Genomic DNA, 56,929 nt, shown 5'->3' on the forward strand with positions numbered 1-56,929 from the left:
GCAAAAGGCAATTTGTCGGCGTGGCGGCGGGGTGCGTGGAAAAGGAGTTTGTCAGGTGTTTCGATATAGGTTTTTACCGGGCGGCGCGTAGACTGCAGCGCAATGACCGAGATATTCCTGACCCCGACGCAACTCCGCGTGGCCGTGGTGATCGAGCGCCAGCATCAGCCCAGCCGCTGGGAGGACTGGCGGTTCACGCTCGCCGATGTGGCGCTGGACGATGGCCGCTTTGGGGACGCGCCGCGGGTGCTGCGTGATGACGGGCAGACGGCGCAGTTCCTGTTTCCGGGCCTGCCGGTCGAGCTGCGCCGGGACGAGGGCGAGGGCTACTACCTGAACCTGACCTCGGGTGCGCCGGTCTGGTTCGTGATGTGGCGCATCGGCGAGGACGATCCGTCGCGCGCCTGGCCCGAGCGCGTCACCTTGTCGTACAACGAGGCCGGCCGGCTGCTCGACGCGCAGGAGCGGGTGGACAACCGGCCGCTGCCCGCCGAGGTGTGTGCGTGGCTGCAGGGCTACACCGACGACCACTACCGGCCCGAGCCGAAGAAGCGCCGCCGGCCGGTGTCCTTCGTCGCGCCGGAGCAGCGGGACTGAGCATGGCGAGCGAACGTGAACCCGAAGGCGGTTTCCTGTCGCGCTGGTCGCGGCGCAAGGAGCAGGTGCGCCAGGGCGTTCCTGTGGCCGAGGCGCAGCCAGTCCCGGTGGTCCCGTCCGTTCCGCTGGTGCAGCCGGTGGTGTCCGCCGCGCCGCCGGAGCCTGTTCCACCTGCGCCCACACTCGCCGATGCCGCGCAGCTCACCCCTGCGTCCGATTTCACCCGCTTCGTCGCCCGTGGAGTGGATCCGTCGGTGAAGAACGCGGCGCTGAAGACACTGTTCACCGACCCGCATTTCAACGTGATGGACGGACTCGACACCTACATCGAGGACTACGGCCTACCCGACCCGCTGCCGCTGGCCATGCTGCGCCAGATGACCGGGGCGCGGATGCTGGGCCTGTTCACCGACGAACCCGAAGAACCCGAAGAGAAATCCGAAGAGAAACCTGTCGATGAAAACACTGCTGTGCGACTGCAACCGGACGATCCCGCTGGACACGAAGACCATCGCCCGGACCCTGGCGCAGACGCCGGGGGCGAGCGCGGACGGGCTGGAGACGACGCACACCCTGCTGTGCCGGCGTGAGGCCGGGGCGTTCCAGCGCGCCGCCAAGGCCACCGGGCCGGGCGAGGCGCTGCTGGTGGCGTGTACGCAGGAGAGCCGGCTCTTCCTCGACCTGAACGCCGAGACGGCGGGCGCGCCGAGCCTCGACGAGCGCCCGATCCACTTCGTCAACCTGCGCGAAACGGGTGGCTGGTCCCGCGACGCCAAGGCCGCCACCCCCAAGCTCGCCGCACTGATCGCCGCCGCGCAACTGCCCGACGTGCAGCCCGTGACGACGGTGCCGTACCGCTCGGCCGGGCGCTGCCTCGTGATCGGCGGCGCAGACGCGGTGCAGCAGGCGGCGGCGATGCTGCGCGACAAGCTGGCGGTGCATCTGCTGGTGGACGAGGCGGCTGGCCGAGACGGGGCCTTGGCGCAGCAGCGTGACTTGCCGGTGTTCGCCGGGCGGGTGACGCGGCTGCGCGGCTGGCTCGGGGCGTTCGAGGTGCAGTGGTTGTCGTCCAATCCGATCGACCTTGACCTTTGCACGCGCTGCAACGCCTGCCTCGACGCCTGCCCGGAAGGGGCGATCGACTTCCGCTACCAGATCGACCTGAGCCGCTGCAAGAGTCACCGCGACTGCGTGCAGGTCTGCGACGCGGCCGGCGCGATCGATTTCAACCGGGCGCCGCAGGTCACCGAGGAGCGTTTCGACCTGGTCCTCGACCTGCGCGAGACGCCCGCGTTCTCGCAGCACCAGCCGCCGCAGGGCTATTTCCACGTGCCTCATGTGCCGCAAGGTGTGCGCAACGCTGCCGAACCGAAGCGCCTGTTCGACGCCGTGCTGCAACTGCGCGAGCTGGTCGGCGAATTCGACAAGCCGAAGTTCTTCCAGTACCAGCACCGCCTGTGCGCCCACAGCCGCAACGAGCAGATCGGCTGCACGGCCTGCATCGACGTGTGCTCGACCAGCGCCATCTCCAGCGACGCCTCCCGCAAGGGCAAGGCCAAGACCGAGCAGGCGGGCGGCATCGTCGTCGAGCCGCACCTGTGCGTGGGCTGCGGCGCCTGCACGACGGTGTGCCCGAGCGGGGCGCTGAGCTTCGCGTACCCGGGGCCGGTCGATCAGGGGCGGCGGCTGCAGCGGCTGGTTTCGACCTACGCCCGCGCCGGTGGCCGGGATGCGGCACTGCTGCTGCACAGCGAGCAGGCGGGCGCCCGGCTGCTCGACGACCTTGGCCGTGCGGCGCGGGTGGATCGGGCGGTCCACGGGGTGCCAGCCCGCGTGCTGCCGGTGGCGGTGTGGCACACGGCGAGCGTCGGGCTGGACCTGTGGCTGTCGGCGATCGCGCAGGGGGCGAGCCAGGTCTGGGTGCTGCTGACCGCCGAGGAAGCACCCGAGTACCGCGCCGCGCTGGCCGGGCAGATGGCGGTGGCGCAGGCGCTGCTGACCGGGCTGGGCTACGCGGGCACGCATTTCAAGCTGATCGAGGCCCGTGATGTCCGTGACCTGACCGCGCTCGACGCCGCCCTGCGCAGCGCCCCGGCCCAGGTCATCGCCCAGCCCACGCCCATCGTCGCCCAGGCCGACAAGCGCGCCACGCTCGATCTGATGATCGACCACCTGAGCGCCCACGCCCCCGTGCCGGCCGACGTGGTGGCGCTGCCGAAGCCGGGGGCGCCGTTCGGGGCCGTGCTGGTGGACACCGCGAAATGCACGCTCTGCCTGAGTTGCGTCGGCGCCTGTCCCGAGAACGCGCTGTCCGACAACCCCGAGCGCCCGCAGTTGAAGCTCACCGAGAAGAACTGCGTGCAGTGCGGGCTGTGCGAGACGACGTGCCCGGAAGGCGCGATCACGCTGGTGCCGCGCCTGCTGCTGGCGGACGAGGGCCGGGCGCGTCGGCAGCCGCGGGTGCTGCACGAGGTCGAGCCGTTCCGCTGCATCCGCTGCAGCAAGCCGTTCGGCACGCTCAAGGTCATCGAGAACATGATGGCCAAGCTCTCCGCGCACCCGGCCTTCCAGGGCGCGGCGGCCGATCGGCTGAAGATGTGCGGCGACTGCCGGGTGATCGACCTGCACAGCAACCCGAACGAAGTCCGCATCACCGATGTGCCGCGTGGCACGCCCCGGTATTGAACCGCGCCTGAACCAAGCCCTGACCCCATGAACGACCACGATCCCCGTGCCCTGAGCTTCGCCAGCGCCGACCACAGCGAGGAACTCGCCCGCGCCGAGCTGTACGGCCTGCTCGCCCGGCTCTGGATGGCGCCGCCGGACGCCGCGCTGCTCGCGCAATTTCGCGTCGCCGTCACCGAGGCGCCGGAGGCGGGCAGTCTGCTGGAGGCGCCGTGGCAGGCGCTGGTGGCCGCGCTGCGCAGCACCACCCCGGACGCGGCGGCCGACGAGTACGACGCGCTGTTCGGCGGTGTCGGCAAGCCGGAGGTGTTCCTCTACGGTTCGTTCTACCTGGCCGGCTTCCTCAACGAGAAGCCGCTGGCCGCGCTGCGCACCGACCTGGCCGCCCTCGGCCTGACCCGCGATGCCACGCGGGGCGAGACCGAGGACCACATCGCCTACGGCTGCGAGGTGATGCGCTACCTGATCGCGGGCGACGACATCGCCGTGTGCAACCTGGAGCAGCAGCGGCGCTTCTTCCGTGGCCACCTGCAGACCTGGGTGATCCCCCTGTGTGACGCCGTCGAGGCCCATCCGCGGGCGCAGGTCTGGCGCCCCGTCGCGCAGCTCACGCGGGTGTTCATGGACATCGAGACGCAGGGTTTCGACCTGCTGGAGGTCTGAACATGGAGGCGAACACGGCAATCGACCCGCAGGAGATCACCGGGCTGGTCCTGGCTGGCGGACGCGGCAGCCGCATGGGCGGCGTGGACAAGGGCTTGCAGAATTTCCAGGGGATGCCGCTGGCGCTGCACGCCGTGCTGCGCCTCGGGCCGCAGGTCGGCACGCTGATGGTCAACGCGAACCGGAATCTGGCGGCCTACGAGTCGATGGGCGTGCCGGTGTGGCCGGACGCGACGACCGATTTCCCCGGCCCTCTCGCCGGATTCCTGGCGGGTCTGGAGCGGTGCGAGACCGCTTACCTTGTCACCGTGCCCTGTGACTCGCCGCAGTTTCCGGTCGATCTGGTGGTGCGGCTCGCCGCGGCGCTGGTGGCCGAGGACGCCGATCTGGCGCTGGCCGTCACCCGCGAGGCCGATGGAACGCTGCAGCCGCACCCCGTGTTCTGCCTGATGAAGGCCGGACTGATGGAGAGCCTTGTCGTGTTCATGGCCGGGGGTCAGCGCCGCATCGACCGCTGGACCGGCCAGCACCGCTGCGCGCAGGTCCTGTTCGACCGGGACGGTGACGCGGCCGCTTTTTTCAATGCGAACACCCTGGATGAGCTGCGCGGGTTGGCCGGCTGAACGGTCGAAGCCACTGCCACGGCACAATCCGCGCATCTGACAGGGGGTGAGCGATGACGGGTTGGATTCAACGAATCGCGCCAGCGGCGCGTCTCATGGGGGCCGCCGTGCTGCTGGCGGGCGCCGTGACGGCGGCGCAGGCGCAGTCCGTGCTGCGGGTGGCGATGGCACCGGACGCCTCGCCGGCCGACCAGGCCGCGCGTTTCGAGCCGCTGGGCCAGTTCCTGGAAAAGCGCTTCAAGATGCGCGTCAAGTGGGTGCCGGTGGCGAGCGAGGCGTTTGCCGTGCGCGCGCTGCTCAACCGCGAAGCCGATCTGGTCTGGCTGAACGGGCTGTCGTATGTGCAGGCCAATCTGCGTTCAGGCAACAAGGTGGCCTTGCTGGTGCAGCGCGAAGAAGACCAGAAGGCGCGTTCTGTCTTCATCACCACGGCCAGCACCGGCATCAAGAAGCTGCAGGATCTCAAGGGCCGCACCCTCAGCCTCGGCCCGCCCGCCAGTACCTCGGACAGCCTGATGCCGCGCAGCGCGCTGGTGGCCGCCAAGCTGCGCCCGGAGACCGATCTGAAGCCGCTCCCGCCGGCCGCCAACGCCCAGGCGATCGTGGCCGCCGTGGCGTCTGGCAAGGCGGACGCCGGGGCGCTGAGCCAGGCGGCGTGGGAGAAGCTGGTCGCCGACAAGCAGGTGGATTCGGCCGCCGTGAAGGTCTTCTTCACCACGCCGGTCTACACCGACCACACCTGGGCCGCGCTGGCCGACATGGACGAGAACACCCGCAAGACGATCGCGGGTGGTTTTCTGGTGCTGGAGGCCGTGGGTGGGGGGCGCGACATCCTGAAACAGCAGGGCGCGCACCGGTTCGTGGAAGCCAAACCGGCGGCGTACGACACCGTGCGCGCGGCGGCCGCCGAGGCTGGCCTCAACCAGTGAGGGAGATGGGGTCGTGCAGGGCCACCAGAGAACCCGATGGATCTCCGGCGACACCGGACAGCCCGTTGCCTTCGCAGACCACGGCCGGATTGATCTCGAAGAAGCGTGCGGTCCGGGCATCCGGTTCCGGCACGAAATACAGGACGGACTGGCGCGCTTCGTTGTCTGGCAGGGCGCGGGCGCCCCAGTCCGCCTTGTGGCAGAACACGCCGTCGTTGAGGAAGGGCGCGCTCTTCATGGTGTCGAGTGAGCGGTAGCCGCTGTGGATGGCGTGGCGGAGCTGGAAGTAGTAGAGCGCGGTCTGCGCGCCGCCCTTGATGTGGGTGTCGTCGCCGTCCAGCACGCCCGAGCGGCGGAACAGGATCGAGTCGCCCTGGACCAGCGACAGCGCCCCGGCGACAGGCACGCCCTCCCGGAGCACGAACAGCACGAACCCCTTGTGGAAGAACTCCCGCATCGAGGCGTGCGAGTCCATCTCGGACAAGTCGCCATAGCGCCTCCGGATGTGCGGTACGTGCATGCGGTGGTAGAAGAAATCGAAGTCTTCGTCCGCATGCGAGATGCGGTAGGTCAGCCCGTAACGCGCACCGAAATTGTTGGTCATCTGGCGCCGCTTCTTGGAAAACCGCGCCCGTACTTCCTCCCATGTCCCCGAGGTGTCGATGACCTGGCGCACTTCCTCGTGGCCTCGGTACGCGCACAGCGGACTGAACATCGCGTCGTACACCTTCGGCACCACCGCGATGCAGAGATCGAAATTGCCGTGGCGCGAACGGACCATCGACGTCAGCGAGGGGATGCCGATGCGTCGGCGCTGGAGGATCTTCGGCGGTTCCTCGTACATCCGAGCCATCAGGGCCGAGTTGAACAGGCAGTTGTGGACGAACAGGGTCCGGAACGGTTGGTCGGTGCCCTTCAGGTGGCCCTCGACCAGCACCGTGTTGGTGACGAGCTTGGAGGTCAGCGGATAGATCGCCTGCTTGACCGATCGAAGCACAGCGCGGGTTTCATTGACGAGCATGGCGGGTCTCCTCTCTCTTGTTGTGGGGTGGGTCAGGTGACGGCATGCAGCCAGCGTTTGGCGCCGTCCTTGACCTGGCGCGGGATCAGGCGGTAGATCGGTGTGCTGCCGAGTGCCCGCAAGACACGGCGCTTCAGGCTGGTGGTTTCCGGCGGATTGATGGGAACGGCCAGCACCTCCAGCCAGAGCTGTTCGATCAAGCCGCGGAAGAACGGGTATGCCGGCCCCTGCCGTTCCCCTTCGTCGACCGCCAGCATCGTCTGCAGCAGGGTGCGGCAGTTCAGCGGGGCGAAGGACTCCTGGGCGATGTCGTACTCGGCGCGGATCTGCGCTTGCCAGCGCCCGGCCATCTGCTCCCAGCAAAAGAGATCCAGCAGCGGGATGGCGCTGTTCGTCGGCACGCCGGCACGCCACTCGGCCAGCGCCTCCAGCACCAGCGGGTGCGGCTCCAGCTGGCAGACCTGGGCCAGTTGCTGCGGGGTGACGGCGTGGTCTGGCACACCCGGCAGGCGGTAGTGGCATTTCACGATCTCCGCCACGTCGCCGGTGAGGCAGAGGCGGTCCTGCGGGTACTGGGCATGCATCGCCTGTGCATCGGCGCAGTAGGCGGCGCTGCCCGAGGGCGTGCTCTGCCGGAACAGGGCCTTGAACTCGGGGTCGATCTTGTCCGGGTAGCGGATCAGGTGGTGCTGGAGGCCGAGCTGTTTCAACAGGCGGGCCGGCACGGCGACATCGCGCGAGGCTAGCGAGAGGTGTGGATAGGTCAGCGTGAAGCAGTAGAGCTGCTCGCGCACAGGTTGGCTGAGGGCCAGCATGAGCCGGCTGTCCCAGCCCGCCGTCATCGATACGGCCAGCGGTGCGCGGTGGCGTGCCGCATCGAAGAGTCCGCGCAAGGTGGCGAGGCTGCGTGCTGTCGCTTGCGCGACCGGCAGTGGCGACAGTGGTGGCAGCGGATCGGCATCCGGCCAGTGGCGCGTGGCGCGGCCGGTTTGCAGATCAAGCGTGTGGTTGGGCAGCAGGGCGCGCGCCTCACGGTAAAGCGTGCGGTCGCCGGGCAGCCAATAGACCTCGAAATCGCTCTCGCCGCGGGATCGGAGGTAGTCGAGCGCGGCTGGGTCAGGCTGCAGGGCCAGCACATGGGCGAGCAGGCCGGCGTGCGAGGCGCAGACGGTGCCGTGGTCGGCGGTCTGCGTGTAGGCGACTTGCCGCAGACCCGTGGCGTCGTGGCAGACCAGCGTGTGTACGCCGTCCTGCAGCACCATGGCCCAGCGGCCACCGAGCGGGCTGGTCGCTGCCACGAGGGCATCGAGCGTGTCATGCGCTGCCAGCAGGTCGCGCAGGATGTCCCTGTCACTGGCCTGCGGCCGGTCGGGATCGAGGAGAAACCCGATCACGGTGCAGGCGCGCTCCCCATCGCGTACCTGGGTCACCGGCAGATCCGGGTGGGCCACGATGCAGCGGTCGGCGCCCAGGCGCTGCTGCGACCAGCCCGGGGGACTGAACTGTCCGCGGCGCCCGAGGAAGAACTGCCGCCGAAAGCGCAGCAGGTCACGTCCTGCATCTCCCTGCGGCGAGTCACCTGCGTCGATCGTGTCGAGGAAGTTCACGTGGTGCTCCTTGGCGCACGTCGACCCAGGGTGACGGTCTTGTAGTCGATCCAGTGGTGGTCACAGCGCACGAGCAGCGCGACCTGTTGTCCGATGAACCGGTGTACGGCGTGTTCGCGGGCCAGTGCGTCGCGCTCGGCGCGGAAGGCTGCTGCGGGCAGGCCATGGGCGAGCGTGACGTGGAAGCGGAAGGCGTCGCCTTCGAGCGGGCGGGGTGTGACGCCGAAGCGGGCGGTCAAGTCAGCCACAAGTGCACGGCGCAACCGGTCCAGTGCCGCTTCAGGGACGATATCCCAGAAGGTGATGCCTTCGTCGAAGTGGCCGAAATCCTTCAGCGTGACGGGCAGGGGCTCGAAACGTGCGGCCAGTTCGTCCAGATAGTCCGCCACCGCCTGCGGGTCGCGGCACTTGAAGCCGAGCTTCAGCGTGATGTGCGGTGTCGCCGCCAGACCCGGATTGACACCATGGCGCCGCAGCACGGCGAGCTGGCGCTGTCGGGCCAGGTGGTGCGCGGTTTCATCCAGCAGCAGGACGACCGCGACCTCCAGCGTGCGGTAATTGTGCTGGCGGCCGATGCCCAGCAGCGTGCGCGTCGCGTGAACTCCTCTGTAGATCAGACGGCTGGCCAACATGGTGTCGCTGTGGTTGTCATTTTTATTATTTTTCTTGATTTAAGTGCATTTGACTGAAAAACATAGCTTTTGTGACACAAGTTTGACGGTCAAAGCCTTTGACTTATTTAGGGATTTCATCCGTATGAATTGAAGGTGAACGGACGTGTCCAGCACCCGCTGCGACACCACGGCAGGGTGGTGTAGTACTAGCACGGCACAATTCGCCCTTTCGTGATGCGTTGCAAAGGGTTGAAGATGACGATGAACTGCTCTCGGGCTGTGTGGTGGACGTGCCGTGCCGGTCTGGTGGCGGCCCTGGCGGGTGCTGCGCTGGCAGCCCAGGCCCAGGCCGTGCTCCGCGTGACCGCGATTCCCGACGAATCCCCGACCGAGCTGGCGCGCAAGTTCGAGCCGCTGGGCAAGTACCTCGAAGCGAAGCTCGGCATGAAGGTCGAGTGGACGCCGGTGACCGACTACGCCGCGGCGGTCGAGACGCTGGTGAACAAGAAGGTGGACCTGGCCTGGTTCGGCGGCTTCACCTTCGTGCAGGCGAACGTGCGCTCGGGTGGTCAGGTCATCCCGCTGGTGCAGCGCGCCGAGGACGAGAAGTTCCGCTCGGTCTTCATCACCGACGCAGCCTCGGGCATCACGAAGCTGGAAGACCTCAAGGGGAAGACGCTGAGCTTCGGTTCGGCCTCCAGCACCTCGGGTCACCTGATGCCGCGCAGTTACCTGCTGGCCGCGAAGATCAATCCCGACGTCGATCTCAAGCGCGTGAGCTTCTCCGGCGCGCACGACGCGACCATCGCCGCCGTCGCCAGCGGCAAGGTCGATGCCGGCGCGCTGAACATCTCCGTCTGGGAGAAGTTCGTCGCCGAGAAGAAGGTCGATCCGGCCGCGGTCAAGGTGTTCTACACGACCCCCGGCTACTACGATTACAACTGGAGCGTGCACGCCGACATGCCCGCCGCGCTGCGCGAGAAGATCGCCGCGGCCTTCCTGGCGCTGGAGTCGGCCCCGGGCGGCAAGGAGATCCTGGCGCTGCAGCGCGCCAGCCGCTTCATCCCGACCAAGGCCGAACACTACAACGGCATCAAGGGCGCTGCCGAGCAGGCCGGGCTGCTGAAGTGAGTCTGCTGGCGCCGGCGGTGGTCGAACTGGGCGGATTGCAGGTGGCACCGGCGCCGGGCGCTGCGCCGGTGCTGCGCGGCGTCCACCTGCGGTTGCAGGCGGGCGAGCAGGTCGCGGTGATCGGCGCGTCCGGTGCCGGCAAGACGACGTTGCTGCTGGCGCTGGCCGGGATGCTCCGTCCGCTGGCCGGGCGGCTTGCGCTGTTCGGCCAGGATCCGTGGACCCTGGGCACGGCGGCGCGGCAGGCGCTGCGGACGCGGGCGCTGCTCGCGCCGCAGGTGCCGCCACTGCCGCCCCGCCAGCGGGTGGTGACGGCGGTGCTGGCGGCGCGGTTGCCGCAGATGTCGCTGTGGACCAGCCTGCACACGCTCTGGAGCCCGCGCGCCGCCGATGCCGAGCGCGTGCAGCAGGCGCTGTTGGCGCTGGACCTGCCGGACAAGCTCTGGCTGCGCGTGGACCGCCTCTCGGGTGGCGAGCGGCAACGGGTCGGGCTGGCGCGGCTGCTGGTGGCGGACGCGGACCTGTGGCTGGTCGACGAGCCGCTGTCGGCGCTCGATCCGGCGCGGGCCGAGCTGGTGATGCGCAGGCTGACCGAAGCGGCCCGGGCCGAGGGCCGCACGCTGGTGTGTTCGCTGCACCAGGTCGAGGTGGCGCGGCGCTGCTTTGCGCGCACGGTGGCGCTGCGCGAGGGGCAGGTGGTCTACGACGGGCCGTCGTCGGGGCTGGACGATGCGCGGCTGCAGGCGCTGTATGGCGGCGCGGTGTTCGCGCCGGCTGCCGAGGTGCGCGCCGATTTGCCGTCGGTTGCCGCGGCGCTGCCGCAGGCGATGTGCCGATGAACATGACGGCCACGGTGACAGCGCGCGATCCGGCGCTGCAGCGGCGCTGGCTGGGGCTGCTGGTGGCGGCGGCGGTGCTGTGGCCGGTGCTGGTGCTGGCCGAGTTCCAGCCGTGGACGCTGTTCGACGCCCGAAGTCTGCGCGTGACCGGGCGCTTTCTCGCGCAGTTCGTGCCGCCGCGCCATGACGCGGAGTTCCTCGCGCTGCTGGCCCGCGAGACCTGGCGCACCGTGGCGATCGCGACGGCGGGCATGGCGCTGGCGGGTCTGATCGCGCTGCCGCTGGCGCTGGCGATGACGCAGCGGCTGTCGGTCAGCGCGGTCGGCGGGCGCATGGGCCGCGGGCAGGCGCTGGTGCGGCAAGGGTTGCGGGCGTTCACCGTGGTGCTGCGCTCGGTGCCGGAGCTGGTCTGGGCGCTGGTGTTCGTGCGGGTCGTGGGACTCGGGCCGACCGCAGGCGTGCTCGCCATCGCCATTGCCTATGGCGGCATGCTGGCCAAGGTCTGGGCCGAGATTCTGGAGAGCGCCGATGCCGCCCCTGCGCAGGCACTGCTGGGCCACGGCGCCGGGCGCTTGCAGACGCTGCTGTTCGCCGCCCTGCCGCAGTCGTCCCATGAACTGGCGAGCTACACCGTCTACCGCTGGGAATGTGCGATCCGCTCGTCGGTGGTCCTCGGTTTCGTGGGGGCCGGCGGCTTGGGGCAGCAACTCGACAACGCCGCCAAGATGTTCGCGGGTGGCGAGGTGAGCGCGATCCTGCTGGTCTTCATGGCGCTGGTCGCGCTGTCGGACCGGGTGAGTGCCTGGATCCGCAGGGGGCTGGCATGAACCGGGGGCTGTTCGTGCTCGCCCTGGCGCTGCTCGGGCTGGTTGTGGCGAGTTTCGCCAGTCTGGACCTGCACTGGTCGGAGTTTCTCGGACCGCAGGCACTCGGGCGCATGGGCACCTTCGCGGCGAGCTTCTTTCCCCCGGAGACCGCGACGCCGTTCCTGCTGAAGACGGCACGGGCCGCGCTGGAGACGCTCGCCATGTCGTTGCTCGGCACTGCGCTGGCGGCGCTGGCCGGGCTGGTGCTGGCGCTGCCGGCGAGCGTGCAGGGCGGCGCCGTGGCTTCGGTGGTGCATGGCGCGGCGCGGCTGGTGCTCAACGCGCTGCGCTCGGTGCCGGAGCTGGTGTGGGCGTCGCTGCTGCTGATCTCGGCCGGGCTGGGGCCGCTGCCGGGCACGCTGGCCCTGGCGCTGCACACGACCGGCGTGCTCGGGCGCTTGCTGGCCGAGACGCTGGAAAACGCGCCGCCAGCGCCAGCGCAGATGCTGCGCGCCCGCGGGGTTGGCACGGTGCAGGTGTTGCTCTATGCGACGCTGCCGCAGGTGGCGCCGCAGTGGGTGGCCTACAGCCTCTACCGCTGGGAAAACAACATCCGGGCGGCGGCCGTGCTCGGCGTGGTCGGGGCGGGCGGGCTGGGCCAGATGTTGAGCTACCACCTCAGCCTGTTCCAGATGCGCGAGGCCTGCACGGTGCTGCTGGCGATGATCGGGCTGGTGGCGCTGGTCGATGCGTTGTCGGCGTGGGTCAGACGGAACCACTTCGCGTGAATCTCCTCCGATACCCACAGGCACCGGCGAAAGATGCCCATAAAATCACGCCCCACCCCGCGTACCCCCGAGATTGACAACGACATGAGCATCAAGAGCGACAAGTGGATCCGCCGCATGGCCGAGCAGCACGGGATGATCGAGCCGTTCGAGCCCGCTCAGGTGCGTTATTCCCCTGAAGGCCAGAAGATCGTCAGCTACGGCACGTCGAGCTACGGCTACGACATCCGCTGTTCGAACGAATTCAAGATCTTCACCAACGTCCACTCCACGGTGGTCGATCCCAAGAATTTCGACGAACGCAGCTTCGTGGATTTCAAGGGTGATTTCTGCATCATCCCTCCCAACAGTTTTGCGCTGGCGCGCACGGTCGAGTATTTCCGCATCCCGCGCAGCGTGCTGACGGTGTGCCTGGGCAAGAGCACCTATGCGCGCTGCGGGATCATCGTCAACGTGACGCCGTTCGAGCCGGAATGGGAAGGCTACGTGACGCTGGAGTTCTCCAACACCACACCGCTGCCGGCCAAGATCTACGCGGGCGAGGGCTGCGCGCAGGTGGTGTTCTTCGAGAGCGACGAGGTCTGCGAGACCAGCTACCGCGACCGCGGCGGCAAGTACCAGGGCCAGACGGGGGTGACCCTGCCCAGGACCTGAGCGCGACGGGCCCTGTCCCAACATGCGACATCTCGTCCGACCGGCGGCCATGGTGGCCAATTTCTTCGATTCCCTTCCGCAGGGCCAGGTTGCCACGGTGATGGCGCTGCACCAGGCTGTGCTGGAGGGCGCGCCGGGCGTCGATCAGGCCGTGCGCTGGGGTAATCTGATGTTCCTGGTCCGTGGCAACCACATGACCACGCTGGTGCCGCACAAGGGCCAGGCGCACCTGCAATTCTTCCAGGGGTTCCTGCTGGCCGAGCGTTTTCCGCAACTGGAGGGCGTCGGCAAGGGCATGCGCATCCTCAAGTTCCGCTACAGCCAGCCGGTCGACACCGACCTCGTGATGCGGATCGCCGCGGCGGCGATGGAACTGCGGCTCAGTGTCTGAACAGCGCTGAGCTGCGCTTGTCGAGGCGGCCGTAGACGAGGGCGTCCTCGCGGGGCAGCAGCACGTCCATCGCGCCGTCCAGCGCGACAGTCGCCCGCAGGAGGGATTCGCGCTGCATGGCGACCTGTCCGCTGGCTTTCACGAGCCGCGCTCGCAGCGCTGCAGGCACCTGCCCGGCCCGGGAGGCGCGCGTGAAGCCGTCGATGGCGCGGGTGAGCGCTTCGCGCAGGTCACCGGCATGGCGCTCGATGCGGTCGCTGTCATGCAGGCGCAGCGAGTCGCCCAGGGCGTTCAGGTCCAGCTCGACGGCCGCGAGCAGATGCTCCAGATCGGTGGCGTCGGGGCAGTGCAGTGGGGCGGACTGCAGATTCAAGGCGATCATGGGCAGGCGTGTCATGGCGTTGGGTCAGGGAGGCACGCTGCCCGGTCAGACCGGACAGGTGCTTCAGGCGTTCTTGCCGAGGTGTCCCAGCAGATCCTGTGCGTTGGCAAGCAACTTGTCGGCGATCGCGTCGGCACTGACCTTGTAGGTCCCATCGGAGATGGCTTGCCGGATGCGATCGACCTTGTCGGCGTCGAAGTCATCTGGGGCCCGCTCCAGCAGGGCGGAGGCGGTTTCCGACACCTCCACCTTGGTGCTGGCGGTGTCTTCGACGACTGAAACCTCGGGGTTCTCAGGCGGCGTTTCGGCCGCACGGGTCGGGTGGTTGCCGGTGCTGACGGGGGCCGTCGCCGGGGTCGGGGCGGTAATGCCGATCTTCATCACGTACTCCTTCGGGCCGAATCAGGCTCGGTTGACGGGTGTCGTGGAGGAGACTCCTCCGCGCAACCTCTTCGTTGTGCCTGATATCGGTGGACGCGCCGGCCACTTTAGCGGGACCGTGGACACCTTCGGCAAATCCTCCCCTGTGCGGATGGTTTTCGAGCAGATTTGTGCAGATTGCCATCGAATTAGCAGGTTTCAGGAGCGCTATTTCGGATTTGGGCGAACGGTCGGCATCGCGCCGGACCTTGCGACTCATGAACGCACCTCGACCCGGTTTTCCGCGATCGGCAAGCCCGTCAGGACCTGTCCGGAGCTGACCCGCACACGCACCGGCTGGCCGTCCATGCCGGAGTTCAGCGCCTGCCCGTCGGTCGAGGCCTCGAAGCCCTCGCCTTTGTAGACCAATGTCACCTTGTCTCCCGCGGCAAACCACTGGCGCACACGCAGGTTGTCGGCCCGCATGGCCACGCCTGCACCCACGGCATTCACCAGGCGCCGGCCCAGCAGCCGGGCCGTTTCGGTGAACACCGGCGCGCTGCTGCCGGCCACATCGACTTCGGCGACCTGAAGGTCGGCGGCCGACAGCTCGGACCCTGCAGCGAGCGTGGCGGTGCTGACGACCGCCTTGCGCCACACCTTGACGGTGACCGGCAGGTAGACATTCCACGCCACCGGGCCGCTGACACAGCGCAGGCCGACCCGGGTGCGGCCCCAGGGCAGGGTGCCAGGGGGCAGATAGGGGTCGATCTGCTGGCACGGCGCCAGGCGCAGCCGCGGATCGAGCTGCCCGGGGATCACCTCGACGCGGGCATCGCCCGTGTCGGCCATGGCGGTGCGCGTCACCTCGATGACACGGCGCGACAGCGCGGCCGGCAGGGCGTCGGCGGCTTGGGGTTCGGCCCATGCCGTGGTCGTCAGCAGCGCCAGTCCGACGGTCACGGCCAGAGCGACCACGAGGCGCGGCGGTCGTCGGTGGCGGTCGGATTCCGGCGGCTGTGGCGCCTGCATTGGGCAGGGGACGGACGATTGGCGGAGCAGAGGCAAGCTGATCATGGCGCCGACTGTAGGAGCCGGCCCACGCCGATCAGGCTGCAAGATGGGCCGGGCAGGCGCCCCTATTCGTGGGAGTGAGGGGGGGGCCGCGCATCAAGAATCGGATCCGAGCCCCCGGTGCGGGCCTGTATCGACACCGGGCCCCCGTGGTCGAACCTGCTGCCGCTGCTGCCGACACTGCCATGCTGAACCGCCTATCCGCTTCACTCGAATTCCAGACCCAGGCGCTGGCACTGCGCTCCGAGCGCCAGCGCCTGATCGCCAGCAACATCGCCAACGCCGACACACCGGGCTACCAGGCCCGCGAGATCGACTTCGCCAAGACGCTGCAGCAGATGACGGGCTCGACCGGGGCGATCGGCGCGCCGGCCATGCTCAAGGGTACCGACGGCCGGCACCTCGCCACGGGCGGCGCCTCGGCCGCCATGCGCGACAGCCAGCTGCTCTACGCCGCGCCGAGCCAGACCAACCTGGACGCCAACACCGTGGACATGGACCGCGAGCGCGCCAGCTTCGCCGACAACGCGGTCAAGTACCAGGCCACGCTGCAATTCATCAACGGTGGCCTGCGCAACATGCTCGAAGCCATCAAGGGGCAATGATGTCGATGTTCAATATCTTTCACATCGCCGGCAGCGCGGTCAGCGCCCAGAGCCAGCGACTCAACACAGTGGCCACCAACCTCGCCAACGCCGACACGGCGGCTGGCCCGGATGGCAAGAGCTTCAAGGCCCGCCAGGTCGTGTTCCAGACCCTGCCGATGGGCGACAACGGCTCGGCCGGCGTCAAGGTGTCGCAGGTCCGCGAAGACACCTCGGAGGGGCGGCGTGTCCACGACCCCGGCAATCCGAATGCCGATGGCAATGGCTACGTCACCTACAGCAACGTCAACGCGATCGAGGAGATGGTCAACATGATCTCGGCCTCGCGTTCCTACCAGAACAACATCGAAGTGATGAACACCGCCAAGACCCTGCTGCTGAAGACGCTGCAGATGGGTCAGGGCTGATCACCGCAAGGACTTTCCGCACCATGGCCACCGCAACCACCACCACTTCCAAGGCCGCCGACGCCTCGTCGGTCTACAACCAGCTCAAGACGGGCACCAGCACCACCGCCTCGAAGATGCAGGAGGCATCGGACCAGTTCCTGAAGCTGCTGGTCACGCAGATGCAGAGCCAGGATCCGCTCAACCCGATGGACAACGCCCAGGTCACCAGCCAGATGGCGCAGATCAACACGGTGTCGGGCCTGGGGACGGTCAACGAGAGCATCAAGTCGATGTCCGCGCAACTGCTGCAGATGCAGACGATGCAGGGCGCGTCGCTGGTCGGCAACTCGGTCGTGGTGCCGGGCAATGCGATCGATGTCAGCAGCGGCAGCGGGGTCGGGCATTTCGAGCTGGGTAGTGCAGCCGACGCGGTCAAGGTCGAGGTGCTGTCGAGCGCCGGCAAGGTGGTCGACACGCTCGACATGGGCGCCGAGACCAGTGGCCGCCACACCTTCAACTGGAAGCCAGCCGAGGGCCTGACCGATGCCAGCGGTTTCCGCTTCCGCGTGACCGCCACCTCGGGCACCGCCAATGTCACGACCACGACCCTGATGCGCGACCAGGTCAGCGCCGTCAGCTCGACCGCCACCGGCGGCCTCAGCCTGCAGCTCAAGAGCGGTGGCACCGTCGCCTACAGCGACGTGCGCGCCTTCGGCGGCTGATCCCTGCGTTCCCCACTTCCGTTCCAGGAGTCATCACATGAATTTCCAGCAAGGTCTGTCCGGTCTGAATGCCACCAGCAAGAGCCTGGAGGTGATCGGCAACAACATCGCCAACGCCAACACCTATGGCTCGAAGTCGGCCCGCGCCGAGTTCGCCGACATGTACGCCAACTCCATCGGCACGACGAACAATGTCGGTATCGGTGTGCGGGTGGCCGCCGTGGCCCAGCAGTTCACCCAAGGCAGCCTGCTGGCGACCAACAACGCCATGGACGTGGCCATCAACGGCGAAGGCTTCTTCCAGCTCAAGGCCAGCTCGGGCGATCTGCTCTATTCGCGCAATGGTCAGTTCAAGGTGGACAGCGCCGGTTTCATCGTCAATGGCCAGAACCAGCGCCTGCAGGGTTATTCCGCCGACCAGCAGGGCACGATCCAGACCGGTGTGCGCACCGACCTGCAATTCCCGCCTGCAGGTCTGCCGCCACATGCCACCGACGGTGTCAGCATCGAACTCAATTTCGACTCGCGCAGCGACGCCACGATGCCGACGCCGCCGATTGGCCAGACCTACAGCATCGACCTCAACGATGCGACCACCTACAACAATGCCACTTCGGTCCGCACCTATGACGCCAAGGGCCAGCCGGTGGACGTGGCCTTCTATTTCCAGAAATCGGCCAAAGACACCTGGAACGTCTACGCCGCGGTGGGCAGCACGGAGCTGAAGGACGCCAGTGGTGTTGGCAAGCCGATCATCGAAGGCCTGAAGTTCGATTCCACCGGACTCAACCCCCAGGTACCCGACGCGACGTCTGCCACTGGCTACAAGCCGCTGCAAGCGTTCGAGCTTCCGGAAATTCCGGGGGGGTCGGTCAATGCCGCCATCGCGGGCGTCAAGTTCAACATGGACAAGGTGACCCAGTACGGCGCCACGTTCTCCGTCACCGACGTGACGCAGACCGGCAACGCCCCGGGGCAGCTCACCAGCCTGACCATCGAGGACAACGGCTTCATCAATGCCCGCTATACCAACGGACTGAGCCGCAAGGCCGGCCAGCTGGAACTGGCCAACTTCCGCAATCCGCAGGGCCTGCGTTCGGTCGGCGGCAATGCCTGGATCAACTCGCCACAGGCGGGCGAGGCGGTCTCGGGCGTGCCCGGTTCGGGCACGCTGGGCGTGCTGCAGTCGGGCGCACTGGAGGAGTCCAACGTGGACATGACCGGCGAGCTGGTCAGCATGATCACGGCGCAACGCCTCTACCAGGCCAACGCGCAGACCATCAAGACCCAGGACTCGATCATGCAGACTTTGGTCAGCCTGCGCTGAACCCGGGCTAGAACGACATGGACCGCCGCATCTACCTCTCGATGTCGGGCGCCAAGGCGACGATGCAGCGCCAGGACGTCCTGGCCCACAACCTCGCCAACGTGTCCACCAATGGCTTCCGCGAGGAGCTGCAGTCGTTCCGCGCGGTGCCCGTTCGGGGCGACGGTGCCTCGACGCGCGCTTACGCCCTGGAAACCACCACCGGCTACAACCCGGAGCCGGGCAACGTCGTCGCGACTGGCCGCAGCCTCGACGTTGCCGTCAAGGGCAACGCCTGGTTGGCTGTGCAGGGCCTGAACGGCACGGAGGCCTACACCCGCGCCGGTTCGCTCGAAGTCAACGCCGAGGGCACGCTGGTCACCCGCAGCGGTCTGACCGTGCTGGGCGGTGGCGGCCCGATCAGCGTGCCGCCGAACGCCGAGGTGAGCATTGCCGGTGACGGAACGGTCAGTGCCCGCGTACCAGGCGGTGTGCCGGCGCCGGTCGGCAAGCTCAAGCTGGTCACCTCCGCGGCACCGCTCCAGCGCAGCGAGGACGGCCTGTTCCGCGCCCCTGCGGGCGAGCTGGACGCCGATCCGGCGGCACAGGTGCAGGACAGCGCGCTGGAAAGCTCCAACGTCTCCGCCGTCAGCACGATGGTTGCCATGATCGCCGCGGCCCGGCAGTTCGAGGCCCAGATGAAGTCGATGCAGACCGCCGAAAAAGACGAACAGCAGGCCCAGCAGCTGCTGTCCATGAACTGACGTCCCCGACGTATCCGAACAAGGAACCCCCACCATGATGCGCTCCCTGTGGACCTCGAAAACCGGGATGGAAGCCCAGCAGACCCAGCTGGACGTCATCTCGCACAACCTCGCCAACGTCGCCACCAACGGCTACAAGAAGTCGCACGCGGTGTTCGAGGATCTGATGTACCAGAACCTGCGCCAGACCGGCGCGGCCAGCAGCGAGCAGACCCAGTTGCCCACCGGGCTGCAGGTCGGCCTCGGCGTGCGCACGGTCGCGACCTCGCGCCAGTTCAGCCAGGGCGGGCTGCAGCAGACGACCAACTCGCTGGACATCGCGATCAAGGGCAACGGCTTCTTCCAGGTCCAGATGCCCGACGGCACGACCGGCTACACCCGCGATGGATCCTTCCAGCTGAACGCCACCGGCCAGCTCGTCACCAACAACGGCCAGCTCGTGCAGCCTGGCGTGACGATTCCGCCCAACGCGCAGTCGATCACCATCGCGCAGGATGGCAAGGTTTCGGTGGCCATGCCCGGCCAGGCCGCGCCGCAGGCGGTGGGTCAGCTCACGCTGGCGTCCTTCGTCAACCCGGCCGGCCTGGAGCCACGCGGCCAGAATCTGTTCACCGAGTCGGCCGCATCCGGCACGCCCTCCGCCGCTGCGCCTGGCTCGGACGGCATGGGTGCTCTCTCGCAAGGCTTCATCGAAACCTCCAATGTCAACGTGGTGGAGGAACTGGTGGCGATGATCCAGACCCAGCGGGCCTACGAGATCAACTCCAAGGCCATCACCACGTCGGACCAGATGCTGTCGCGTCTGACGCAGCTGTGACCAGGCGCGCTGGCCTGGTGGTGCTGGCGCTGGCGGGCGCCTTGTCGGGCTGCCAGCTCATGCCCACGGTGGCCAAGGTCGATCTGGCGCCGACGGAGCCGGTGCATCCGTACCCGACCGTGCGGCCGGTGGTCAACAACGGCGCGATCTTCCAGCACGCCCAGTACCGCCCGCTGTTCGAGGACCACCGCGCGCGCCTGGTTGGCGACACGCTGCTGGTGCAGATCGTCGAGCGGGTCAGCGCCAGCGCGCGCTCGACCAGCAATGTCGAGAAGAAGGGCTCGCTGTCGGGGGCAATCAGCGCCGCACCTCTGCTGCCAGCGTCGGTGCTGGGCAAGCTCGGCGTGGGTGGCGAGAGCGCCAACACCTTCAGCGGCAAGGGCGGCACCGAGAACTCCAACAACTTCAGCGGCACCATCACCGCGGTCGTGGTCGAGGTCCTGCCCAACGGCCACATGGTCGTCTCGGGCGAGAAGCAGATCGGCGTCAACGACAACGTCGACGTGCTGCGCTTTTCGGGCCAGATCGACCCGCGCTCCATCCAGCCGGGCAACACCGTGGCCTCGGCCCAGATCGCCAATGTCCGCGTCGAACAGAAAAGCCGAGGCGGCCAGGCCGATGCCCAGCAGATCGGCTGGCTGTCGCGGTATTTCCTCAACCTGATGCCGATCTGAGCGATGGCCATGCACCTTCTGAACTCCCGATCGACCCGCTGGCTGTGGATCCGCCTCGGCTGCTTCGCGGCGCTGCTCGGGGCCATGGCACCGTTGCAGGCCGCGGTGCGCATCAAGGAGGTCGCCAGCGTCCAGGGTGTGCGCCCCAACCAGCTGGTCGGCTATGGGCTGGTCGTTGGTCTGGATGGCACCGGTGACCAGACCACCCAGACCCCGTTCACGACGCAGAGCCTGAACGCGATGCTGCAGCAGCTCGGCGTCACCATCCCTCAGGGCACCGGGATGCAGCTCAAGAACGTCGCCTCCGTGCTGGTGACGGCCACGCTGCCCGCTTTCGCGCAGCCGGGCCAGCCGCTCGACATCACCGTGTCCTCGCTCGGCAATGCCAAGAGCCTGCGCGGCGGCACGCTGATCGGCACGCCCTTGCGCGGCGCCGACAACCAGATCTACGCGCTGGCCCAGGGCAACCTGATCGTGGCGGGTGCCGGGGCGTCTTCGGGCGGCTCCAAGGTGCAGGTCAACCACCTGCTCGCCGGGCGGATCCCGGGGGGCGCCACGGTCGAGCGGGCGGTCAGCAACCCGCTGGCCCAGGGCGAATTCCTGCAGCTCGACCTCAACAGCAGCGACTTCAACACCGCCCGCGAGGTGGCCAAGGTCATCAACGCCCGCTTCGGTGCCGGCACGGCCTCCGCGATGGACGGGCGCGTGATCCGCGTCAAGATGCCACCGACACCGGACCAGCGCGTGAGCTTCATGGCCGACATCGAGAACCTCTCGCTGGAGCAGGCAGCGCCCGCGGCCAGGATCGTCGTCAATGCCCGCACCGGCTCGGTGGTGATGAACCAGGCCGTCACGCTGGGCGCCTGTGCCGTGGCGCACGGCAACCTGTCGGTGTCCATCAGCACGACGCCCGTGGTCAGCCAGCCGGGCCCGCTGTCGGGCGGTCAGACCACCGTGACGGAGCGCACGGACATCAAGATGCAGCAGGACGGCGGCGCGCTGGTGCAGCTGCCCGCCGGCACGAAGCTGACCGACGTGGTCAAGGCGCTCAACTCGCTGGGCGCCTCGCCCGCGGATCTGCTGGCCATCCTGCAGGCCATCAAGGCGGCGGGTGCCCTGAGTGCCGAAATCGAAGTGATCTGAAGGAATCCGACATGCAACGCCCGTCTTCCACCCAGCAACTCGCCGCGGGCGGCGCCTCGCTCGACGCCTTGCGTGGTGCGGCGGCACGCAATCCCGCCGACACCATCAAGGAAGTCTCGCGCCAGTTCGAGGCCCTGTTCATGCAGGAGCTGATGAAGAGCATGCGTGCCACGACGATGGACAGCGGCATGCTCTCCAACTCGGCCACGGCGATGGGCGGCGACATGCTCGACCAGCAGTACGCGATGCAACTGTCGGGCCAGCCCGGCGGTCTGGCCGCAGCCATCGCCCGGCAGCTGGAGCGGCAGATGGGCGTGGCCTCGACCGCCGAAGCGGCGCCGGGTCAGCCGCGGTTTCTGCCCCTGCCCGGCATCCGCGGCAGCCTGGGCACGGCCACCGGGAACGCCGTGTCGGCCCTGTCTGGCGCGACCGAGTCCGAAGCGGCCAGCACCGCGACGTCCTACGGCAGCAATGCGCAGCAGTTCGTCGCCACCCAGGCGCAGGCAGCAGCCAAGGTGTCCGCCGAAAGCGGCATCCCGGCCGATTTCATGCTCGCCCAGGCGGCGCACGAAACGGGCTGGGGGCGGCGCGAGATCCGCGGCCGCGACGGCAGCAACTCGCACAACCTGTTCGGCATCAAGGCGGGTGCCGGCTGGAACGGCCCGACCGTCACCACCACCACCACCGAGGTGATCGACGGCGAGCCGCGCAAGGTGCAGGCGCAGTTCCGCGCCTATGGCTCCTACGAGGAGAGTTTCCGTGACTACGCGCGCCTCATCGGCAGCAGTCCGCGCTATGCCTCCGCCCGCCGTGCGACCGACGATCCGAGCGCCTTTGCCCGCGAACTGCAGCGCGCCGGCTACGCGACCGACCCCGACTACGCCGCCAAGCTCACCCGCGTGATCCAGACCACGCAAAGGCTGCAGCGCAGCCTTGGGCGCGCTGGCCAATTTGCCGATATACAAGCCTAACCAACCAAAAACACCAAGCCGACCACCATGAGCACCAACTCCTTGATGAACCTGGGTGTGCAGGCCATGTTCGCCGCCCAGACCCAGCTGAGCACGACCGGCCACAACATTGTCAACGCCGCCGTCGATGGCTATTCGCGCCAGTCGGTCAAGCTGACCACGGTGCCTGGGCGCAGCTCGGGGGTGGGCTACATTGGCGGCGGGGTGGCGGTGACCACGGTCGAGCGGGCGGTGAACCGTTTCCTCACCACGCAGAACAACCAGAGCCAGTCGCAGGCCACGGCCGACAGCACCCGCCTGGGCATGCTGACCCAGCTCGAAGGCGGCTATGAACTGGGCGAGCTGGGGCTGGGCCAGGCCGCGTCCAAGCTGTTCGCAGCCTTTGGCGACATGGCGGCTGCGCCGAAGGACGAAGCTGTGCGCGAGGTCGTGCTCTCGGCGGTCGAGACGACCGCATCGCGCTTTCGAAGCACCGGTGAGCACCTCGCCACCCTGCAGACCTCCACGTCGCAGCAGCTCAGCGACGAGGTGACGGTGGTCAACGGACTGACCGGCCAGATCGCGGCGCTCAACCGCCAGCTCACCGGCACCGGCGGCGCCAAGAACCAGCCCAACGACCTGCTCGACCAGCGCGACGAACTGATCGCGCAACTCAGCCAGCACATCGAGGTGAGCCGGGTCGACAACCGCGGCCAGGACGGCAAGCCCGACGGCTCGGTGAGCCTGTTCGTCGGCGGCGGCCAGTCGCTGGTGTTGGGCTCGGACAGCTATGAACTCAAGACGGTGCCGGACGCGAACGTGCCGGAACAGATCCGCATCGCCATCGACCTGAACGGGCATGACCGCGAGATCCCCGGGCACACCTTCAGCGGCGGCTCGATTGCCGGACTGCTCAGGTTCCAGGACGAAGACCTGGGGCACGCCCGTGCCGGTCTGGGCCTGCTGGCCACGGCGCTGGCCGATGCCGTGAACACCCAGCATGCCAATGGCACCGACCTCGACGGCGCGGTCGGCCAGCCACTGATGCAGGTCGGCGATCCGGTGGTGGTGGCCTCGGCGCTCAATGCCCGCGATGGCAGTGGCGAGTTCGTGGCCAAGGTCAGCATCAGTCGGGTGGCCGGGCAGGGGGCGCAGCTCAAGGCCAGCGACTACACGCTGCAGCTCGACCCGTCGGACAGCACCCGCTACCAGGTGACGCGGCAGTCGGACGGCACGGTCTTTGGCGGACTGGCCAATGGTGCACAGGTCGATGGCTTCACCTTCGACGTGGGCACCACGGCGCTGGCGTCGCAGGACAAGTTCCTGCTGCAGCCGGTGAGCGGGGCTGCGGATTCGGCGGCCGTGGCCATCACCGATCCGCGCAAGCTGGCCGCGGCCAGCGCCACGGCGGCCGGCTCGGGCAACGCCAATGCGCTGCTGATGCAGAACGTCGCCAAGGCGGCCACAGTGGAGGGCAATACCTTCAACAACGCACACGCGCGGGTGATCTCGGAGCTGGGGGTGCGCGTGCAGCGAGCGACCTCGAATTCCGAGTCCTCGGGCAATGTGGCGGCGATGAACAAGGAACAGCTGGGCGCGGAGACCGGTGTGAACCTGGAGGAAGAGGCGGCCCGGTTGCTGCAGTACCAGCAGAGTTACCAGGCCGCGGCCAAGGTGCTGGTGACCGCACAGAAGCTGTTTGACACGATGCTGTCGGTCATGAACTGAACCCTTATTGACTTGAACCGGAGATCGACATGACCCGTGTAGCGTCCGCCCTGAGCCAGCAGACCGGCCTGAATTCCCTGATGCGCCGCCAGCAGGATCTCGTCAGATCCCAGGAACGCATGGTCAGCGGCAAGCGCATCGAACGCGCCAGCGATGACCCGGCCGGTGCCGCCCGTGCCGAGCGTGCGCTGGCCGACCAGACCCGCAGCGAGGGCCTGCTGCGCACGGTGGGTGCCAGCCGCAACGCGATGTCGGTGGTCGAGTCGTCCATCGGCGACGCGGTGGACTTGGTTCAGACCGCCCGTGAAGCCGTCGTTGAAGCAGGCAACGGGGCATTCAACACCGCCGACCGCGCCTTGCTGGCCGATCGCCTGAAACAGATCAAGGGCCAGCTGCTGTCCATGGCCAACACCGACGACGGTGCAGGCCACTTCGTGTTCGGTGGACAGGGCAGCGACCGCCTCCCGTTCGTCGACTCGGGGGTCGGTGTCGAGTTTCAGGGTACCTCTGGCAAGGTCGACGGCTCCTTGTCCGAGGATCTGCCGCTCGCGGTCGATGGCGACGCGCTCTGGCTGAAGGCCCGCACGGGCAACGGCGTGTTCGAGACCGACCGCCAGGTGGCACCGACCAGCACGGCGTGGATCAGCGCCGGCCAGGTCAGCGATCCGTCCGCCCTGACGCTGACCGAAGGCCAGCGCTACGAGGTGAGCTTCACCACTGCCACGCGCTACAGCGTCAGCCTCGTGGCGAGCGACGGCAGCAGCACGCCGTTTCCCGATGCGGCCAACAGCAGCCACGATTTTGTGTCCGGTACACCGATCACCGGTCTGCCCGGCATGAGCGTGGGCATCTCCGGGACTGCTGTGGCCGGCGACACGTTCACGATCGAACCGTCCAGCCCCAACCTGAGTGTCTTTGATGCGCTCGACCGGGTGATCGACGTGCTTGGCTCCTCGGCGACTGTCGCACCGAATGCCGGGGACCGCGCCCAGGTCATCAACCATGGCCTGCGTGACCTCGACCAGGTGCTGGGCAATCTGCAGGTGGTGCGTTCGCGCTCGGGCGAGACGCTGAACCGGCTCGACGGCCTCGATGCGCGCACGCAGGACCGGGTGCTGAGCGACAAGGCCACCCGTTCGGAGGCCGAAGATCTCGACATGACCCAGGGCATCTCGGATTTCTCCACCAAGCAGTCCGCCTACCAGGCTGCGCTCCAGTCGTACTCGATGGTGCGCAAGCTCTCCCTGTTCGACTACATCAGCAACTGACGCGGCGCGTGTCCCCCACCATGCAGTCCCCGGACGCACCCATCCTCGGTCAGGTTGCCCTCAGCTACTGCCCGATCATCGACAGCCAGCGCAATGTGATGGCCACCCGGCTGTCGGTGTTTCCGCTTGGGCATGCCCGCTGGCTGCCAGTCGGGGAGCTGCTCACCGCCGTCAGCCAGGTCTGGCCAGCCGACGGGCCGCGGGTTGTGCTCTCGGTGCGCCTGGAGCGTCTGCTGGCGGATCTGCTGATGGTGCAGCCCTCGTCGAACGTGATGATCGAGGTGCCGAAGTTCATGGCCTGCGACCCGGTACACCGGGACGCGATCCTGCAGCTTGCCGACAACGGCAACACGCTGCTGTTGTCGGGGCGACCGGACCAGCCGCTGCCGCGCGAGCTGCTGGGTGCCTTCAAGTACGCCATCATCGATCTGGCCGACGAGCGCCGGCTGGATGACGGACCGGTGCCGGAGGGGGTGAAGCGTTCGATCGGCTTCTTTCAGGAAGGTGTCCACACCATCGAGCAGATGGAGGGGGCATTCCGGCGCGGCGCGGTGGCCGTGCTCGGCTGGCCGGTCGAGGAGACGGTCACGGTGCCGCGTTCCGGTGGCGCATCGCGGCCGGACCTGCAGGTCACCCTGCAACTCATCAACCAGGTGCACCAGGAGGCGCCGCTGGCGCAGCTGGAAGCCACGCTCAAGTTCGACCCCGCGCTGGCCTTCAAGCTGATGCGCTACATCAACTCGCCGGTGTTCGGCCTGACCGTCGAGGTCACCTCGTTCTCGCAGGCGGTGATGCTGCTGGGGTATCAGCGGCTCAAGCGCTGGCTCTCTCTGCTGCTGGTGACGGCGGGGCACGACAAGAACCAGCGGCCGGTGATGTACGCCGCTGTGCGTCGCGGCCTGCTGATGGAAGCCCTCGCTGGTGAAGGCTGCAGCGCCGACTTCCGCAACGAGATGTTCATCTGCGGGGTGTTCTCGCTGCTGGACCGCATGTTCCAGCGTCCGTTCAGCGAGTTGCTGGGCACCTTGCCGGTGCCCGATGGCGTCTACCAGGCGCTGGCCGAGGAGCGCGGGCCGTACCACGCAGCGCTCGACCTCGTGCGTGCGCTGGAAGGTGGCAGCGGCCATGACGTGCGCGAGAAAGTGGCGCAGCACGGTTTCCAGGTGCGCCACGTGAACCGCGCATTGCTGCACGCTCTGGCCAGCGCGTTCCAGCTCGGCTGACCCTGCACTGTCGCCGGGCGCCGTGGCCCGCTGCTTACACTGGTGGCATGAAGCTGCCCCATGCCCTGCTGGATGCGCTGGTCGAGTCCGTGCTGGTGTTCGACGACTCGGCACGGCTGGTCCATGCCAACCAGGCCGCCCTGCGCCGCCTGCCGTGCGAGCCCGGCATGAATCTGGCCGACCTGGGGCCTGCGCTGGGCCAGCCGCTGCAGGACCGCCTGCGCGCGGTGCTGGCGGGCGGGCGGATCGAGGCCTACTTTCCCGCGGGCGTCAGTGCCGGGTCCGCGCCGTCGCTGTCGCGGCTGGACAGTGGGCCGTGGGTGCTGTGCCTGCCGCCGGAAGGCAGCGCTGTCACGCTGCCCCGCACACCCCTGACGCTGATCGAGCGGCCACTGCGCGAGTTGCGTGCGCTGCTCTGGACGGCGCCTTTCCCGGCGATGCTCCAGGACGACTCCTTCCGACTGCTGGATGTCAACGATGCCTTCGTGGCGCTCACCGGGCGTGCGCGCGAGGCGCTGATCGGCACTGATCCGATCGCGCTGTGTCCGGCCGACGAGCGCCGTGTCACCCAGGAAGACCGCGAACGTCTGGAACGCGAGCCCGGCGAGTTCATCGGCCCGGCGCTGCGCGAATCGCGTCTGGTCGACAGCGACGGGCGCTCGCGCTGGGTGCGCTCGACACGGTATGCGACCGGTGGCGGTGCGATCGGCGGCCGGCGCCTGCTGATGACCGTGCTGCAGGAGACGACTTCCGAACACGTGGCGCGCGAGCAGGCCGAGCGCTTCTCCCGCGAGCTGGACCAGTGGTTCGACCTCAGCCCGATGGGCATGGCGCTGTTCGACGACCGCGGGCTGGTGCTGCGGGCGAACCAGGGCTTCGAGGCGCTGTCGGGTGGCCCGCTGGTGGACCTGAGCGAAGCGGCCGCGCCGCTGCATCGGCTGCTGAACTGGTCACAGGGCGCGATGGTGCAGCCGCTCTCGCCGGGCGGTGCCTGGGTCAGCAGTGAAGGCGCACTGCCGCACGCTGATGGCAGAACCCGCTGGGTGCGCGCGCTGCTGCGCTGCGACGAGGTCCGGGCCGGGCGGCGGCGCTACATGTGCATGCTGGAGGACCGCTCCGCCGAGGACGAGCGCGATCTGGCCCAGGCGCGTGCCGAACAACTGCTCGGCGAGCTGTCCACCATCCTCGACAGCTCGCCGGCCGGTATCGCCTCGGTGCGCGGCCACCTGCTGACGCAATGCAACAGCCGCTTCGAGCGCATGCTCGGGCTGGCTCAGGGTGCGGCCTCTGGCTGCGACATCCGCGCGCTGCTTGCCGGGGGCACGCAGGAGCCGCTCGACCGGCTGGATGCCGTGCTGGACCGAGGCGAGCTGTACGAGACCGAGGTGGTCGTGCAGGACGAGGACGGTGCCTGGCACTGGTATGCCGTCACGATTCGCCGCACAGGACCGGCCGGCCGCATGCCGCTGGCGATCGTGGTGCTGTCCGAGATCACACGGCTGAAGACGCAGCAGGCCGAACTTGCCCACCTGGCCAGCGAGCACGAGCGCATGGCGGGCGTGCTTGGCCAGCAGGCCGACCGCACGCGGGCGGTGCTGGATTCGGTGCTGGTCGGCATCGTCACCGCCGACGAACAGGGCCGCATCTCGTGGCTGAACCGCTCGGCCCGCCGCATGTTCGGCGGCGACCTGGGCGACTTCATGGGCCAGCCGCTGCACACCGTCGCCACCGATGAGACGGACCACCCCTTTCGCCGCACGGTGCCGCTGTTCGGCGAGCTGCGCGATGGCGAGGCGCTGCAGTTCGAGTGCCGCGTCCAGGCGCGGGATGCCCGCACCTTCTGGGTAGTGGGCAACGCGGTGGCGACGCTGGGGCTGCAGGGCGAGCGTGAGATGACCTTCGCGCTGATGGACATCGACCAGCGCCGCCAGGCCGAGGCGCGCATCGCCGAGGCGCAGGCTTCTCTGCAGCGCATCATCGAAGCGGCGCCGATGGCCATCACGGTGTGCGACGCCGCGACACTGCGTGTGCTGCAGCTCAACCGGGCGGCCGCGGCCTTGTGCAGCGTATCGGCGCCCGACGCGGTCGGGCGGTCGCTGGTGCTGCTCCATCCGCAGCCGGTGGGCGCGAGCCTGCAGTCCGACATCGACGAGGCGCTGGCGCAACCGCAGGTGGTCACGCCACGCGAGTACCGCCTCGTGCGCGACGGCCGCACGGAGATCTGGGACGCACGTTTCCTGCCGCTGGCCCGCTCGGAGGACCGCGTCGACCAGCTGCTGATGGTCTCCACCGACGTGACCACCCAGCGCGAAGCGCAGCGCGCGGAACTGGAGGCGGCGATCGCGCGGCGCGAGATGCTGGTGCAGGAGGTCCACCACCGCATCAAGAACAACTTGCAGGGGGTGGCCGGGTTGATGCAGCAGGCGGTGGTGCGCTATCCGCAGGTGCAGCCCATCATCGCCGAGGTGGTCGGGCAGGTGCAGGCCATCGCCCAGGTCTACGGGCTGCAGGTGGGCAACACCGGGCTGCTGGCGGTGCGCAGCGTCATCGAGGCGATCGCGCAGTCGGTGCAGCGCACCTTCGGGCGCGCGATCGAGCTGACCGTCGAGGGCGATCCGGGCTGGCGCTGGCTGTTGCCGGAGGCCGAGTCGATTCCGATCGCGCTGGCGCTCAACGAATTGTTCACCAACGCCATCAAGCACAGTCCGGCCAGCTCGGGGGTGGTCTGCCGCCTGTGGCTGGAGCCGGAAGCGGTGCGGGTCGAGATCTGCAACCAAGGCCGCTTGCCGGCAGACTTCCGGCTCGACCGGCGTCCTGCGACCGTGTCGGGGCTGGGGCTGGTGAGTGCCTTGCTGCCTCGGCGCAGCGCCAGCCTGGTGCTGACGCAGCAGGATGACACGGTGGTGGCCGCGCTGCGGCTGGCACCGCCCGTGGTGCGCTGCGAGCGTGCAACCCCTTGAGGCGGGGCGGTACCGGTCGGCGCAGTCCTGCGAGACAATCGGGCCATGGTGTTCCCCCCCAACCTCGCCCGCAAGGAAGCACAACGGTGACAGACACGTCGGCAACGTCGGCATCCCCCCTGCGCGGGCGCATCCTGGTGGTGGACGATGACCGTCTGGTGCTGGCCACAGTCGTGCATGGGCTCACGCACGCAGGCTTCGACATCATCGACGCCGACAACGGCGACGATGCCATCCTGCTGGCCCGCCAGCACCGGCCGGACTTGGCGCTGCTGGACATCCGCATGGACGGCATGAGCGGCTACGACGTGGCGCACTACCTGCGCGAGGCGCTGCAGATTCCCTTCATGTTCCTGTCGGCGTTCTCGGACGAGGCCACGCTGGCGCGCATTCGCGCGCTGGGGGCACTGGCGCTGCTGGTCAAGCCGCTGGACATTGCGCAGCTGGTGCCGGCCGTGGCGTTGGCACTGGATGTCGTGCGTGAGCGCGCCTCCGGGCAGACCGGGGCGCCGGCCTCGGCGCCTGGGCACGGTGTGTCCGCTGCCCAGGCGGTATCGACCGAGCCGGCGGTCCTGTCCACCGTGGTGGCGATGGCCGTCGGCATCGTCATGCACCGCTTCTCGCTGGCCCGCGGACCTGCGCTGGCGCGGCTGCAGCGCCTGTCGGCACAGGAGGGCCGCGGTCTGGAGCAGACCTGCACCGCGATGGTCGAAGCGCTGGAGCAGCTCGCGTTGCCGGGTTCGCTCTGACCGAGCGGAAACCGGCGACTCAGCCCAGCGTGAAGTAGAAGCGTGCGCCTTCGTTGACCGCGGCTTCGGCCCGGATGTCTCCGCCATGTCGGCGGAGGATGCGGCGCACCGAGGCCAGCCCGACGCCCGTGCCCGGGAACTCGGTGGCCCCGTGCAGGCGCTGGAAGGCGCCGAACAGCTTGCCGGCGAAGCGCATGTCGAAGCCGGCGCCGTTGTCGCGGATGCAGAACTCGGTGCGCCCTGACGCTGTGGTCGCGCTGAAGTCGATCCGCGTCACCTCGCGCCGGGAAGCGTATTTCCACGCATTGCCCAGCAGGTTGTCCAGCACCGAGCGCAGCAGCACCGGGTCACCGTGTGCCGTCAATCCGGGCGCGATACGGATGTCGGCCTGTCGCTCGGGTGCCTGCTGGCGCAGCTCTGTCATCACCTGCTCCGCCAGCGCCGACAGGTCGACCGGCACCTGATCGATCGCCTGTGTCGACAGCCTCGACAGCGCCAGCAGCGAGTCGATCATGCTGTTCATGCGCGTGGCGGCACCGAGCACACGCTCCAGGTGGTCGTTGCCGACCCGGTCCAGCAGGTGGCCGTAGTCCTCGCGGACGATGCGCGTGAAGCCTTCGATGACGCGGATCGGTGCACGCAGGTCGTGCGAGACGGTGTAGACAATGGCGGCGCGGTCGTCGTCCACGAGCGGAGGGGCTGACGGGGCGGTCCCGGCGGGCGGGAGTGGCGCAGGCTGTGGCGGAGCGGCCTGCGCCGATGGGGGAAGCCAGAGGACACAGCAGTCCCCCGGTAACTCCAGACGCTGAATGCTCCCGGTCTCACCGAGGCTTTGCGTCAGCAGTTCCTGCACCATCCGGGACAGCGCTGGCGTTCCGGCGGCCGGCAGCGTGGCCTGCGCGGCGTTGTTGCAGGCCAGCAGCTGGGGGGCGGCATCGCGCAGGCGCACGAGCAGCGCAGGACCGGGCAGGCCGCGCAGCAGACGTGTCTGCAAGGCCAGCGATTGGGCGGTGGTGAGGCGCAGGCCGTCAGGTGGCGCGGGTGAGGGCGTCGGTGCGGGTGGCATGGCGCCGGCTCGCCACAGCCAGCCGATGGCCACCAGACCCGTGCCCAGCAGTGCCAGTGCCCCGCCCAGACGGAGAGGGACCGTGGAGGGGCTCAGAGATTGAGCCAGCCACTGAGTGGACACCAACAGGGCCAGCGCCGCCAGACACAGCAGCACGGCCCGTGTCGCAGGGCGCAGTCCGGACGCAGGGGGTGACAACATGTCAACGATTGTAGGGACAGGTTTCCTGTGGGCCCGTCGCTGTTGCAAGGACGCGGACACCACGGGCGAGACTTCGGCGAAATTACGCGATTGGGTGAACCGGTGCATCGGTGGAGCGGCTGGCTGCACCTATGCTTGGGCGCCCGATCTGAACAACTTCCTCCCCGACCGCCATGCTCCCGACCGACGATGCCCGCACGACCGACCACCCGTGGTCGCTCGACATCTGCGTCAGCACCGGTCCCGGTCGGCTCGGCGAGGAGGACGGGCTGATCACCGTGTCGGGCGCCGACGAGCCGACGCCGTGCATCTCGGACGAACAGGCCCAGACCCAGGCGCTGCTGCTGTCGCGCCGCCTGCACCTGGCGGCGACCTTGCAGGAGGGTTTGTGTCTGGTGGCGCCGGTGCTGCGCCTGTGGCTGCGCGCCAGCGGATCGTGTCTGCTGCGGGTGAGCGACTGGAGTGACGAGGGCGCGCTGGTGCAACCCTGGGCGCTGCTCGACAGTCCGACCGAGGAGTTGATCGACCTGGGCCAGATGGTCACCACCCACGCCAGCGAAGCGCCGCTGGGGACGTCGCTGGCGCTGCTGCGGCCGGTGCTCGCGGTGTTGTCGCCCGCGGCACTGACCCTGCCGTGGCGCCCGGCTGGCGTGCGCGAGGTGCTGGCACTGCCGGTCGTGCACCGGAACTGCGCCGTCGCCGCGATCGAGTTCCACAACCCGGCCGAATCGACGCCGGCACTGCGGCAGTTGCTCGAACTGGTCGGGCTGCACCTGGGCCATCTGGCGGCACGCGACGAGCAGGTGCGCGAGGCGGAGCTTTCCGCACAACGTCTGGCGCGGGTGGCCTTGCTGGCGGCACGGGTCGGGCGTGGTGCGGTCATCACCGACGCCGAAGGCGTCATCGAGTGGGCGCACCCGGCGTTCGTGCAGGCCACGGGCCACTCGCCGAGCAAGATCTGCGGCCGCACGCTGTGGGACGTGCTGCTCGGCGATGCCGACGACACGCGGCTGGCGCTGCTGCTGCGCGAATGCCTGACGCGCGGCGACGACTTCGTGCGCGAGTTCGTCGCCCGGCGCGGCCAGGACGACATGCTGCCCGGTGACCCCTACTGGCTGGAGATCGACGCACAGGTCGTCGTCGATGAAACCTCCGGGCGACCGCAGGTGGTCTGTGTCTGCCGCGACATCAGCGACCGCAAGGAGCGCGAGTTCGGCATCGACGAGGGCCGGGCGCTGCTGGCGGTGCTGACCGAGCACATCCCGATCAGCCTGGTGGTGCTGGATGCGCAGAAATTCCGGGTCGTCTCGCTGAACCGGCATGCCGAGCTGGAGTTCTCCGCCCACAGCGCACAGGTCGGCGGCTGGGACCTGGACGAACTGCTGGGGCATGGCGTGCAGCAGCGGGTGCAGGTGTGCCTGACACGGGCGGTGGACAGCCACGATGCCATCGAGCACGAGTTCGAACGGCCCACCGCTGACGGTGACCGGGTCATCAGCGCCCGCTACGTCGCGGTACGCAACCGGCTGGGGCGGCCGACAGTGGTGATCTGCCAGTTGCGTGACGTGACCCAGCAGCGCCGCGACGCGCAGCAGCTGCGCGAGTCCGAGGAGCGTTACCGCGAGCTGGTCGAGTCGATCGACGAGGGGGTGTTCGTCACCGATCCGCGCCGCGACAGCTACTTCTACATTGGCGCGCGGGTGTACGACATGCTGGGGCTGGTGGCATCGCAGGTGCTGCCGCACGCGGAGTTGCTGCCGATGCGGGTGCTCCCGGAAGATGCACCCTTGCTGGAACAGCAGCGGCTGGACGAACCGCACTCGGTCAGCACGGACGTCACCGTGCGCATCCGCCATCCGCAGCGTGGCGTGCGGTGGCTGCGCCAGCGCACGCGCACCCGGGTGCTGCAGGACGGTGAAATCCGCGTCTACGGCCTGATCGACGATGTCTCCGAGGAGCGTGAGCGCGAGCTGCAACTGCAGGCCGCACGTGACGCCGCCGAGGCCGCCAGCCGCGCCAAGAGCCAGTTCATGGCGACGATGAGCCACGAGATCCGCACCCCGATGAACGGGATTCTTGGCATGACCGAGCTGCTGCTGGGCACCACGCTCAATGCCCGCCAGCGCCGCTTTGCCCAGGCCGTCTACCGCTCGGGCGAGAGCCTGCTGGAGATCATCAACGACGTGCTCGACTTCGCCAAGATAGAAGCCGGCAAGCTCGAACTTGCGCTGTCGGAGTTCTCGCTGCGCAGTGTGGTCGAGGACACGCTGGAGCTGCTGGCGCCGCGGGCACACGAGAAGGGCCTGGAGCTGAGTTTCCGCGAGGCCCCCGGCTTGCCCTCGACGGTGGCGGCCGATCCGCTGCGGCTGCGCCAGGTGCTCACCAATCTGGTGTCCAACGCGATCAAGTTCACCGAGCACGGCGAGATCACGGTGGACCTGCACCATGCGCCGGCGTCGGTCGCGGGCAATGTCCTGCTGGTGTTCACGGTGCGCGACACCGGCATCGGCATCGCGACCGACATGCTCCCGCGCCTGTTCAACGCGTTCACGCAGGTCCACGTCGGTCTGGCGCGGCGCTACGGCGGCACGGGGCTGGGTCTGGCGATTTCGCGCCAGCTGGTCGAGCTGATGGGCGGCGCCATCACCGTGCGCAGCCAGCCGGGCATCGGCTCGGCGTTCAGCTTCACGCTGCCTGTGGGTGCGGGCACCGGGGATGCGTCGATGACGCAGGGCCTGGGCGACACGACCACCATGCCCAGCATCCGTGTGCTGGTCGTCGATGACCATCCCACCAACCGCACGGTGCTGGAGAACATGCTCACCGCCTGGGGCCTGCGCGTGACGCTGGTGGGTGACGGCGAGCAGGCACTGCAGCTGCTGCGCACGCTGCCGCTGGATGTGCCGCCGTTCGATCTGGCGCTGATCGACTGGCACATGCCCGGGATGGACGGTATCGAGCTGGCGCAGGCGCTGCGCTCCGAAGGTCTCATCGGCCAGACACCGCTGGTGCTGCTGTCGTCGGTGGCCGCACCCGACGATGTGCGGGTGGCGCAAGAGGCCGGTTTCGTGCGCTTCATCCACAAGCCGGTGCGCAAGGCCGAGCTGCGGCAGGCCATTCTCGGCATCGCCGCTGCGCGCCAGGAGGCCGAGGTGCACATGCCGCAGCTCGGTGCTTCGGTGCTGGTGGTCGAGGACAACCCGGTCAACCAGGAGGTGATGAACCAGATGCTGCAGCGCATGGGCTGCAGCGTGCGGGTGGCCGGTTCGGCGCTGGAGGGCCTGCGGGCGCTGTGCGAGGACCTGTTCGACCTCGTCCTGATGGACATCCAGATGCCGGGCATGGACGGGGTGGAGGCGTTGCAGTGGCTGCGGCGCGGCCCGACACCGCGTTTCACCTTCATCACGCCACCGCAGACGCCCGTGGTGGCCGTCACGGCGAATGCACTGGAGGGCGACGAGGAGCGCTTCCTGGCGCTGGGCTTCGACGCCTACCTGTCCAAGCCCTACCGGCAGGGCCAGCTGCTGGCGATGCTGGGGCGGTACGTCGGCGGGCGGCTGGGGCGGCGCGGGCAGGTGGAGATCGAGGCCGCGGCACGCACGGCACCGGGCGCGCTGGCCGCGCTGGAGGGTGAGCCACAGACCGACCCCCCTGCGGCCGAGCCGACCCTGTTCCTGGCGCTGGAAGAGGAGCTGCCGCTGCTGGATGCTGCGGCGATGCAGCGCCTGCACGACCTCGACCCGACCGGGCGCAACCAGCTGGTGCGACGGGTGATGCAGGCGTTCGACGCATCGATCAGCCGCCTGCTGCCGATGCTCGATCCCGGGCCGCTCGGGCTGGATCTGGCGTCTGTGCACCATGTTGCCCACACGCTGCGTTCGTCGTCGAACAGCCTGGGTGCGCTGCGGCTGTCGGCGCTCTGCATGGAGACGGAGCAGTCGCTGCGGCGTGGAGTCGGTGCGGCCGAACTCGCGCCGCAGCTCGATACCCTGCGCGGCGAGATGCAGCGCGTGCAGGACGGTGTGCAACACAGCCTGTCCAGACGGACCGATTGAGTGGGGACCCCCGATTGAACCGAGAACATCCTGCGATGGCGCCCGGCGCTGAACGCCAGCCCCGCATCCTGCTGGTCGATGACGACGAGGTGAATCTGCTGCTGACCGGGGCCGCGCTGCGCGAGCGCGGCTTCACGGTCCATGAGGCCAGCGGCGGACGGGCTGCGCTGGGTCTGCTGGCCGACTGGTCGCCGGACGTGCTGGTGCTGGATGCGGTAATGCCCGGCATGGACGGTTTCCGCACCTGCGAGGCCCTGCGCGATCTGCCCGGCTTCGAGCTGATGCCGGTGCTGATGCTGACCGGACTGGACGACGAGGCCTCGATCGAGCGCGCCTTCGACGCCGGTGCGACCGACTTCTTCGTCAAGTCGCACCACTGGAGCCTGCTGGCGGGACGCCTGCGCTACCTGCTGCGCACCTCGCACATCCAGATGGAGCTGCTGCGCAGCCGCGCCAAGCTGGCCCGCGCACAGGATCTGGCGCGCATGGGCAGCTTCGACTGGCGCCTGGGCGGTGGCCTGCACCTGGAGCCCGAGGCGCTGCGGGTGATCGGACATGGTTCACGGGTGCCGCTGTCGGTGCCGGAGGTGATGCGGTTGCTGGTGCCGGGAGCGCGGCGGGTGATGGCGCCGCTGCTGCGCGATGTCGTGCGGCACAGCACGGTGCTCGACAGCGACGTGACGATCCGCCTCCCCGATGGCCGCGAGCGCATCGTGCATGTCGAGGCCGAACCCGAGTTCGATGACCAGGGCAGTCTGTGCGCCTATACCGGCATCCTCCAGGACGTGACAGACCGCCGGCTGATCGAGGACAAGATCCGCCATCTGGCCAACTTCGACGCGCTCACCGGTCTGCCCAACCGGCGCCAGCTCATCTGGCGTGCCGAGCGCGCGATGGAGCAGGCGCGCCGCATGGGCCACGGCTTCGCGTTGCTGCTGATCGACCTCGACCGCTTCAAGAACATCAACGACACGCTCGGTCACGGACAGGGCGACGAGCTGCTGGTGGAGATCAGCCGGCGTTTGCGCACCTGCGTGCACCACTGTGACCAGATCGCCGACATGACCATCGACGCGACCGTGCTGCGTTCACACCGCTCGCTGGAGGCGGTCGGCCGGCTCGGCGGGGACGAATTCGTGGCGCTGCTGCCCGAAGTCGACGACGAGGCCCACGCGGTGCAGGTGGCCCAGCGTGTGCTGGCGGCGATGCGCGAACCGGTGGTGCTGGGCGGGCGCGAATACTTTGTCACCGCCAGCGTCGGTGTGGGGCTGTTCCCGCGCGACGGGGTCAGCGTGGTCGATCTGCTGCGCAACGCCGACGTGGCGATGTACGCGGCCAAGGCCGCCGGACGCAACGCGCTGCAGGTCTATGGGCCGCATCTGGCGGGCAAGGGCATGGAGCGGCTGGAGCTGGAGAGCGCGCTGCACAAGGCGATCGATCGCAACGAGCTGGTGCTGCACTACCAGCCCAAGGTCCGCGTCGGTTCGTCCACCGTGGTGGCCGTGGAGGCGCTGATGCGCTGGCGGCGCGACGGTGTGCTGGTCCAGCCGGGCGAGTTCATCCCGCTGGCCGAGGAGACGGGGCTGATCGTGCCGATGAGCGAATGGGCCATCGGCGAGGTCGCACGCCAGATCGGTGTCTGGCGGGATGTGCATGACGTGGAGCTGAGCGTGGCGGTGAACTTGCCGAGCCGGGCCTTCGAACGCTCGGATCTGGTGGATCTGGTGCGTACAGCCACCGAGCGGCATGGTCTGGCGCCGCGGTCACTGGCGCTGGAGATCACCGAAACCGGTTTGATGAAGAACCTGGACCGCGTCATTCCGGACCTGCACCGCCTGACCCAGATCGGCGTGGAAATCGCCATCGACGATTTCGGCACCGGCTACTCCTCGCTGGCCTACCTGACCCAGTTGCCGATCAGCGAGCTGAAGATCGACAGGTCCTTCGTCCGCGACCTCGGCGTGACCAGCCAGAGCGCGGCAGTGGTCACGGCTGTCATCGCACTGGCGCGATCACTGGGTCTCAAGGTGGTGGCCGAGGGGGTCGAGACACCCCTGCAGCGTGATGTGCTGTTGCGTCTGGGCTGCGACGAGATGCAAGGCAATCTGTTTGCCTGTGCGATGGCACCGGAGGAGTTGATCCGGTGGCTGCCTGCGTGGTCATCCCGGCGGGTTACCCCCTAACATGAGGGGGTGTCTGCGGACTTAGTGCCGCAGCATGTTGCCGAACTGAAAAAAGCAGGCATTTTCTCTGAAGACAATAGAAGCTCCAATCCCATGGTCGCCTGCCATGCTGCCCGATGTACATCGACCGTTCCCTTCCTGATGCGCTTGACGCCCGAGTGCCTGAACTGCCTCGCGGGATCCCTGCGTTCAGCTCTGCCGGGGGACTGCCCATGAACCACCCTGTCGACTCCGGTGGCGTGTTTCCGCAGGCCCCGCAATCGGTGCCGGTCTTTGTGGCCGCACTGGCCGAACCCCTGCTCGCGGTGCTGTGTCTGCTGTTGTCGTCCCTGTGGCTGGGACAAGCGATGGACCGCTCGGTGATGCTGCTCAGCGTGTTCACCATGACGCTGATGTTCCCCGGCACCAACCGCTTCTACGAGCGTCCGGCCAATTCTGCGGTCGACATCGTCGCCGCCTGGGCGGCGGTCGTGGCGATCCTCTTCCTGTGCGGCTATGCGTCGGACAGCCTGCGGTTTTTCCGCCAGGACGTGGCGGCGGTCTGGGTGGTGAGCACCCCGGTGGCACAACTGGCGTTTGTGCTGGCCGGGCGCTGGTGGATGCGCTGGTACGCGGCGCAGCCGGAGCACCGGCGCCCGGCGGTGGTCATCGGTGGTGGTCCGCTGGGGGCCAAGGTGGCCGAGGCGATCCAGGCGCGTGCTCCTTACGGCCACGACCTGGTCGGCCACGTGGAAGACCGCAGCCTGGACCGCTGCGATGAGCGCACCCGCGTGCGGATGCTCGGTGGACTCGACGATCTGCCCGCGCTCATCCGCCAGCACCGCATCAAGGACGCCTACATCACCTTCGCCCTCAGCAGCCAGCCCCGCATTCGCCAGATGGTTTCCGTGCTGCAGGACGCGGCCGTGTCGATTTACCTGGTGCCGGATGTGTTCGGCGTCAACGTGATCCAGGGGCGCATGCGCAACATGGATGGCGTGCCGGTGGTCAGTCTGCTGGAAAGCCCTTTTGTGGGCCTCAATGGGCTGGTCAAGCGCCTGTCCGACATCGTTCTGGCGAGCCTGATCCTGGTGCTGATCGCCCCGGTGCTGCTGGCCGTGGCCATCGGTGTGAAGCTCAGTTCCCGTGGTCCGGTCATCTTCCAGCAGCGCCGCAACGGGCTGGACGGCGACGAGATCGTGGTCTACAAATTCCGCTCGATGCGGACCATGGACAACGGCACCGTGGTCAAGCAGGCCACCCGCGGTGATCCGCGCATCACGCCGTTCGGTGCCTTCATCCGCCGCACCTCGCTGGACGAGCTGCCCCAGTTCATCAACGTGCTGCAGGGCCGCATGAGCATCGTCGGCCCGCGCCCGCACGCGGTGGCCCACAACGCGCAGTACCGGCCGATCATCCGCTCCTACATGGTGCGCCACAAGGTCAAGCCCGGCATCACCGGCTGGGCGCAGGTCAACGGCTGCCGCGGCGAGACGGACGTGGTCGAGAAGATGGCTGCGCGGGTGCACTACGATCTGGAGTACCTGCGCAGCTGGTCCCTCGGGCTGGACCTGCGCATCATCGCGCGGACGGTTCGGCAGATGTTCTTCGACCGCAGCGTCTACTGATCTCTGATATCCCATTCACACCCCAGGCAGGACTATGCACAACATGACCCTCACCCAGCCCAACTCCTTGCGCCCGCTGGCGCTGACCCTGGTGGGCTTCGCCTGTCTGGCTGCTGGCAGCGCCCGTGCCGAGACCAGTCCTTACTACATTGGCGCCTCGCAGCGCTTCGCGCACAACAGCAACGTGTTCCTGAACACCGATGCGCTGGCGAAGTCCGACACGATCTCCTCGACCGGCGTGCGGCTTGGCATCGACCAGCCCATCAGCCGCCAGCGCCTTATTGCCAGTTTCAGCGCCAACGCGAACCGCTACAGCAGCCTGAGCGCCCTGAACAACACCGACTACGCCCTCGACACCCGACTCGACTGGGAAACCGTTGACCGCCTGTCGGGCAATGTGGCGCTGTCGTCGCGCGAGAGCCTGCCGACCGATGCAGCGGCACTGTCCTCCGGGCTGCGCAATCTGTTGAAAGTCAACAGCGCCAGCGTGCAGGCGAACCTCGGGCTGGTGACGATGTGGAGCTTCGACGCCGGCGCCGCGGTGTCGCGCGCAAGTTATTCGGAAGCGGTCTACGCGCGCAACAACACCAACCAGATGTCGATCAACGCGGGTGCCCGGGTCACGCCGGCCAGCGGTCTGACGCTGCGGGCTGGTCTGCGCCATGCCAACGTCAGCTATCCCAACGCCAGCAACGACGTGCGCCGCAATGACCTGGACTTCTCCGCCACCGTCAATCCCGGAGGGGCCAGCGTGTTCAACGGTCGCATCAGCCTGACCCGCGAGCACCAGTCCTTGGTCGACCGGAACCTCAGCAACTGGACCGGCGCGCTGGGCTGGAACTGGAAACCCACCGGCAAGCTGTCCACCAATCTGAGTCTGTCGCGTGACTCCAGCAATGGCAGTTATGACTTTTCGACCGGCACGATCAACGTTGGCTCGTCCAACAGCACGATCGCCACGACGCTCGGGCTGACCACCCAGTGGGAGGTGACGTCCAAGATTGCCATGGTCGGCAACCTGTCGCACGCCCGCCGTTCGCTGGACAATTCGCTGACCATTGGCACAGGCGTGACCCCTGCTTCGGCCAGCGACAGCACCAACAGCCTGGGCTTGAGTGTGCAGTACGCCGTGCTGCGCAATGTGGATCTGGGTTGCGGCGTGACCTGGAGCGAGCGCAGCGTCTCGTCGACTGGTGCTACCGCGTTGACTGCGCCGTACAGCGCGACGACGTACAGCTGTTTCGGTCAGGCACTGCTGCGTTGAGCTGCGGATTCTGCGGCTGAACCAACGGGCGCCTTGGCGCCCGTTGTGCTTTCAGGGCCGTCCGATGGAGTGGTAGGTCAACCCGAAGGAGCGGATCAGTTCTGGCTCATAGAGGTTGCGGCCGTCGAAGACGACCTTGTCCTTGAGGCTGTCACGGATGGCCTCGAAGTCGGGCGTGCGGAACTCTTTCCACTCGGTGACGATCAGCAGCGCATCGGCCCCTTCGAGCGCCTGCTTCTGCCCGGCGGCATAGCTCAGTCCCTCCCAGCCCACCATCACGCGCTGGGCTTCCGCGGCCGACACCGGGTCATAGGCCTGCACCTTCGCACCGCGCTTGAGCAACTCGGCGATGATCACCCGGCTCGGGGCTTCCCGCATGTCGTCCGTGTTCGGCTTGAACGCCAGACCCCACACCGCGAAGGTCTTGCCCGAGAGGTCTTCGCCGTACTGCGCGACCACCTTGTTCACGAGGACCATCTTCTGCTCCTCGTTGACCTCTTCGACCGCCTTGAGCATCTTCGACGGGATGCCCATCTCGGCCGAGGTCATGGCGAGCGCCTTCACGTCCTTCGGGAAGCACGAGCCGCCGTAGCCAGCGCCCGCATACAGGAAGTGCGTGCCGATGCGCGGATCGCTGCCGATGCCCACGCGCACGAGTTCGATGTCCGCGCCCACCTTCTCGGCCAGCCTTGAGAGCTCGTTCATGAAGCTGATCCGTGTGGCCAGCATCGCGTTGGCGGCGTACTTGGTGAACTCCGCGCTCTTGACGTCCATGATGAACAGGCGGTCGCGGTTGCGCACGAAGGGCTGGTAGAGCGCCCGCATCAGCAGGATCGCGCGCTCGTCTTCGGCGCCGACCACCACGCGGTCCGGGCGCATGAAGTCGGCGACGGCCGCACCTTCCTTGAGGAACTCCGGGTTCGAGCAGACCGCGAACTCCATCTCCGACAGGCCGCGCTTGGCCAGCTCGTCGGTGACGGCCGCACGCACCTTGTCGCCGGTACCCACTGGCACCGTGCTCTTGTCGACGATCACCTTGAAGTCGGTCATCGTGCGGCCGATGTTGCGGGCCGCGGCGGTGACGTACTGCAGGTCGGCCGAGCCGTCCTCGTCCGGCGGGGTGCCCACGGCGATGAACTGGATCGTGCCGTGGGCGACCGAGCGCTCGATGTCGGTGGTGAACTCCAGGCGGCCGGCGGCCACGTTGCGGCGCACCACGTCGAGCAGGCCCGGCTCATGGATCGGAATGCCGCCGTCGTTCAGGATCTTGATCTTGGCCGGGTCCACGTCCAGGCACACCACATGGTTGCCCATCTCCGACAGGCATGCGCCTGTCACCAGTCCGACGTAGCCGGTGCCAATGACGGTGACTTTCATCGCTTCTCTTACCTTCAGGTTGCTGAGTGAATCCTGTGTTGTAGCCGATCGTGCTGCCAGCACGACGCTTTCTGCCCTGGGTGCCTGCGCATGGTCGACCTGTAGCGTTCCAAGGTCACGACTGCGCGCAGTGCCGAACGCTGAATCGGGCGAGTGTAGTCGTGTCGGAAGGCGTGAATCCAGGCCAAAGGCTGAAGCGCTGTCACCTCGTAGTTTCCCTATCCCCCATCGTCCCCCCCTTGGAGGGAGGCGCAAAAACATCTGTTTCGATCGATGATGCGAATGAGCGATAAATGTGAAAAAACTGCGAATATCCGATTTCTAGCGGTGCAGGGGAGCTTAAAAATGTCAGCAATCAGTAAAATTAGGCGTCATCGACGCCTCTTTGTGGCGGGACTCGGGGCCGTAGGGGCCTGGTTCGGTGCGGTCTGGCAGGCCGTCGCGCAGACGGAGCCAATCGATCAGGTCCGGGTAGGCCGGAGTTCCGGCGTGCTGCTGGCGCGGATTGCCGAGCCCGAGGTCGATCCCGCCGGCTTCCTGGTCAGCGAGAAGTTCGACGGCGTGCGGGCGCTGTGGGATGGCCGCACGCTGCGCAGCCGCACTGGCAAGGTGCTGGAGGCGCCCAAGGATTTCACTGCGCGCCTGCCGCCCGAGGCGCTAGACGGCGAGTTGTGGCTGGGCCGGAATCGTTTCGACGAGGTGTCGGCGCTGGTGCGCAGGCGCCGCCCGGAGCTGGGTGCCTGGCGCGAAGTGCAGTTGCTGGTGTTCGAGATGCAGCGCGCTGGTGGGCGCTTCGATGAGCGGGTCGAACGCATCCGGGCGATCGTGGACCGTGTGCAGTGGCCACAATTGCACGCGGTGGTGCAGTCGGTGGTGGCGGACCGTGCCGAGTTGAAGGCTCGGCTGCACACGGTGCTGGAGGCCGGCGGCGAGGGACTGATGCTGCACCGTGCCGATGCACCCAACCTCGGCGGACGCAGCGAGGTGCTGCTCAAGCTCAAGCCGGTCCACGACGACGACGCGCTGGTGATCGGGCACACGCCGGGGCAGGGCCGCCTCGATGGCTTGCTCGGCGCCTTGCAGGTGCGCAATGCGGACGGGGTCGTGTTTCTGGTCGGATCCGGCTTTACCGACGAGCAGCGCCGTGTTCCGCCGCCCATCGGCGCGCTCATCGTCTACCGCTTCCGCGGCCAGACCAGCCACGGCGTGCCGCGCTTCGCCAGTTTCGTGCGCCGCAGCGATGCGTTCTGATCGGCGGCGTTTTCCTGATCGGTTAAGGTGCCGCCCATGGCTGATTTCACCTACTTTTGGCACGACTACGAAACCTTCGGGCGCGTGCCACGGCGCGACCGCCCCGCCCAGTTCGCCGGTATCCGCACCGATGCACAGCTGCAGGAGATCGGCGCGCCGGTCATGGCCCACTGCCAGCCCGCGCCGGACTATCTGCCCGATCCCGAGAGTTGTCTCCTGACCGGCATCCTCCCGCAGCACTGTCTCGAACACGGCCTGCCCGAACACGCCTTCGCCCGCGCCATCGAGGAGCAGCTCGGCCAGCCCGGCACCATCGGCCTGGGCTACAACTCGATCCGCTTCGACGACGAAGTCACGCGCCACCTGTTCTGGCGCAACCTGATCGACCCCTACGCGCGCGAGTGGCAGAACGGCTGCGGGCGCTGGGATCTGGTGGACCTCGTGCGCTGCGCCTGGGCGCTGCGGCCGGATGGCATCGTCTGGCCGCGCCATGAAGATGGCCGCCCGTCGTTCAAGCTCGAACACCTGACCGCCGCCAACGGCATCGCCCACGAAGCGGCGCACGACGCGCTGTCCGACGTGCGCGCCACGCTGGCGCTGGCCCGGCTGATCCGCGACCGCCAGCCGCGGCTGTTCGAGTTCTGTCTGGCCCTGCGCAAGAAGGACGCGGTGGCTGCCGAGATCGACCGCGCCCAGCGCCAGGGGCAACCCTTTCTGCACGTGTCCGGCATGTACGGCGCCGAGCGCGGCAATCTGGCGGTGGTCTGGCCGCTGTCCACGCACCCGACCAACAAGAACGAGCTGATCGTCTGGGATCTCGCCCATGATCCTGCAGAACTGCTCGGCCTGAGTGCGGCGCAGATCCGCGAGCGCCTGTTCACCCGCACCGATGCGCTGCCCGAAGGCGTCACGCGGCTGCCGGTCAAGACGATCCACCTCAACAAATCCCCGGTCGTGATCGCCAACCTCAAGACGCTGTCCACCGAGCGCGCCGCGCACTGGGGCATCGACATGGCGCAGTGCCTGCGCCACGCCGAAACGGCCGCGTCGCAGGTGCGTACGCTGGGGGGCATCTGGCAGGAGGTCTATGCCCGGCCAGTGGTGGAGGGCGCACCGGCCACCGATGTCGATGAAGACCTCTACGGGGGCTTTCTCGACAACGAGGACCGCCGCCGGCTGGTGCGCCTGCGTGGCCTCAAGGCGGACCAGCTGCCTTCTGGACGTGCGCCGGCCTTCGATGATCCGCGCCTGGACGAGCTGTTCTGGCGCTACCGTGCCCGGAATTTCCCCGAGACCCTGACCGACACCGAGCGCGAACGCTGGCAAGCCCACTGCGCCGACCGTTTGCTGGACGGGCAAGGTGGCGCGCAGACGGTGGCGCAATTCTTCGAGCGCATCGACACCCTTGGTCAGGCGCACGAGGACGATGACCGCGCCCAGGAGATCCTCGGCGCGCTCTACGACTACGCCGAGCAGATCACGCCGACCCGCGACTGAGTCGGCGAGCGGCGCGGCTCAACGCTGGCTGCGCGCCTTGCGTTTGTCCACCTCCAGGAACTGCGCCTTGAGCAGCATCATGAGTGAGCGGGCATCCGCCTCGCTCATGCTCAGCACGTGGGCCGGCTCCTGGCCCTCCGGGGTTGCGCGCGGTACCAGCAGGGCGTCGAGCTTGATGTTGACCAGCCCGTGGTGGCTGGCGGCCGCCTTGTAGCGTTGCACTTCGATGGTGTAGGTTTTCATCCCGGTATTCTCCCGTTGTTCTACACCCCGTTTTCGACCCAGAAAGATTTTCCAGATGTCCATCCAGTGGTTTCCCGGTCACATGCACCTGACCAAGAAGGCCATCACCGCGCGTGTCAAGGACGGCATCGACGTGGTGATCGAATTGCTGGACGCCCGCGCGCCCGGCTCCAGTGCCAATCCGCTGCTCGCGGAATTGACGCAAGGCAAGCCGGCGCTCAAGGTGCTCAACAAGCAAGACTTGGCTGACCCCGTGCGCACTGAGTTGTGGCTGGACCACTACAACAGCTTGCCCGAGACGCAGGCCCTTGGTCTGGACGCCAGCATCACCGCCCCCGCGCAGCGCCTGATCGCTGCCTGCCGCACCCTGGCGCCGCTGCGCGGCGGCATGGCCAAGCCGATGCGCGTGCTGATCTGCGGCATTCCCAATGTCGGCAAATCGACGCTCATCAACACGCTGGTCGGCAAGCGCGCGGCCAAGACCGGGGATGAGCCCGGCATCACCAAGCTGGAGCAGCGCATCGCCCTGGCGAGCGACTTCTACCTGTACGACACCCCCGGCATGCTCTGGCCGAAGATCACGATCGAGAAGGGCGGCTACAACCTGGCCGCCACCGGTGCGATCGGCCGCAATGCGCTGGATGAGGAACTGGTCGCCGTCGAGCTGCTGGCCACGCTGCGCCGCGACTATGCGGGGCAGGTCGAGGCACGCTACAAGCTGACCGACACCGAGGCGCTGAACGACGAGGAGCTGCTCTCCGCCATCGGCCGCAGGCGGGGCGCGGTGTTGGGTGGCGGCAAGATCAATCTGCAGAAAGCGGCCGAGATCGTCATCCACGACTACCGCAACGGCATCCTCGGTCGCATCACGCTGGAGACGCCCGAGGAGTTCCTGGTCTGGGCGGCCGAGGCCGAGATTGCCGAGCAGGCCCGCCAGGAGCGCAAAGCGCGCAAGGGAAAACGTGGTGGGGCGCTGCTGGCGTCAGACTCTGCCGAACCGGAGGTGCCCGATGAATTCGAAGAACCTGCCGAGTGATTTTTCACTTCCAGTGGTGGTCGAGATGTCCAGGGCGTAGCACACGCCTTGTCTGTAAACATTGCGTTCAGTTTCAAGCCATCGCGTGTTCAGACAGGCGTTCAGGGGGGCGATAACCCTCAACCGGTCTCCTAGACTGGTCCTCAACGCACAACGTCAGGACACCCCGCCATGAGCCACCAACGCCCCTCGGACCTTCGAAATCGGTACGCATGGGTTGATTTCGCCAAGGGTTTTTGCATCGTCGCCGTGGTGGCCATGTGGATCGCCGGAACGATGCAGGGGCATGTGGCGAAGGGGCAGGCCGGCTGGCTCGGGTACTTCGTCGTGTTTGCCAAGCCGTTCCGAATGCCGGATTTTTTCCTGATCTCCGGGCTGTTCCTGTCGCAGGTGATCGACCGGCCGTGGAAGCACTATCTCGACACCAAGGTCGTGCACTACCTGTACTTCTTCGTGCTCTGGACGCTGATCGTCCTGCCGGTCACCTGGCTGCTCGGCCATGACGCGCCGACCAGCATGGGCGATGCCGCGACAGCACTGCTTTACCACCTGTACGACCCGTTCGGCATGCTGTGGTTCATCATGATGCTGTCGGTCTACTTCGTGGCGACGCGCCTGCTGCGCCAGGTGCCGGTCTGGATCCTCCTACCGGCGGCGGTGCTGCTGCACCTGTTCCCGCTGCACACCGGCGTCTACCACATTGACCGGTTCGGGATGTTCTTCCTGTTCTTCTACGTCGGCCACGTGTTCTCCGGCCGCTTCTTCGCGCTGGCCGACTGGACCCTCGAACACCGCCGCACCGCCATCGCCGGGCTGCTCCTGTGGGCGATGGCCAATGCGGTGCTGGTCAAGCTGGCGCTGACGGAGCATCTGGCGGTCAATCTGCTGGCGGGCTTCATGGGCATCAGCGCGGTGGTGGTGATTGCCGCGCTCGTGTCGTCGCACCGATGGGCGGGCTGGCTCAACACGCTGGGCAAACACTCGATCGCGGTCTACCTGGGCTTCTACCTGCCGATGCTTGTCATCGTGCCAGCCCTGCAGGGCTCGCCGATCGGCCGCAGCCCAAGTCTGGTCGCGACCATTTCCATGGTGTCAGTCATCGCGATCGCAATGGGGGCCTACCACCTGTTCAACCGGATCGGGCTGACGTTCCTCTATGACCGGCCGAGCTGGATGCGTCTGGTGCAGCCGGGACAGCGGCCGACCTCGCGGCAGGCAAAAGTGCCGAACGGCTCGGTGGCTTCCTGAGCGGAAAAGGTTCTGAATGCCGTTTGGCGGTGTTACGATCGCCAAATGGCAAACACCCTCCTCGATGCCCGCAATGCTGTGCGCCAGGGGCTGCCGTTCTCGGTCTTCGAGTCGGTCGCCACGCAACTGGACATGGCCCCGCAGCAGATGACGCAGGTGCTCGGCATTCCACTGCGCACCTTGGCGCGCCGCAAGACCGAGCACCGCTTCACGCCGCAGGAGTCCGACCGGCTCTACCGCCTGACCCGCGCGGTGCAGCTGGCCACCGAGGTGCTGGGCGATGCCGACAAGGCGCGCCGCTGGCTCAAGTCGCCAAACCGCGCACTGGGTGGCGAGGTGCCTTTCGATCTGCTCGACACCGACATCGGTGCGCACCAGATCGAAGAGGTGCTCATGCGCCTCAACCACGGCATCTTCAGTTGACAGCGGGCTGTGCATGAAGGTCTGGCGCATCTGCCGCCAGCCGTTTGTCGCCACGGCGCTCGATGGCATCGGCGGGCTCTATGCCGGCGGCCGTTGGCACCGCCGCGGCCGCCCGATCGTCTATGCGGCGAGTTCTGCGGCGCTGGCCGCGTTGGAGGTGCTGGTCCACGTCGATCCGCTCGACGCGCCGGACGACCTGCGCCTGCTGATGCTGGAGGTGCCCGACGACCTGCTGATCGAGCAGCTCGACATGGCCGTGCTACCTGCGCGCTGGGCGGCGGTCCCCGCGCCGGACGAACTCGCCGCCCTCGGCAGTGACTGGCTCGCCAGCCGGCGCGGTGCGGCGCTGAGCGTGCCGTCGGCGGTGATTCCAATCGAGCGCAACCTGCTGCTCAACCCGCTGCACCCGGACACGCTGCGGGTGCGGATCGTCGGGGACACGGCCTTCACCTTCGATCCGCGGTTGATGTAGCTGGGGGGACTCAGGGGTACAGCCCGCGCTCCTGCCTCGCCATCAGGATGCGCTCGCAGGCCACGGCGAAGGTGGCGGTGCGCAGCGTGATGCGGTGGCGGTCGGCCATGTCCCAGATCTTGCGCAGGGCCTCGACCATGATCTTGTCGAGGCGAAGATTGATCTCGTCCTCGGTCCAGAAGAACGACGAGAAGTCCTGCACCCACTCGAAATAGGACACCGTCACGCCGCCCGCGTTGCAGATCACGTCCGGCACGACCAGGATGCCCCGGTCGGTCAGCACGTCGTCGGCGTCGAACATCGTCGGGCCGTTTGCGCCTTCGAGCACCAGCCTGGCCTTCAGGCGGTTGGCGCGGGCGACGGTGATCTGGCCTTCGAGTGCGGCCGGGATCAGGATGTCGCAGTCCACGTCCCAGAACGCTTCGTCGTCGATCCGCTCGGCGCCGGTGAATGCGCCCACGCCGCCGTCGCGCCGCACGACCTCCATCAGATTGGCCATGTCCATGCCGCCTGCGTTGGCGATGGTGCCGGTGTGGTCCTGCACGGCAACGACCTTTGCGCCCGCGCTGGTGAAGAGTTCCGCCGCCGCGGAGCCGACGTTGCCGAAGCCCTGCACCGCGATGCGCGCGCCATCCAGGTTCAGCCCGATGCGCCGCGCGGCCTCCCGCCCGGTGACGAACACGCCGCGCCCGGTCGCCTTGACCCGGCCGAGCGAGCCACCGAGGTGGATGGGCTTGCCGGTGACGACCCCGCTGGCGGTGGCACCGATGTTCATCGAGTAGGTGTCCATCATCCAGGCCATGATCTGCGGGTTGGTGCCCACGTCCGGCGCCGGGATGTCCTGCTGCGGGCCGATGATGAAACCGATCTCGCTGGTGTAGCGGCGCGTCAGGCGCTCCAGTTCCTTGTGCGAGAGCTGGCGCGGATCGACCCGGATGCCACCCTTGGCCCCGCCGTAGGGCAGGTTGACTGCGGCGTTCTTCACCGTCATCCACGCCGACAGCGCCATCACCTCCTCCAGCGTCACGTCCGGGTGGTAGCGCACGCCGCCCTTGCCGGGGCCGCGGCTGAGGTTGTGCTGCACGCGGTAGCCCTCGAAGTGGCGCACCGAGCCGTCGTCCATCTCGATCGGCACATCGACGATCAGCGCCCGCTTCGGGTGCTTGAGCGTCTCGGACCAGCGGGCGAGCGGGCCGAGGTAAGGCAGGACGCGATCGACCTGGAGCAGGTAGGTGCCCCAGGCGCTGTGGGCCGAAGGAGTGATGTAGGACAGCGGTGCATGCATGAAAAAACCTCGTCTGTTGGAGCTGGGTGGAAGACGGATCACGGCTCGGACCGGGTGGGTCTTGCGCGATGCCGTCGTTCGACGTGACTCTAGGGGGGCGGCTTTCGATGCGCCTGCCGGAGTCATGCGTTCTGTGCATGACCCTGAAGGGACAGTGTGCTGCGCTGTACGTGCCGGCAAGTTCCGGCTATTCGGGTCAACCCCCGAACTCGTCACCCAGTTCACGCGCCCGCGTCTGGGCAGCCTGCAGCGCGGCGATGAAGCTCTCCTGCATCCCGGCGGTGTTCATCGCGGTCAGTGCGGCGTAGGTGGTGCCGCCTTTCGAGGTGACACGTTCGCGCAGCGTGGCCGGGGATTCATCGGAGCGGCGGGCGAGTTCGGTGGCGCCGCTGAAGGTGGCGAGCGCGAGCTGCTTGCCCTGCTCGGCGGTCAGGCCCATGCGCTCGGCGGCGGCGACCATCGCCTCGATGAAATAGAACACGTAAGCCGGGCCGGAGCCGGACAGCGCGGTCACGGCGTCCAGATCGACCTCGCGCTCGACCCACACCACATCGCCCGTCGGGGCCAGCAGCGCCTCGACCTGCGCGCGCTCGGCGGCGGTGACGGCGGGGCGGGCGTAGAGGCCCGAGATGCCCTGGCCGATCAGCGCGGGCGTGTTCGGCATGGAGCGCACGACGCGGTCGCTGCCGGTGGCGCGGGCGATGGCGTCGCTGCGGATGCCGGCCATGACCGACAGGTGCAGCGCGCTGCTGACGTGGGCGGCGCAGGGTGCGGCGGCTTCGCTGAAGCTCTGCGGCTTGACGGCCCAGACGACGGCATCGGCTTCGGCCAGGGTCGCGTCCGCGGCGGCGATCGTGCGCACGCCGAAGTCGCGCTCCAGGCGGGCGCGCTGGTCGGCGTTGGGGTCGAGGACGATCAGGTTGGCGCCAGGGGTGCCGCTGCGGACGAGGCCGCCGAGGATGGCGGTGGCCATGTTGCCGCCGCCGATGAAGGCGAGGGTGGGGTGAGTGGGGGCGGTGGGGTGTGTCATGGCGGCAGTTTACTGAGCCGCCATCCTCCTGGAACCGCTCACAGTCCCGCCAGCAGCGTCGCGTTGCCCCCCGCCGCCGCCGTGTTGACCGTCACCGCCTGCTCCCCACAGAACCGATACAGGTAGTGCGGCCCCCCCGCCTTCGGCCCCGTCCCCGACAAACCTTCCCCGCCGAACGGCTGCACGCCCACCACCGCCCCGATCATGTTCCGGTTCACGTAGACATTCCCGACCCGCGCCCGCTCGGCGATCCGCATCGCCCGGTCGTCGATGCGCGTGTGGACGCCCAGCGTCAGCCCATAGCCGAGCGCGTTCACCTCGTCCACCAGCGCATCGACCGCCCCGCGCCAGCGCACGACGTGCAGCACCGGCCCGAACAGCTCCTCGCGCATCTCGCTGATCGACCGCAGCTCGAACGCGACCGGCGCGATGTGCGTGCTGGCCAGCCGCTCGGGCAGCGGCGTGCGGGCGATCAGGCGGGCCTCGCGTTCCAGCCGGGCGATGTTCCGGCTCAGACCAGCGTGCGCCTCGGCGTCGATCACCGGTCCGACATCGACCGCCCAGCTCTGCGCCGTGTCTGCAGCATTCGCCGGATCGCCGCAGACCAGCTCCGCCATCGCGCCTGCGACCATCTCCAGCACCTTGTCCGCGACGCTCTCGTGCAGGCACAGCAGCCGAAGCGCCGAACACCGCTGACCCGCCGAGCGGAACGCGCTCTGCACGACTGCGTCCACCACCTGCTCCGGCAGTGCGCTGGAGTCCACCAGCATCGCGTTCAGCCCGCCCGTCTCGGCGATCAGCGGCACGATCGGGCCGTCGCTCTGCGCGAGCGTGCGGTTGATCGCCTTGGCCACCTGCGTCGAGCCGGTGAAGCACACGCCCGCGCAGCTTGGATGCGCCACCAGCGCCGCGCCCACCGTCTCGCCAGGGCCGCAGACCAGCGCCAGCGCCGCGAGCGGCAGGCCGGCGTCGTGCAGCAATTCGACGAAGCGTTGCGCGACCCGTGGCGTCTGCTCGGCGGGCTTGGCGGCGACCGTGTTGCCGGCGACCAGCGCGGCGACGACCTGTCCAGCGAAGATCGCCAGCGGGAAGTTCCACGGGCTGATGCAGACGAAGACGCCCCGGCCGTGCAGCCGCAGCTCGTTGCGCTCGCCGGTCGGGCCGGGCAGCGTCTGCGGCGCGAGCCGGGCGGCGGCCTGCTCGGCGTAGTAGCGGCAGAAATCGACCGCCTCGCGGATCTCGGCCACGGCGTCGCCCAGCGTCTTGCCGCCTTCCTGGGCGAGCAGGCCGGCGAATTCGCTGGTGCGCCGCTCCAGCGCATCCGCAGCGCGCAGCAGCACGGCGCAGCGGTCGGCGAGTGGTGTCGCGTTCCAGCCGCGGTGGGCGGCGTGCAGCGCGTCCATCGCGGCGGCTGCGCCTTCGACGCTCGCGTCGGTCGGCGCCGCGGGCATCGGCACGGCCAGCGCCGCCAGCAGCGGCAGCCGCTCGCGCTCGGCGGCCAGATCGAGACCCTTCGAATTCGCCCGCACCGCGCCGAACAGTTGCAGCGGCATCGGCAGCACCGAGCGCGACGGCGCCCGCAGCGGCGAGGCCAGCAGCATCTGCGGCGTCACGGCCTCGTCGGCAAGCTGGTGGACGAACGACGAATTCGCCCCGTTCTCCAGCAGCCGGCGCACCAGGTAGGCCAGCAAGTCGCGGTGTTCGCCGACCGGTGCGTAGATGCGCAGCGGCGGCGCGTCCGGGCGCCGCATCACCTCGCGGTAGATGCCTTCGCCCATGCCGTGCAGGCGCTGCAGCTCGAAGGGCGTGCCGTGCGCCTTGGCCCTCTCCAGGATCGCGGCGATGGTGCCGGCGTTGTGGGTGGCGAACTGCGGGTAGATCTCGGGCGCGGCCAGCAGGCGCTGCGCACAGGCGAGGTAGCTGAGGTCCGTGTGGCGCTTGTCGGTCCAGACCGGGTAGCCGGGCAGGCCGAGTTCCTGCGCCCGCTTGATCTCGCCGTCCCAGTACGCGCCCTTGACCAGCCGCACCATGAACCGCAGGCCGTGGCGGCGGGCGATAGCGGTCACTTCGTCGATGACTTCCGGCGCGCGGGTCTGGTACGCCTGTATCGCCAAACCCAGACCCTGCCACTGCGGAAAAGTGGCCGCGACATGCGCCGCCAGCAGATCGAGCACGACCAGCGACAGCTCCAGCCGCTCGGACTCCTCGGCGTCGATGGTGAGGTTGATGTTCGCGGCGGCGGCGGCGTTCACGAGGTCGAGCAGCCGGGGCATCAGCCGCCTGGCCACGGTGGCGAACTGCGCTGGTTCGTAGCGGGCGTCGAGCGCGGAGAGCTTGATCGAGATGCCGTCGCCGTCCTCCGGGCGTGCCGGACGACCCTTGGCGGCGATGGCACGGATTGCGTTGGCGTAGGCGCGGCCGTAGTGCAGCGCGTCGGCGTCGGTGCGGGCGCCTTCGCCGAGCATGTCGAAGCTGTGGCGGATCAGCGCGTGCTCGCGGCGGTTGGCGTCGGCGCGGGTCAGCGCCTCCGCGATCGACTGGCCGAGCACGAATTGCCGCCCGAGCAACTGGATCGCCCGTACTGTCGCGGCCACCACCGTCTTGGCGCCCAGGCGTTGCAGCAAGCCACCGCCGTGCGCATCCTCGCCATCCTCGGGCAGCAGCTTCTTGGACAGGTGGATCGCCTGCGATGCCAGCCCGGACAGCATCGGGTGCGCCTGCCCATGTGCATCCGCCGCGTGGCCGGAAAAATCGGCGCGGCCGAGCTGGTCGGCGGTCAGCGCGAGCGCGGTCTCGGTGTCCGGCACCCGCAGCAGCGCCTCGGCCAGCCGCATCAGCGCCAGCCCTTCCGCGCTGGAGATCGGGTACTCGCGCAGCAGCGACTCCATCGCCCAGAACGGCGCGGGCTGGCGGCGCACGGCGTCCACCCACGGCGTGCCGGTGGCGATCACGGCGGACCAGTCCACGCGGCCTTGCAACTCGCCGAGCAGGCGGCTCACCTGGGTGGCCTCGTCGCGCACAGGGGTGGGCAGTCGGTCGGAGAATCGGTCGGCAAGGGCGGGTGTCGGCATGGTGGCGGTCTCGGCGTGGTGTGGCGCAGATCTCCAGCTTATTCGCCATGCAGATGAATAACTCACCAATCAAAAAGCCATTGATTGGATAATGTTTTGCCATGGGCACCGACATCGACAAGATTGACAAGATCGACCGCCGCATCCTCGCGCTGCTCCAGGCCGATGGGCGCATCTCCAACCTGAAGCTGGCCGAGGCGGTCCACCTGTCGCCGACGGCGGTGCTGGAGCGCGTGCGCCGCCTCACGCGCGACGGCTACATCCTCGGCTACGAGGCGCGGCTCAACCCGACGCTGCTCGGTGCAGGGCTGATGGTCTTCGTCGAGGTGCTGCTCGACCGCACGGTGCAGGACGTGATGGACACCTTCCGGGCGTCGGTGCAGGTGCGGCCCGAGATTCTGGAGTGCCACCTCGTGGCGGGCGGCTTCGACTACCTGCTCAAGACCCGCGTGGCCGACATGGCGGCGTACCGCGAGTTCATCGGCTCGGTGATCTGGACGCTGCCCGGCGTGCGCGAGACGCGGACCTATGTGGTGATGGAAGAGGTGAAGAACACGGCGGCGATCGCGGTGTGAGGCGGGACACGAGGGTCAAGCCGGTATCCCGGCGAGCCGTGCGCCTTCCAAGAACAGCGCCACGGCCTTCGGGTTGCCCCACTCGCCGTGATCGGCCGTGATTTGTCGGGCCGACAGGCCGGGGGCGAGGTCCAGCAGCCGCCGGGTGGTTTGGCGGGCCGCGGCCAGATCGCCGTTCAGCGCCTGCGCCACCGCCCGATGGCGCCAGACCAGCGGGAAATCGGGCGCTCTTGAAAAGGCGTCGGTGGCCAGGGCGTACTGTTTCGAATACAGCGCGGCGATGCCGAGGCACATGAAATACCAGGCCGGCGGATTCGGATTGAGCCGGTGCGCGTGCCGGACCCAATCCAGCGCCTCGTCCGCCGGCTCGCAGTGTGTCCCACCTTCCAGCCCGGCCACTGCCAGAACATCCGCATTGTTGGGGGCCATGGTGACCGCTCGGCGCAAGGCAGCGACGGCACCCTCTGGATCGCCATCCAGCGAGCGCAGCCAGCTCCACTGGATCAGGCCATCCGGGTCGTCAGGGTCTGCCGCATGGGCGCGTTCGATGGCGTGGCGCCGCGCTGTCAATTCCGCTTGGCGGGCGGTGTCATCGGCGGCGAACTGCATCAGATTGACATGCACGATCGCCAGAGCCGCCCATGCCTTGGAGAAACCAGGGTCCAGTTCGACCGCACGCCGCAGCAAATCGCGTGCAGAAACCAGATCCTGGGGCGTGAACCGGTGCTTGTGCTCCAGCCCGATCAGGAACAGCTCGTAAGCCTGGAGGTTGCTGGTCGGACGCCGCCGCGCCTTGGCCCGGTCGGACGCGGCAATCACCCCGGTCCAGGCGCTGCCGAGCGCGCTGCTGATCGCTTCGACGATGGCGTCCTGGATGTCGAACAGTTGACCTGTCAACCGGTTCCAGTGCTGCGACCAGACGGTGGCACCCGTCTCGGCTTCGATCAGCCGGGCGTTGACGCGGACGGAGTCCCCCTCCGTCTGCAACGAGCCATCGAGGGCAAAGCGCACCTGCAGATCTCGTGCGACGGCCAGGGTGTCCGTGCCTGCGGTGGCCCGCTGGAAGGCGGCGCTGCTGGCGATGATGAACAGCCAGCGGTGGCGGGCCAGGTCCGTGGTGATGTCTTCGGTCAGACCTCGCGCCAGCCGGTCCCAGCGATCCCCGCCGCTGATGTTGCGGATCGGCAGCACGATGATCGACGGTTGCGCAGCCTTGGCCACGGGCTGCACCGCGGTGCCGCGCAGCCACCACCACCCGCCCAGGCCCGCTGCACAGGCCAGCCCACCCAGCGCCAGCGTGGACACGCCCGCATGGCCGAAGCGCCGACGGTCGGTGTTCTCCGGCTCCGGCTCGGGCAGGGGCACGGCAGGTTGCTCGGGCCGTGGTGCGCCCGCCGTGACCAGCGAGTAACCGCGTTTGGGTGCTGTGCGAACCAGGCGGTGCTCCCGGTCGTTCAGGGCCAGGCGGATTTCCTTGATGCACTGCACCAGGCTGTCATCCGTCACCACGGTGCCCGTCCAGACCGACTGCATCAGTTCCTCCTTGGTGACCACGCGGTCGGCGTTCAGTGCCAGCAGGTGCAGCACATCGAAGCTCTGGGGTCGCAGTCGGACCTCCTGACCACCCGCATCGCGCACGAGGGCCTGTGCCAGATCAAGCTGGAAGCCGGGGATGGTGATGACCTGACCCGCACTGGCGCTGGCACTGGACATGGCGTCTCTCCTCTCCTGTTCGCCTGTGCAGGGTACTGCGATCGACCGGTGGGGGCAATCGCCAGTCCCGCAGACGAATTTCGGGGATTCATCGGGAAAGTATCGGCACTTCCTCGTGATCTCCGGGTGCCGCCGACTGATGCTGGCACCGTCCGATCAACCAGGAGACCTTCATGTCCCGTGCTGCATTTCCGATGCGAACTTCCCGCTTGGCCGTGGCCCTCGGGCTGGCGGTTGCGGTGCTGGCCCTGCCCGCATGCCAGCAGCTTGGCAGCGTTCCGACTGGGGTGGTTCCGGCCGCCGACGCGGTCAAGACGCTGCCGGTCAATGGCGTGCGCCTGCCGTATGTCGAGCAAGGGCGTGGTGTGCCGGTGGTCTTCGTTCATGGCGCGATTTCGGACCACCGCACCTGGCTGCCGCACCTGCCGTTGCTGGCCGGGCAGTACCGGGCCATCACCTACACCCAGCGTTACTACGGCACACAGGTCTGGCCCGAGGGCGGGCCAACGTTCGGGGTGAGCACCCACGCCGATGACCTGGTGGCGTTCATCCGTGCGCTCGGCAGCGGGCCTGTGCACCTCGTGGGGTGGTCCTACGGCGCCAATGTCGTGCTCGAAGCGACCCGCCAGCACCCGGAACTGGTGCGCAGCGTCTTCGTTTTCGAGCCACCGTTTCCGACCTTCGTGACCGATCCGGCCTTGCTGCAACGCATCGGGCAGGATGTCGGCGCCTCCGGCATCCCGGCGGCGGCGCAGGCCGCGGCGGCCGGTGACCCGGTGCGGGCTGAAAAGGCGATGCTGGACGCCGTGGGCGAGCGCCCGGGCTACCACGAGACCCTGTCGCCATCAGCCAGGCGCATCACGCAGGAGA

General features: G+C 68.1%; 51 protein-coding genes (1 of these 51 cut by a window edge). 38 read left to right on the forward strand and 13 right to left on the reverse strand.

Going from position 1 to position 56,929, the window contains the following annotated elements:
- Positions 1-102: 102 nt before the first annotated feature.
- From RMP06_RS03345 to phnD, 6 genes are all read left to right on the forward strand, one after another.
- The gene (locus RMP06_RS03345) at positions 103-597 is read left to right on the forward strand and encodes a DUF3305 domain-containing protein (RefSeq protein WP_310460361.1); all 495 of its coding nucleotides are present in this window, start codon (positions 103-105) and stop codon (positions 595-597) included.
- 2 nt (positions 598-599) lie between these two features.
- On the forward strand, positions 600-1,187 hold the full coding sequence (locus tag RMP06_RS03350; protein ID WP_310460362.1) for a DUF3306 domain-containing protein: 588 nt from the start codon (positions 600-602) through the stop codon (positions 1,185-1,187).
- Positions 1,087-3,282, forward strand: coding sequence for a 4Fe-4S binding protein (locus tag RMP06_RS03355; RefSeq protein ID WP_310460430.1), 2,196 nt, complete (start codon positions 1,087-1,089; stop codon positions 3,280-3,282). The genes RMP06_RS03350 and RMP06_RS03355 overlap by 101 nt, the downstream gene beginning before the upstream one ends.
- Before the next feature lie 27 nt (positions 3,283-3,309).
- A complete protein-coding gene (locus tag RMP06_RS03360) occupies positions 3,310-3,945 on the forward strand; it encodes a TorD/DmsD family molecular chaperone (protein WP_310460363.1) in 636 nt (211 codons plus the stop codon).
- Positions 3,946-3,947: 2 nt separating this feature from the next.
- Positions 3,948-4,568 carry a molybdenum cofactor guanylyltransferase MobA gene (gene mobA, locus RMP06_RS03365; RefSeq protein WP_310460364.1) on the forward strand — a complete coding sequence of 207 codons (621 nt, stop codon included), beginning with the start codon at positions 3,948-3,950 and terminating at the stop codon, positions 4,566-4,568.
- Between the two features lie 95 nt (positions 4,569-4,663).
- On the forward strand, positions 4,664-5,497 hold the full coding sequence (phnD, locus tag RMP06_RS03370) for a phosphate/phosphite/phosphonate ABC transporter substrate-binding protein (protein WP_310460365.1): 834 nt from the start codon (positions 4,664-4,666) through the stop codon (positions 5,495-5,497).
- Here the strand turns inward: phnD and RMP06_RS03375 are convergent.
- Genes RMP06_RS03375 through RMP06_RS03385 form a run of 3 tightly spaced genes read right to left on the reverse strand, consistent with a single transcriptional unit; the run spans position 5,487 to position 8,757 of the window.
- Entirely contained in the window at positions 5,487-6,518 is a 1,032-nt protein-coding gene (locus RMP06_RS03375) for a GNAT family N-acetyltransferase (RefSeq protein ID WP_310460366.1), read from the reverse strand. The two genes, phnD and RMP06_RS03375, sit on opposite strands and share 11 nt — an antisense overlap.
- Positions 6,519-6,550: 32 nt before the next feature.
- Positions 6,551-8,125: an asparagine synthetase B family protein gene (locus RMP06_RS03380; protein ID WP_310460367.1), complete on the reverse strand. Its 1,575-nt coding sequence runs from the start codon at positions 8,123-8,125 to the stop codon at positions 6,551-6,553.
- Positions 8,122-8,757, reverse strand: coding sequence for a 2'-5' RNA ligase family protein (locus RMP06_RS03385; RefSeq protein WP_310460368.1), 636 nt, complete (start codon positions 8,755-8,757; stop codon positions 8,122-8,124). Before RMP06_RS03385 ends, RMP06_RS03380 begins: the two co-directional genes overlap by 4 nt.
- Positions 8,758-8,994: 237 nt before the next feature.
- Here RMP06_RS03385 and RMP06_RS03390 point away from each other — a divergent pair, with 237 nt between their 5' ends.
- The 6 genes from RMP06_RS03390 to RMP06_RS03415 all read left to right on the forward strand — a co-directional run bounded on the left by RMP06_RS03390 (position 8,995) and on the right by RMP06_RS03415 (position 13,348).
- Positions 8,995-9,870 carry a putative selenate ABC transporter substrate-binding protein gene (locus tag RMP06_RS03390; protein WP_310460369.1) on the forward strand — a complete coding sequence of 292 codons (876 nt, stop codon included), beginning with the start codon at positions 8,995-8,997 and terminating at the stop codon, positions 9,868-9,870.
- Positions 9,871-9,875: 5 nt separating this feature from the next.
- Positions 9,876-10,709 (forward strand): phosphonate ABC transporter ATP-binding protein, encoded by an 834-nt coding sequence (locus tag RMP06_RS03395; protein ID WP_409050094.1) that lies wholly within the window; start codon positions 9,876-9,878, stop codon positions 10,707-10,709.
- Complete coding sequence (locus RMP06_RS03400) at positions 10,706-11,536, forward strand: PhnE/PtxC family ABC transporter permease (RefSeq protein ID WP_310460371.1); 831 nt, start codon at positions 10,706-10,708, stop codon at positions 11,534-11,536. Before RMP06_RS03395 ends, RMP06_RS03400 begins: the two co-directional genes overlap by 4 nt.
- A complete protein-coding gene (gene phnE, locus RMP06_RS03405; RefSeq protein WP_310460372.1) occupies positions 11,533-12,303 on the forward strand; it encodes a phosphonate ABC transporter, permease protein PhnE in 771 nt (256 codons plus the stop codon). The genes RMP06_RS03400 and phnE overlap by 4 nt, the downstream gene beginning before the upstream one ends.
- Positions 12,304-12,387: 84 nt before the next feature.
- Positions 12,388-12,957, forward strand: a complete 570-nt coding sequence (gene dcd / locus RMP06_RS03410) for a dCTP deaminase (protein WP_310460373.1) — start codon at positions 12,388-12,390, stop codon at positions 12,955-12,957.
- A 22-nt stretch (positions 12,958-12,979) separates the two neighbouring features.
- A complete protein-coding gene (locus RMP06_RS03415) occupies positions 12,980-13,348 on the forward strand; it encodes a DUF1801 domain-containing protein (protein ID WP_310460374.1) in 369 nt (122 codons plus the stop codon).
- On the opposite strand, the gene RMP06_RS03420 is transcribed toward RMP06_RS03415, so the two are convergent.
- The 3 genes from RMP06_RS03420 to flgA form a co-directional block, all read right to left on the reverse strand.
- Positions 13,338-13,745: a hypothetical protein gene (locus RMP06_RS03420; protein WP_310460375.1), complete on the reverse strand. Its 408-nt coding sequence runs from the start codon at positions 13,743-13,745 to the stop codon at positions 13,338-13,340. The genes RMP06_RS03415 and RMP06_RS03420 overlap by 11 nt on opposite strands.
- Before the next feature lie 48 nt (positions 13,746-13,793).
- A complete protein-coding gene (gene flgM, locus RMP06_RS03425; RefSeq protein ID WP_310460376.1) occupies positions 13,794-14,111 on the reverse strand; it encodes a flagellar biosynthesis anti-sigma factor FlgM in 318 nt (105 codons plus the stop codon).
- Between the two features lie 255 nt (positions 14,112-14,366).
- Entirely contained in the window at positions 14,367-15,053 is a 687-nt protein-coding gene (gene flgA, locus RMP06_RS03430) for a flagellar basal body P-ring formation chaperone FlgA (RefSeq protein ID WP_310460377.1), read from the reverse strand.
- Between the two features lie 296 nt (positions 15,054-15,349).
- On the opposite strand from flgA, the gene flgB reads away from it, so the two are divergent.
- From flgB to RMP06_RS03500, 14 genes are all read left to right on the forward strand, one after another.
- Entirely contained in the window at positions 15,350-15,769 is a 420-nt protein-coding gene (gene flgB / locus RMP06_RS03435; RefSeq protein ID WP_310460378.1) for a flagellar basal body rod protein FlgB, read from the forward strand.
- On the forward strand, positions 15,769-16,176 hold the full coding sequence (gene flgC / locus RMP06_RS03440; protein WP_310460379.1) for a flagellar basal body rod protein FlgC: 408 nt from the start codon (positions 15,769-15,771) through the stop codon (positions 16,174-16,176). Before flgB ends, flgC begins: the two co-directional genes overlap by 1 nt.
- Positions 16,177-16,199: 23 nt before the next feature.
- Positions 16,200-16,880: a flagellar hook assembly protein FlgD gene (locus tag RMP06_RS03445; protein WP_310460380.1), complete on the forward strand. Its 681-nt coding sequence runs from the start codon at positions 16,200-16,202 to the stop codon at positions 16,878-16,880.
- Between the two features lie 37 nt (positions 16,881-16,917).
- Complete coding sequence (gene flgE, locus RMP06_RS03450) at positions 16,918-18,207, forward strand: flagellar hook protein FlgE (protein WP_310460381.1); 1,290 nt, start codon at positions 16,918-16,920, stop codon at positions 18,205-18,207.
- A 17-nt stretch (positions 18,208-18,224) separates the two neighbouring features.
- The gene (gene flgF, locus RMP06_RS03455; RefSeq protein ID WP_310460382.1) at positions 18,225-18,950 is read left to right on the forward strand and encodes a flagellar basal-body rod protein FlgF; all 726 of its coding nucleotides are present in this window, start codon (positions 18,225-18,227) and stop codon (positions 18,948-18,950) included.
- A 34-nt stretch (positions 18,951-18,984) separates the two neighbouring features.
- A complete protein-coding gene (gene flgG, locus RMP06_RS03460) occupies positions 18,985-19,767 on the forward strand; it encodes a flagellar basal-body rod protein FlgG (protein ID WP_310460383.1) in 783 nt (260 codons plus the stop codon).
- Positions 19,764-20,441: a flagellar basal body L-ring protein FlgH gene (locus tag RMP06_RS03465; RefSeq protein WP_310460384.1), complete on the forward strand. Its 678-nt coding sequence runs from the start codon at positions 19,764-19,766 to the stop codon at positions 20,439-20,441. Before flgG ends, RMP06_RS03465 begins: the two co-directional genes overlap by 4 nt.
- A gap of 3 nt (positions 20,442-20,444) precedes the next feature.
- Positions 20,445-21,584 (forward strand): flagellar basal body P-ring protein FlgI, encoded by a 1,140-nt coding sequence (locus tag RMP06_RS03470; protein WP_409050092.1) that lies wholly within the window; start codon positions 20,445-20,447, stop codon positions 21,582-21,584.
- A gap of 11 nt (positions 21,585-21,595) precedes the next feature.
- The gene (flgJ, locus tag RMP06_RS03475; protein ID WP_310460385.1) at positions 21,596-22,555 is read left to right on the forward strand and encodes a flagellar assembly peptidoglycan hydrolase FlgJ; all 960 of its coding nucleotides are present in this window, start codon (positions 21,596-21,598) and stop codon (positions 22,553-22,555) included.
- Between the two features lie 27 nt (positions 22,556-22,582).
- On the forward strand, positions 22,583-24,262 hold the full coding sequence (flgK, locus tag RMP06_RS03480; RefSeq protein ID WP_310460386.1) for a flagellar hook-associated protein FlgK: 1,680 nt from the start codon (positions 22,583-22,585) through the stop codon (positions 24,260-24,262).
- Positions 24,263-24,291: 29 nt separating this feature from the next.
- Positions 24,292-25,530, forward strand: coding sequence for a flagellar hook-associated protein FlgL (gene flgL / locus RMP06_RS03485; protein WP_310460387.1), 1,239 nt, complete (start codon positions 24,292-24,294; stop codon positions 25,528-25,530).
- A gap of 8 nt (positions 25,531-25,538) precedes the next feature.
- Positions 25,539-26,753: an EAL and HDOD domain-containing protein gene (locus RMP06_RS03490; protein WP_310460388.1), complete on the forward strand. Its 1,215-nt coding sequence runs from the start codon at positions 25,539-25,541 to the stop codon at positions 26,751-26,753.
- Positions 26,754-26,800: 47 nt separating this feature from the next.
- The gene (locus RMP06_RS03495) at positions 26,801-29,713 is read left to right on the forward strand and encodes a PAS domain S-box protein (RefSeq protein ID WP_310460389.1); all 2,913 of its coding nucleotides are present in this window, start codon (positions 26,801-26,803) and stop codon (positions 29,711-29,713) included.
- Between the two features lie 86 nt (positions 29,714-29,799).
- Positions 29,800-30,462 carry a response regulator gene (locus RMP06_RS03500; RefSeq protein WP_310460390.1) on the forward strand — a complete coding sequence of 221 codons (663 nt, stop codon included), beginning with the start codon at positions 29,800-29,802 and terminating at the stop codon, positions 30,460-30,462.
- A gap of 19 nt (positions 30,463-30,481) precedes the next feature.
- Here the strand turns inward: RMP06_RS03500 and RMP06_RS03505 are convergent, their stop codons facing one another.
- Entirely contained in the window at positions 30,482-31,729 is a 1,248-nt protein-coding gene (locus tag RMP06_RS03505; RefSeq protein WP_310460391.1) for a sensor histidine kinase, read from the reverse strand.
- 173 nt (positions 31,730-31,902) lie between these two features.
- Here RMP06_RS03505 and RMP06_RS03510 point away from each other — a divergent pair, with 173 nt between their 5' ends.
- The 4 genes from RMP06_RS03510 (at position 31,903) to RMP06_RS03525 (ending at position 40,838) form a co-directional block, all read left to right on the forward strand.
- Positions 31,903-35,784, forward strand: a complete 3,882-nt coding sequence (locus RMP06_RS03510) for a PAS domain-containing hybrid sensor histidine kinase/response regulator (protein ID WP_310460392.1) — start codon at positions 31,903-31,905, stop codon at positions 35,782-35,784.
- A gap of 35 nt (positions 35,785-35,819) precedes the next feature.
- Positions 35,820-37,967 (forward strand): putative bifunctional diguanylate cyclase/phosphodiesterase, encoded by a 2,148-nt coding sequence (locus RMP06_RS03515; protein WP_310460393.1) that lies wholly within the window; start codon positions 35,820-35,822, stop codon positions 37,965-37,967.
- A 212-nt stretch (positions 37,968-38,179) separates the two neighbouring features.
- Entirely contained in the window at positions 38,180-39,574 is a 1,395-nt protein-coding gene (locus tag RMP06_RS03520; RefSeq protein WP_310460394.1) for an undecaprenyl-phosphate glucose phosphotransferase, read from the forward strand.
- A gap of 43 nt (positions 39,575-39,617) precedes the next feature.
- Positions 39,618-40,838 (forward strand): porin family protein, encoded by a 1,221-nt coding sequence (locus RMP06_RS03525; RefSeq protein WP_310460395.1) that lies wholly within the window; start codon positions 39,618-39,620, stop codon positions 40,836-40,838.
- A gap of 51 nt (positions 40,839-40,889) precedes the next feature.
- On the opposite strand, the gene RMP06_RS03530 is transcribed toward RMP06_RS03525, so the two are convergent.
- The gene (locus RMP06_RS03530; RefSeq protein WP_310460396.1) at positions 40,890-42,215 is read right to left on the reverse strand and encodes a UDP-glucose dehydrogenase family protein; all 1,326 of its coding nucleotides are present in this window, start codon (positions 42,213-42,215) and stop codon (positions 40,890-40,892) included.
- Between the two features lie 489 nt (positions 42,216-42,704).
- Here RMP06_RS03530 and RMP06_RS03535 point away from each other — a divergent pair, with 489 nt between their 5' ends.
- Together RMP06_RS03535 and sbcB are read left to right on the forward strand one after the other, a co-directional pair.
- On the forward strand, positions 42,705-43,466 hold the full coding sequence (locus tag RMP06_RS03535; protein WP_310460397.1) for a DNA ligase: 762 nt from the start codon (positions 42,705-42,707) through the stop codon (positions 43,464-43,466).
- A 36-nt stretch (positions 43,467-43,502) separates the two neighbouring features.
- Entirely contained in the window at positions 43,503-44,963 is a 1,461-nt protein-coding gene (gene sbcB / locus RMP06_RS03540; protein WP_310460398.1) for an exodeoxyribonuclease I, read from the forward strand.
- Positions 44,964-44,981: 18 nt separating this feature from the next.
- Here sbcB and RMP06_RS03545 read toward each other — a convergent pair whose 3' ends face one another.
- Positions 44,982-45,206: a hypothetical protein gene (locus RMP06_RS03545; protein WP_293994232.1), complete on the reverse strand. Its 225-nt coding sequence runs from the start codon at positions 45,204-45,206 to the stop codon at positions 44,982-44,984.
- A gap of 55 nt (positions 45,207-45,261) precedes the next feature.
- Here RMP06_RS03545 and ylqF point away from each other — a divergent pair, with 55 nt between their 5' ends.
- From ylqF to RMP06_RS03565, 4 genes are all read left to right on the forward strand, one after another.
- On the forward strand, positions 45,262-46,242 hold the full coding sequence (ylqF, locus tag RMP06_RS03550) for a ribosome biogenesis GTPase YlqF (RefSeq protein WP_310460399.1): 981 nt from the start codon (positions 45,262-45,264) through the stop codon (positions 46,240-46,242).
- A 171-nt stretch (positions 46,243-46,413) separates the two neighbouring features.
- Complete coding sequence (locus RMP06_RS03555) at positions 46,414-47,490, forward strand: acyltransferase family protein (protein WP_310460400.1); 1,077 nt, start codon at positions 46,414-46,416, stop codon at positions 47,488-47,490.
- Between the two features lie 45 nt (positions 47,491-47,535).
- Positions 47,536-47,913, forward strand: a complete 378-nt coding sequence (gene parS / locus RMP06_RS03560) for a type II RES/Xre toxin-antitoxin system antitoxin (protein ID WP_310460401.1) — start codon at positions 47,536-47,538, stop codon at positions 47,911-47,913.
- Positions 47,914-47,926: 13 nt separating this feature from the next.
- Positions 47,927-48,385, forward strand: a complete 459-nt coding sequence (locus tag RMP06_RS03565) for an RES family NAD+ phosphorylase (RefSeq protein WP_310460402.1) — start codon at positions 47,927-47,929, stop codon at positions 48,383-48,385.
- A 10-nt stretch (positions 48,386-48,395) separates the two neighbouring features.
- Here the strand turns inward: RMP06_RS03565 and RMP06_RS03570 are convergent, their stop codons facing one another.
- The 3 genes from RMP06_RS03570 to RMP06_RS03580 form a co-directional block, all read right to left on the reverse strand.
- A complete protein-coding gene (locus tag RMP06_RS03570; protein ID WP_310460403.1) occupies positions 48,396-49,670 on the reverse strand; it encodes a Glu/Leu/Phe/Val family dehydrogenase in 1,275 nt (424 codons plus the stop codon).
- Positions 49,671-49,866: 196 nt separating this feature from the next.
- Positions 49,867-50,700, reverse strand: a complete 834-nt coding sequence (gene proC, locus RMP06_RS03575; protein ID WP_310460404.1) for a pyrroline-5-carboxylate reductase — start codon at positions 50,698-50,700, stop codon at positions 49,867-49,869.
- A gap of 38 nt (positions 50,701-50,738) precedes the next feature.
- Entirely contained in the window at positions 50,739-53,771 is a 3,033-nt protein-coding gene (locus RMP06_RS03580; RefSeq protein ID WP_310460405.1) for an L-glutamate gamma-semialdehyde dehydrogenase, read from the reverse strand.
- 101 nt (positions 53,772-53,872) lie between these two features.
- Here RMP06_RS03580 and RMP06_RS03585 point away from each other — a divergent pair, with 101 nt between their 5' ends.
- The gene (locus tag RMP06_RS03585; protein WP_310460406.1) at positions 53,873-54,346 is read left to right on the forward strand and encodes an Lrp/AsnC ligand binding domain-containing protein; all 474 of its coding nucleotides are present in this window, start codon (positions 53,873-53,875) and stop codon (positions 54,344-54,346) included.
- 15 nt (positions 54,347-54,361) lie between these two features.
- Here RMP06_RS03585 and RMP06_RS03590 read toward each other — a convergent pair whose 3' ends face one another.
- Entirely contained in the window at positions 54,362-56,059 is a 1,698-nt protein-coding gene (locus RMP06_RS03590; RefSeq protein WP_310460407.1) for a winged helix-turn-helix domain-containing tetratricopeptide repeat protein, read from the reverse strand.
- Between the two features lie 173 nt (positions 56,060-56,232).
- On the opposite strand from RMP06_RS03590, the gene RMP06_RS03595 reads away from it, so the two are divergent.
- Positions 56,233-56,929 carry the 5' portion of an alpha/beta fold hydrolase gene (locus RMP06_RS03595; RefSeq protein ID WP_310460408.1) on the forward strand. It continues 263 nt past the right edge of the window, so 697 of the gene's 960 nt are visible here — the first part of the coding sequence; it begins with the start codon at positions 56,233-56,235; its stop codon lies off the right edge, out of view.

It is taken from the genome of Sphaerotilus sp., assembly GCF_031429695.1.
Lineage (GTDB): Bacteria > Pseudomonadota > Gammaproteobacteria > Burkholderiales > Burkholderiaceae_C > Sphaerotilus.

Bases quoted from the DNA above. Each gene is read 5' to 3' on its own strand.
- RMP06_RS03345 (WP_310460361.1), top strand. From the start codon at position 103: ATGACCGAGATATTCCTGACCCCGACGCAACTCCGCGTGGCCGTGGTG.
- RMP06_RS03350 (WP_310460362.1), top strand. From the start codon at position 600: ATGGCGAGCGAACGTGAACCCGAAGGCGGTTTCCTGTCGCGCTGGTCG.
- RMP06_RS03360 (WP_310460363.1), top strand. From the start codon at position 3,310: ATGAACGACCACGATCCCCGTGCCCTGAGCTTCGCCAGCGCCGACCAC.
- mobA (WP_310460364.1), top strand. From the start codon at position 3,948: ATGGAGGCGAACACGGCAATCGACCCGCAGGAGATCACCGGGCTGGTC.
- phnD (WP_310460365.1), top strand. From the start codon at position 4,664: ATGGGGGCCGCCGTGCTGCTGGCGGGCGCCGTGACGGCGGCGCAGGCG.
- RMP06_RS03375 (WP_310460366.1), bottom strand. From the start codon at position 6,518: ATGCTCGTCAATGAAACCCGCGCTGTGCTTCGATCGGTCAAGCAGGCG.
- RMP06_RS03385 (WP_310460368.1), bottom strand. From the start codon at position 8,757: ATGTTGGCCAGCCGTCTGATCTACAGAGGAGTTCACGCGACGCGCACG.
- RMP06_RS03390 (WP_310460369.1), top strand. From the start codon at position 8,995: ATGACGATGAACTGCTCTCGGGCTGTGTGGTGGACGTGCCGTGCCGGT.
- RMP06_RS03400 (WP_310460371.1), top strand. From the start codon at position 10,706: ATGAACATGACGGCCACGGTGACAGCGCGCGATCCGGCGCTGCAGCGG.
- phnE (WP_310460372.1), top strand. From the start codon at position 11,533: ATGAACCGGGGGCTGTTCGTGCTCGCCCTGGCGCTGCTCGGGCTGGTT.
- dcd (WP_310460373.1), top strand. From the start codon at position 12,388: ATGAGCATCAAGAGCGACAAGTGGATCCGCCGCATGGCCGAGCAGCAC.
- RMP06_RS03415 (WP_310460374.1), top strand. From the start codon at position 12,980: ATGCGACATCTCGTCCGACCGGCGGCCATGGTGGCCAATTTCTTCGAT.
- RMP06_RS03420 (WP_310460375.1), bottom strand. From the start codon at position 13,745: ATGACACGCCTGCCCATGATCGCCTTGAATCTGCAGTCCGCCCCACTG.
- flgM (WP_310460376.1), bottom strand. From the start codon at position 14,111: ATGAAGATCGGCATTACCGCCCCGACCCCGGCGACGGCCCCCGTCAGC.
- flgB (WP_310460378.1), top strand. From the start codon at position 15,350: ATGCTGAACCGCCTATCCGCTTCACTCGAATTCCAGACCCAGGCGCTG.
- flgC (WP_310460379.1), top strand. From the start codon at position 15,769: ATGTCGATGTTCAATATCTTTCACATCGCCGGCAGCGCGGTCAGCGCC.
- RMP06_RS03445 (WP_310460380.1), top strand. From the start codon at position 16,200: ATGGCCACCGCAACCACCACCACTTCCAAGGCCGCCGACGCCTCGTCG.
- flgE (WP_310460381.1), top strand. From the start codon at position 16,918: ATGAATTTCCAGCAAGGTCTGTCCGGTCTGAATGCCACCAGCAAGAGC.
- flgF (WP_310460382.1), top strand. From the start codon at position 18,225: ATGGACCGCCGCATCTACCTCTCGATGTCGGGCGCCAAGGCGACGATG.
- flgG (WP_310460383.1), top strand. From the start codon at position 18,985: ATGATGCGCTCCCTGTGGACCTCGAAAACCGGGATGGAAGCCCAGCAG.
- RMP06_RS03470 (WP_409050092.1), top strand. From the start codon at position 20,445: ATGGCCATGCACCTTCTGAACTCCCGATCGACCCGCTGGCTGTGGATC.
- flgJ (WP_310460385.1), top strand. From the start codon at position 21,596: ATGCAACGCCCGTCTTCCACCCAGCAACTCGCCGCGGGCGGCGCCTCG.
- flgK (WP_310460386.1), top strand. From the start codon at position 22,583: ATGAGCACCAACTCCTTGATGAACCTGGGTGTGCAGGCCATGTTCGCC.
- flgL (WP_310460387.1), top strand. From the start codon at position 24,292: ATGACCCGTGTAGCGTCCGCCCTGAGCCAGCAGACCGGCCTGAATTCC.
- RMP06_RS03495 (WP_310460389.1), top strand. From the start codon at position 26,801: ATGAAGCTGCCCCATGCCCTGCTGGATGCGCTGGTCGAGTCCGTGCTG.
- RMP06_RS03505 (WP_310460391.1), bottom strand. From the start codon at position 31,729: ATGTTGTCACCCCCTGCGTCCGGACTGCGCCCTGCGACACGGGCCGTG.
- RMP06_RS03510 (WP_310460392.1), top strand. From the start codon at position 31,903: ATGCTCCCGACCGACGATGCCCGCACGACCGACCACCCGTGGTCGCTC.
- RMP06_RS03515 (WP_310460393.1), top strand. From the start codon at position 35,820: ATGGCGCCCGGCGCTGAACGCCAGCCCCGCATCCTGCTGGTCGATGAC.
- RMP06_RS03520 (WP_310460394.1), top strand. From the start codon at position 38,180: ATGAACCACCCTGTCGACTCCGGTGGCGTGTTTCCGCAGGCCCCGCAA.
- RMP06_RS03525 (WP_310460395.1), top strand. From the start codon at position 39,618: ATGACCCTCACCCAGCCCAACTCCTTGCGCCCGCTGGCGCTGACCCTG.
- RMP06_RS03530 (WP_310460396.1), bottom strand. From the start codon at position 42,215: ATGAAAGTCACCGTCATTGGCACCGGCTACGTCGGACTGGTGACAGGC.
- sbcB (WP_310460398.1), top strand. From the start codon at position 43,503: ATGGCTGATTTCACCTACTTTTGGCACGACTACGAAACCTTCGGGCGC.
- RMP06_RS03545 (WP_293994232.1), bottom strand. From the start codon at position 45,206: ATGAAAACCTACACCATCGAAGTGCAACGCTACAAGGCGGCCGCCAGC.
- ylqF (WP_310460399.1), top strand. From the start codon at position 45,262: ATGTCCATCCAGTGGTTTCCCGGTCACATGCACCTGACCAAGAAGGCC.
- RMP06_RS03555 (WP_310460400.1), top strand. From the start codon at position 46,414: ATGAGCCACCAACGCCCCTCGGACCTTCGAAATCGGTACGCATGGGTT.
- parS (WP_310460401.1), top strand. From the start codon at position 47,536: ATGGCAAACACCCTCCTCGATGCCCGCAATGCTGTGCGCCAGGGGCTG.
- RMP06_RS03565 (WP_310460402.1), top strand. From the start codon at position 47,927: ATGAAGGTCTGGCGCATCTGCCGCCAGCCGTTTGTCGCCACGGCGCTC.
- RMP06_RS03570 (WP_310460403.1), bottom strand. From the start codon at position 49,670: ATGCATGCACCGCTGTCCTACATCACTCCTTCGGCCCACAGCGCCTGG.
- proC (WP_310460404.1), bottom strand. From the start codon at position 50,700: ATGACACACCCCACCGCCCCCACTCACCCCACCCTCGCCTTCATCGGC.
- RMP06_RS03580 (WP_310460405.1), bottom strand. From the start codon at position 53,771: ATGCCGACACCCGCCCTTGCCGACCGATTCTCCGACCGACTGCCCACC.
- RMP06_RS03585 (WP_310460406.1), top strand. From the start codon at position 53,873: ATGGGCACCGACATCGACAAGATTGACAAGATCGACCGCCGCATCCTC.
- RMP06_RS03590 (WP_310460407.1), bottom strand. From the start codon at position 56,059: ATGTCCAGTGCCAGCGCCAGTGCGGGTCAGGTCATCACCATCCCCGGC.